Raw genomic sequence first — 56,351 nt, 5'->3', positions numbered from 1 at the left:
TGATCCTTGAGACATCGTCGATGGAACCGCCGGCAAGGCACTGGAAGATCGCATTATGCTCGCTGTCGACCGGCAGCAGCGTCGCGCCCGATTCCCGCGCCGCCGCCATCATCAGGCCACCGGCCGACACCAGCGATTCCTTGTTCGCCAGCGCCACCGTGCCGCCGGCTTTCAACGCAGCCATGGTGGGCGTGAGGCCCGCACAGCCGACGATGGCCGCCATGGTCCAGTCCGCGCCGGCTTGCGCTGCGTCGACCAGCGCCGCTTCTCCCGCAGCCGCTTCGACACCCGATCCGGCGAGCGCATCCTTGAGCGTGCCATAGAGATCGTTCTGCGCAATGACCGCCAGTTTTGCGCCGGTCGCCTTCGCCTGCGCCGCCAGCCCGTCGACATCGCGATGCGCGGTCAGCGCCACCACGCGATAGGCGTCCGGTTCGCGCTGGACGAGGTCAATCGTGGACAGGCCGACCGATCCGGTGGCGCCAAAGATGGAAACGCTTTTCATGCCGCTCAAACAGCCTGCGCCAGAAGGATGTAGCACAGCGCCGCCAGGGGTGCCGCAGCAACCACCCCGTCCAGCCGGTCCAGCACGCCGCCATGGCCGGGCAGCATCGTGCCGCTGTCCTTGACCCCGGCGCGGCGCTTCATCGCGCTTTCCAGCAGATCACCCAATTGCGCCGCGACCGCCAGCAGTCCGCTCGCCGCCGCCAGCTGGATCGGCAGGCCGGCAAAACGGTGCAAAAGAAAACCCAGCATCAGCGCCGCCAGCACGCCGCCCGCGAGGCCCGACCAAGTCTTGGACGGGCTGATCCGCGGCGCCAGCTTTGGCCCACCGATCGACCGTCCCGCAAAATAGGCGCCGATATCGGTCGCCCACACCAGCCCGAGCGCCCAGAAGGCGAGCAGCAAGCCATAAGCATAGGGCGGCTGACCCCGCAGGAACAAAAGGGCGGTGACGGGAATGCAGATATAGGGGACACCTAGAGCCAGCACGATATTGCGGCTGGTGAAGGCGATGAAGAAGAAGGCCGCTGCCCCGGCGATCAGCACGGGCCAATCAATACCGGCCGCCAACGGGCACAGCAGCGCCAGGGGAATGGATATGGAGAACATTGCGGCCTTGCGCTGCTCTGCGGTGGCGCGGGTCAGATCCCCCCACTCGCCCTGCATCAGTACGCCCGCAACCACCAGCAGAAGCCAGAAAATAATTCCGCCGGCCAGCAAAGCGCCCAGCGCCATCGCAATCAGCGCGACGCCAACAATGGTCCGGGTCCGAAGGTCGCTGACCATCAGTTACAACCCGCCAAAGCGGCGGTCCCTCATGCGAAAGGCGTCCAGCGCCTGACCAAGCGCCTGACCGTCGAAATCGGGCCAGAGCAGGTCCGTGAAATAAAGTTCGGCATAGGCTGCCTGCCAGAGCATGAAGTTACTGAGCCGCAATTCGCCAGACGTCCGGATGAGCAGGTCGAGCGGAGGCAGTCCTGATGTGTCCAGTTCGCCGTCGATGTCGGCAATGCCGATATCGCTCGCGACCAGTTCGCCGCGCGCCACCTTCTGCGCGATACGCTGCGCCGCGCGCACCATTTCGTCCTGCGCGCCATAGTTGAGCGCGATCGCGATGACCGGGCCGCTATTGCCGGCGGTGCGCGCCATCGCGCCTTCGATCAGCGTCACCAGCGAGGGATCGAGCGCACGATAATCCCCGATGACCTTCAACCGCACGCCATTTGCGTGAAATTCGTCAATATCGCTCTGGATGAAATGCTGCAACAGTCCCATCAGGTCGGCCACTTCGCTCGCCGGTCGTTTCCAGTTTTCCGACGAAAAGGCGTAGAGCGTCAGGCATTCCAGGCCCATGTCCTGCGCGGCGCGCGCGACCCGGCGCACCGCCTCCACCCCCGCGCGATGCCCGGCGATCCGTGGCAGCAGACGCTTTTTCGCCCAACGCCCATTGCCGTCCATGATGATGGCGACGTGGCGCGGTCCCGATGACGGCGCGGCCACGCCATCGACGGCGCGGGCGCCATCGGCTGACGCGATGCTGGACAGGTTGGACTGGGCGTGTGTGGCCATCAGGAAGACAATGCGTGCGTTGGCCGCGAAAGGAAAGCCCCGGCTTACTGGCCGAGAATTTCCTTTTCCTTCGCGCTAGTCATCGCATCGATATCAACGATGGTGGAATCCGTCAGTTTCTGCACTTCGGTTTCCAACCGCTTACGCTCATCCTCGCTGATTTCGCCCTTCTTTTCATCGGTCTTCAAGCTGTCCATGCCGTCGCGGCGGACGTTGCGCACGGCGACGCGAGCGCCTTCGGCATATTTGCTGGCCAGTTTGGCCAGTTCCTTGCGGCGCTCTTCAGTGAGATCCGGGATCGGCAGGCGCAGCGTCTGTCCGTCGACGATCGGGTTGAGGCCCAGGCCCGCCGAGCGGATCGCCTTGTCGCACGGGCCGACATTGCTCTTGTCCCACACCTGCACCGACAACATGCGCGGTTCGGGCGCCGACACGGTCGCGACCTGGTTGAGCGGCATATGCGCGCCATAGACTTCGACCGTCACGGGATCGAGCAGTTGCACGTTGGCGCGGCCGGTGCGCAGGCCAGTCAGGTCGCCCTTGAGCGATTCAACGGCGCCCGCCATGCGGCGTTCCAGATCGGCTTTGTCATATTGCGGCATGGGTCTTCAACGCTCCTGATTTTGCACGATCGTCGCCACGCCTTCGCCCGCCAGCACCTTGGCCAGATTGCCGGTCTCGCGGATGTTGAAGACGACGATGGGGATATTATTTTCGCGGCACAGGGCGATGGCGCTGGCGTCCATCACCTTGAGATTGTCATTGAGCACCTGGTCGAAGCCGATGCTGTCATAGCGGGTGGCGTCGGCAACCTTCTTGGGATCGGCATTGTAGATGCCGTCGACGCTGGTCCCCTTGAACAGCGCATCGCAATTCATCTCGGCCGCGCGCAACGCTGCGGTGGTGTCTGTGGTGAAGAAAGGGCTGCCGGTGCCGGCGGCGAAGATCACGATCCGGCCCTTTTCCATATGCCGCTCGGCCTTGCGCCGGATATAGGGTTCGCACACGCTGGCCATCGGAATGGCGGACTGGACGCGCGTGTCATAGCCCAGTTTTTCCAACGCATTCTGAACGGCAAGCGCGTTCATGACCGTGGCGAGCATGCCCATATAGTCGGCGCTTGCCCGGTCGAAGCCCTTGGCCGCACCAGCGAGGCCACGGAAAATATTGCCGCCGCCGACGACCACGCAGATTTCGAAACCCGCATCCTTCGCCGCCGCGATTTCGCCCGCGACGCGCGCGACCGTTTCCGGCTCAATGCCGAACTGCCCCTGCCCCATCAGCACTTCGCCGGACAATTTCAGCAGGATGCGCTTGTAGGCGGGCCGGGTCATGCGAGGCGAGAATCCTTGGTTCGGGTTTAGGGAAGCGGCCAGACATTAGAAGGGCCGGGCCGCAATGGGAAGGGCGATTGTTGCTGGCAAGCAGCTTATCCCCGCCGGACGGGCCAGGGGACGTCAATAACGCCTGCCCATCACATGTGAAAAGAGGAGCGACCCTGCGGCCGCTCCCCCCTTTACCATATCACTGCGAAACGGCGGCTCAGACGCCGGCGGCGGCAGCCACTTCGGCGGCGAAGTCGCTGACTTCCTTCTCGATGCCTTCGCCGAGCTGGAAGCGGACATAGGATTTCAGTGTGATGGTCGCGCCGGCATCCTTGGCTGCCTTGGCAACGACGTCAACCACCGGGGTCTTGTTGTCCATCACGAACAGCTGGCTGAGCAGCGCCTGTTCCTTGGCGAACTTGGCGACCGCGCCGTCGACCATCTTGGCGACGATTTCGGCGGGCTTGCCGCTTTCCGCCGCCTTTTCAGCCGCGATGGCCCGCTCGCGCTCCAGCAGGGCCGGATCGATATCGTCGGCCGACAGCGCCAGCGGGAAAGCGGCGGCGATGTGCATCGCCAGCTGCTTGCCGAGCGGCTCCATGACGTCGGCCGGCGCATCGCCTTCCAGCGCGACCAGCACGCCGATCTTGCCCAAGCCGGGCGCAGCGGCATTGTGGACGTAAGGGACGACGACGCCCTGACTCACTTCGACATGGCCGACGCGACGGACATTCTGGTTTTCGCCGATGGTGGCGATGTTCGACACCAGCTTTTCATTGACGGTGCCGCCGCCGGGGTAAGCGGCGCTGGACAGCGCTTCGGCGTCGGCAGCGCCGGTTTCGAGCGCAACCGTGGCGACGGTGCGGACGAAATCCTGGAACTGGTCATTCTTGGCGACGAAGTCGGTTTCGCTGTTCACTTCAACAGCAACGCCCTTGGTGCCGGCGACGGCGACGCCGACCAGACCTTCCGCCGCGGTGCGGCTGGACTTCTTCTGCGCGGCGGCCAGGCCCTTGGCGCGCAGCCAGTCGGTCGCGGCTTCCAAGTCGCCATTGGCTTCGGTGAGCGCCTTCTTGCAATCCATCATGCCCGCGCCCGAACGGTCGCGCAGTTCCTTGACGGCGGCAGCGGTAATCTCGGCCATGTTTCGGCTCCTAAGTTTCGATGTTTCAAACAAGCGGTATTTAGATGCACACTAGGGCGCGTTCCGGTGGAGCGCGCCCTAGCCTGTCATGTTTGCAGTTGCGCGACGCTCTTAGGCTTCGGCGGCAACCTGCTCGACTTCGGGCTCGTCCAGAGCGCCGATATCGACGCCCGACGCCTGCTGCGCACCACGGTTGCCCTTGGTGGCGGCGGCGGCGACGGCTTCGCAATAGAGGCGGATCGCGCGGCTGGCGTCATCATTCGCCGGAACCGGGAAAGCGATGCCGTCAGGCGAGACGTTCGAATCGAGGATCGCGACGACCGGGATGCCCAGCGTGTTGGCTTCCTTGATCGCCAGCTCTTCCTTGTTGGCGTCGATCACGAACATGACATCGGGGATGCCGTTCATGTCGCGGATGCCGCCCAGCGAAAGTTCCAGCTTCTCGCGCTCGCGCGTCATCTGGAGCACTTCCTTCTTGGTGAAGCCGTGGGTGTCGCCCGACAGCTTTTCCTCAAGGGTCTTCAGGCGCTTGATCGAACCCGAAATCGTCTTCCAGTTGGTGAGCATACCGCCCAGCCAGCGATGGTTGACGAAATGCTGGCCCGACTTGCGCGCGGCGTCCGCGATCGGATCCTGCGCCTGGCGCTTGGTGCCCACGAACAGCACCTTGCCGCCGGCTGCGACGGTCGCCGACACGAAGTCGAGCGCACGGCCGAAGAGCGGCACGGTCTGGCTGAGGTCAAGGATGTGGATGCCGTTGCGCTCGCCGAAGATGTACGGCTTCATGCGCGGATTCCAGCGGTGGGTCTGGTGGCCGAAATGGGCGCCAGCCTCGATCAATTGGTGCATGCTGACGACAGGGGTCGCCATAATCTTTCTCCTTCCGGTTGCTACCTCTGGGAATCGGGAACCGTCGCACGGCCTGAAAGGCCGGTCTGGCACCGGATATGGTGATTCCCATGTGGAATGGGCGCGCCTTTATACGTCAGGCGTCCGAAAGGCAAGGGTTGACAACCGCCCAACACAGGAACATAAGGAGAACAGACGGAACAAATACGGTTAAAGGCCGTTCAACCCGTCATAGTGAGACATGCCGTGCAAATGGCAAGACAGAAAGTGACGATCATGTTCACGCTTGTTGCCGCAACCTTGTTTTCCGCCGCATTCCTGCTGGCTGCCGGAACCATCGCCTGGATGTTCGCAGCCTATCATGACAAGATGGTTGCGGCCCTTCTGTTTCAGCCCATCCCTCAGACGCCGCAAGTCTATCATATTCGCGTCAGTCGTCCGCGCATGACGCATCGTCTGCGCGCGGCAGGCGCACCCTCGCCGACGCAGGCTCCCCTGTCGGCGGCGTGATCTTCACACTGACGCAGCGGCGTCCCGCTGTTTCCTGACGCGGGCATAGGATAGGACGCCAAAGGGGATGAGCGCGACATATCCCGCACACAGGATCAATAATGTCAGCCAGGGATCGGTAACGAGCAACGCCGCCAGCAGGCCGGCTACCGCGATGGCCTCCAGCCGGATGCGTTTGCGAAGGCGCAAGGCGGACCAGCTATAAGTCGCGATGCTGGATATCATCAGGAATGCCGTGAACGCCGTCCACGGTGCGACAATATACCAGGCCCGAAAAATGTCGGCGCCTGTCACCAGCCAGAGATAAAGCGGCACGAAGGCGAGCCCCGCCCCCGCCGGCGCGGGCACACCCGTCAAAAAGCCCGCCGATTTGTGCGGCTGTTCATCCGCATCGATATTCGCGTTGAAACGGGCGAGCCGCAGCGCACAGGACAGGGCGTGAGCCAGCGCGAAAATCCATCCAAATTTCGGCATGGCGTGCAGCGACCAGAGATAGAGGATCAGCGCTGGCGCAACGCCGAAGGCGATCGAGTCCGACAGGGAATCGAGTTCCGCGCCGAACCGGCTCTCTCCGCGCAGCAGCCGGGCGATCCGTCCGTCCAGCCCATCCAATACGCCGGCGAACAGGATCGACAATACGGCCCGCTCCCATTCGCCGGAGATGCCGTAGCGCACCCCCGTCAGCCCGAAGCAAAGCGCCATGGCGGTGACGGCATTGGGCGCCACCATGCGCAGCGTGATGCCGCGACGCAATCCGCGCGGAATGGCGCGACGCTGACGGCTCATGATCGGCCCGCCATCACTGCTGAATTCCCGGCACGACGCGCGCGTCCCCAATTTGTCCCAGGATGGTTTCACCAGCCACGGTTCGCTGCCCCAGGATCACGCGCGGCGCGGTGCCGGCGGGCAAATAGACGTCCACCCTGCTGCCGAAGCGAATAAGGCCGATACGCTGGCCTGCGGCCACCATGTCGCCCGGCTTGACGAAGGGCACGATGCGACGCGCCACCAGACCCGCAATCTGCGTGAATCCGATGCGCAGCCCGTCATGCCGCTCCACCAATATATGCTGCCGCTCATTATCCTCGCTCGCCTTGTCGAGATCAGCGTTCAGGAACTTGCCCGAAATATAGACCACCGACTTGATCGTCCCGCCGATCGGCGTGCGGTTGATATGCACGTCGAACACGCTCATGAAAATCGACACGCGAATGAGCGGCTGATCGCCAAGGCCGTCGACCCCTGCCATCTCGCGCGGCGGCGGAACCCGCTGGATCAGTGTGACAAGGCCATCGGCCGGCGCGATGATCGCGCCTTCATCCTGCGGCACGGCGCGCACGGGATCGCGGAAAAAGGCGAAAACCCAGATCGTCACCATCAGCATCAGCCAACCGACAACGTCCCAGCCGACCAGAAACAGCACTGCGGTGATCGCCGCGGCAATCAGGCCGAACTTCATGCCTTCGGGGTGGACCGATGGCCAACGCCATTTGACATTGCCGCCAGCGGCGATCGTGATTTCGTTATTTTCCATGGACTCGTCTTAGGCAGAGACTGATGCGCTGACAACGACCGATGCCGCCTATGGCTCCCGGCATGCGCTTGCGCGGCTTCCGCAGTTGAACATTGCCGCCGCTTTGCCTAGGGCGATGGCAAATTCCACCCGAGAGAAGAAAGCGAAGACGCGCTATGGCGAAGATCAAGGTGAAGAACCCCGTCGTCGAGATTGACGGCGATGAAATGACCCGGATCATCTGGGAATGGATCCGCGAGCGTCTGATCCTCCCCTATCTCGACATCGACCTTAAATATTATGACCTGTCGGTCGAGAAGCGCGACGAAACCAACGACCAGATCACCATCGATTCCGCCAACGCGATCAAGCAATATGGCGTGGGCGTGAAATGCGCCACCATCACGCCCGACGAAGCGCGTGTCGAGGAATTCAACCTGAAGCAGATGTGGAAGTCGCCCAACGGGACGATCCGCAACATCCTGGGCGGCGTCGTCTTCCGCGAGCCGATCGTGATTTCCAACGTCCCGCGCCTGATTCCCGGCTGGACCAAGCCGATCGTGGTCGGCCGTCATGCCTTTGGCGATCAGTATCGCGCGACCGATTTCAAGGTGCCGGGCGCCGGCAAGCTGCGCCTGGTGTTCGAAGGCGAGAATGGCGAGACGATCGACCGCGAAGTTTTCGACTTCCCCGGTTCGGGCGTCGCCATGGCCATGTACAACCTTGACGATTCGATCCGCGACTTCGCCCGCGCCTCGTTCAACTATGGCTTGAACCTCAAATGGCCGGTCTACCTGTCGACCAAGAACACCATCCTCAAGGCCTATGACGGTCGCTTCAAGGATCTGTTCCAGGAGGTGTTCGAAACCGAAGGCTTCGACCAGAAGTTCAAGGACGCCGGCATCGTCTATGAGCATCGCCTGATCGACGACATGGTCGCCTCCGCGCTCAAGTGGAGCGGCGAGTTTGTTTGGGCGTGCAAAAATTACGACGGCGACGTCCAGTCGGACCAGGTGGCGCAGGGCTTCGGCAGCCTTGGCCTCATGACCTCCGTCCTGCTCTCCCCCGATGGCAAGACGGTCGAGGCCGAAGCCGCGCACGGCACCGTGACGCGCCACTATCGCCAGCATCAGCAGGGCAAGGCGACGTCGACCAACCCGATCGCGTCCATCTTCGCCTGGACCGGCGGCCTTAAGTTCCGCGGCAAGTTCGACGACACGCCCGATGTCGTGAAGTTCGCCGAAACGCTGGAAAAGGTCTGCATCCAGACCGTGGAGAGCGGCAAGATGACCAAGGATCTGGCGCTGCTGATCGGCCCGGAACAGGCGTGGATGACCACCGAGCAGTTTTTCGAGGCGATCCGCGTCAATCTGGAAACCGAAATGGGCAAGTGGAACTGATCCCGCTCGCCGCGGTTTCAATACGCTAACGGAACGAGGCGGCGCCGGGCATCCGGTGCCGCCTTTTTCTTTGTGACTCACGTCTCAAGGCCGTTCGTCCTGAGTAGCCACTGAGCGAAGTCGAAGTGGCGTATCGAAGGGCCTTCGCGCAAACGGTCCTTCGATACGGGTCATCGACAAGCCCAGCCCCTATTCAGGGCGAACGGAGATAAAAACCATGACCACCACCGCCAAGAAGCGCCTTGAGGTCCGTGCGGCCGTTCCTTCGGATGTGCGGGGCATCCAGCGGCTGATCGCCCGCGCCTATCCGGGCATGCCCAATTATTCGCTGGCGACGATCCGGGGGCAGATCAACAATTTCCCCAATGGCTGCTTCGTCGCGCTCTATGACAGCAAGGTGGTTGGCTATTGTGCGACGATGCGCGTCAGCAAGGCGATGGCCTTTGCCCGGCATGATTGGGAGGAAATCACCGCCAACGGCTTTGGCACACGCCATAGCGCGGCCGGCGAATGGCTTTACGGCTATGAAATGGCGGTCGATCCCAAGCTGCGGGGCCTGCGCATCGGCCAGCGGCTCTATGACGAACGCAAGGAACTGGCCGAGGAACTGGACCTGCACGGCATCGTCATCGCCGGCCGCATGCCCGGCTATGCCAGGGCCAAGCGGCGCGCCGGCAGCCCGCAGGACTATCTGGACAAGGTCGTCACGGGAAAGATGCGCGACCAGGTCATCAGTTTTCAGCTGAAAAACCAGTTCGAGCCGCTGGGCGTGCTGGAAAATTACCTGCCCGAAGACAAGCAATCGGACGGCCATGCCGCGCATCTGGTGTGGCGCAACCCATATGTCGACCCCGACGAAGCGCCCGAAATGCGGGTGCCGCGCGGGGTGGAAAGCGTCCGGCTCGCCACCTGCCAGTTGCAGGCGCGTGCGGTCGAGGATTTCGACGAATTCATTCGCAACATCGAATATTTCGTGGATGTGGCGGCGGATTACCGGTCTGACTTCATCATCTTCCCGGAACTGTTCACCCTGCCCCTGCTGTCGTTCGAAACCAAGAAGCTGTCACCCATGGAGGCGATCGACAAGCTCACCAATTACACCCCGCGCCTGACGCGGGAATTGGGGCGCATGGCGCTGGAATATAATATCAACATCATCGGTGGTTCGCATCCGACGCGCGCCGAGGATGGCGACATTCAGAACATAGCCTATGTCGCGCTTCGCGACGGGTCGATCCACACGCAGGAAAAAATCCATCCTACCCCGAACGAAGCCTTCTGGTGGAACATCAAGGGCGGGGATTCCCTGGACGTCATCCAGACCGACTGCGGCCCGATCGGCGTGCTCATCTGTTACGACAGCGAATTTCCCGAACTGGCACGGCGGCTGGTGGACCAGGGTGCACGCATCATCTTCGTCCCCTTCTGCACCGATTCGCGCCTGGGCTATATGCGGGTGCGCTATTGCGCGCAGGCTCGCGCGATCGAGAACCAATGCTATGTGGTCATGTCCGGCAATGTCGGTAATCTGCCCAATGTCGACAATATGGACATCCAATATGCCCAGAGCGCCATCCTGACGCCCTGCGACCTGCCCTTCGCGCGGGATGGCATCGCGGCGGAATCGACCGAAAATGTCGAAACGCTGACCATGGCCGATGTGAACCTGGCCGACCTCAGCTGGGCGCGGGCGGAAGGCACGGTGCGCAACCTGCGCGACCGGCGGTTCGACCTTTATCACATCGACTGGGACAACAACCCCGACAATGGCCATGCGCCCAGCGGCGGCCCGGTGCCGGCCGGCGGGCATAACGCACCGGGGGGTGGGTGAGAGTGGCGCGACTGCAATCAGAAAGCGGCCTTTGATCCAGATGGCAAGTCGAAGGCGGACGGTCAAATCTGGTAATTAGTTGCCATTGGCGAAGTTCGGATAATATGCCCTGTAATCCGGGTGTTCGGCGAAAAGAGCAGCGAAGTTCTCCCCGTCCTTAAAGAACATCGTCAACTGCTTGCCAATTTCAGGATCAGTCCAATCCTCAATGGCAATCGAGGCGTCCAGAGAGCCGTGCTGATCAGTGATAGCGGTTAATACGAGGCCCCTATCGCCTCCATAGTCGCCCTCAACCACGTTTGCGTGCACACTGGACTTATAATCAGAAGTAGGCGAAAACGGCCCGAAGGCGACGCCCATTGGCGGGTCCAGATGCTTTAGAGTGGCAGTGCCGACCAGCATCTCACCCTCAAATACTTGGATTTGCATAAGGCAGGCTTTCACGCTCATTGAATATCCGCAAGCGGGCGATTGTTGCCGAACGATTTTTTTCCGAGCGACGTCAGCGTTCGCCAATAATCTCTAAAAGCTAACGGTCCGCGATCCACCCAACCCCGTCATTCCCGCGAACGCGGGAATCCATCTCTCGACTATAGCCTATGTGCCGTGCTGGGAATATGGATCCCCGCCTTCGCGGGGGATGACGATATGAAACATATGGTCCGCTTCCTACCCTTTCGTCGTTCCCGCGACCCGAAGGGAGGCATGAACCAGGCTGTCCACCCTTCCCGCCCAATCAACCCGCCACCGGCTCCAGCAGCTGATCGCGCGTTGCCAGCAATTGCTCCAGCGGCGGCTGTTCACCTGCCCGCGTGACGCTAGCCATGGCACGGTCCAGCCGCGCGCGCGACAGATCGCTCATCTCCGGCAGCTTTTCGGCGATGCCGACCATATCCTCCATCCGCCCCCAGCAATTGAGCGCCAGATCACATCCGGCCGCAACGACGCCGGCGGCGAGGTCGGGGATCGAGCCTTTGAGCGCCTTCATGTCGAGATCATCGGACATCAACAGGCCATCAAAGCCGATGCGTTCCCGGATGATCCCGCCGATCACCGCAGGCGACAGGCTGGCGGGCCGGTCGGCATCCCAGGCGGTATAGACGACATGCGCCGTCATCCCCATCGGCGCGCTTCGCAATGTGTGGAAGGGCGACAGGTCGCTTTCCAACGCCTGCGCGTCGGCGGTGACGACCGGGAGTTCCAGATGACTGTCCACCAGCGCGCGGCCGTGGCCGGGCATATGCTTGACGATGCCGACCACGCCGCCAGCCGCCAGCCCTTCCAGCACAGCGCGCCCCAGCGCGGCGACGCGCATCGGCTCCGCCCCCAGCGTGCGGTCGCCCATGATGTCGCTCGCCCCATCCTGCCGTACGTCGAGCAGCGGCAGAGCGTCGACCGTGATCCCGACTTCCGCCAATGTCAGCGCGATGGCATGGGCATTGGCGTAGGCCGCGGCAATCGCGCTGGACGGGGCGCCATCATAAAGCCGGTCGAAGATCGCTCCAGACGGAAAGCTGGGCCAGACCGGAGCCTGCATTCGCGCGACGCGCCCGCCCTCCTGGTCGATCATGATGAGCAGGTCGTCACGGCCATGGAGCGATCGCAGATCGTCGGTGAGCGCGCGAACCTGCGCCCGGTCGGCGATATTGCGTTTGAACAGGATGTAGCCCGCCGGGTCCGCCTCGGCAAAGAAGGCGCGTTCGTCGGGGGTGAGGGTTTCGCCGGACAGGCCGAAGATGACGGGTTTCATGCGCGGATATCTAACGCCACCCCTTGACCCTGTCGAAGCGCAAATGACGCACCGACCATAACCGGCGGTGCGTCCCCGGCGCCCCTGCCTGTCAGTTGACGACCAGGCAGCTTTCCCCGGCTACCTTCAACCGGCCGCAGATAGTGCTCGCCTGCGCGCCCGCGCTGGCGCGAAGGCGATAGACGGTGCCGCCGCCCACCTCGGCCGATTCGACCGTCATCGCCAGTGGCGCCAGATAGGCGAACCGCTTTGACAAGCGGCCCCAGGCGTCCTTGGCCCCCGATGCGCTGCCATAAGCGCCCAGCTGGATCGTCCCGCCCGCTGCCTTGGCCTGTTTGACCGGCGCGGCCTGTTGCGACGTTTCGTCCGTGACCGGAGCCGATACGCTCTGCCCCGCCTTAGGCGCGACGGAGGGTTTGGCATTGACCGGCGCGGGCGCGGTGCCGGTGATGGGCGCTTCGGGCACGCGGCTGGGGTCGATGCGCCCGTCGCGCGCGACGCCCTCGCTCGCGGCAAAGCTGGCGTCGCCTTCGCCGGCAAATTTGCGGGCGTCGGCTTCGTTCGCCGGAATCTTGTAATTGCCTTCGGGCGCGGCGATCAGTTCGCCAGCGCCGCCTGCGCCATTGCGATTCTGCGCCCACCAGATGCCGGCGACGACCCCGCCGATCAGCAGCAGGCCCAGCAGGATCAGGCCGAGCATGCGGAGCGGCGAAATCCGCTCCTCCTCTTCGTCGATCGCCGGTTCCAGCCAGGGCAGCCGATCGTCGTCGTCCAGATCCAGTCGGCCCCGCGCATAATCGCCCATCGTCAGAATATCCCGTCCATCACTGCATTTCGGTCAGCGCGGCCACGCCCATCAGCGCCAGCCCGTTGCGGATAATCTGCCCTATTCCCTGCGCCAGGGAAAGGCGCGTAGCGGTCAGCGCCGGATCGTCGGCGCGGATCACGCGCGCGCCCGGATCGTCATTACCCATATTCCACCAGCCATGAAATGCCGAGGCCAGATCATTGAGATAAAAAGCAATTCTATGCGGTTCGCGCGCCTGTGCCGCCCCTTCGACGACACGGGGGAATTGCGCGGCGAGCTTGACCAGGCCGAGTTCCGCCGTCCCAAGTAGGGACAGGTCAGGCGCGGGCAGATCAATTCCAGCCTCTTGAGCGCGCCGTCCGAGCGAGGAAATCCGGGCATGGGCATATTGGACGTAGAAGACCGGATTGTCCTTCGACGCCTCCACCACCTTGGCAAAATCGAAATCCATCTGCGCATCGGCCTTGCGCGTCAGCATGGTGAAACGGACGACATCCTTGCCCACTTCGCGCACCACGTCCGCCAGCGTCACGAAATTGCCGGCGCGTTTCGACATCTTCACCGGCTCGCCGTCGCGCAGGAGGCGCACCATCTGAATGAGCTTCACGTCGAACCGCGCCCGTCCTTCCGTCAGCGCGGCGACGGCGGCCTGGATACGCTTGACCGTGCCGGCATGGTCGGCGCCCCAAATGTCGATCAGCTGGTCCGCCGCCTGCGCCTTTTGAAAATGATAGGCCATGTCGGCGCCGAAATAGGTCCAGCTGCCATTGGACTTCTTGATCGGCCGATCCTGATCGTCGCCGAATTTGGTCGAGCGGAACAGCGGCAGTTCCACCGGCTCCCAATCATCGGGCAATTCGCCCTTGGGCGCTTCCAGCACGCCGTCATAAACCAGGTCATGCGCGCGCAGCCAGGCTTCCGCCTCATCGGGCTTGCCCGCCGCCTGCAACTCCGCCTCCGACTCAAAAATATCATGATGGATGCCCAGCAGGCCCAAGTCGCTGCGGATCATGTCCATCATCTTCGCCACGGCAAAAGTGCGGAACGGCACCAGCCAGTCGGATTCCGGCGCGCCGACGAACCTGTCGCCATATTCGGCGGCAAGCGCCTGCCCTACCGGCACCAGATAGTCGCCGGGGTAAAGGCCTTCGGGGATCGCGCCGACATCCTCGCCCAGAGCCTCGCGGTAGCGCAGATGCGCAGACCGGGCGAGCACATCGACCTGACCGCCCGCGTCATTGATATAATATTCGCGGATCACCTTGTGCCCGGCATATTCGAGCAGCGTCGCAAGCGCATCGCCCACCACCGCGCCCCGGCAATGCCCCATATGCATGGGTCCGGTGGGGTTGGCCGACACATATTCGACATTGACGGTGATGCCCTGCCCCAGGTCGGACCGCCCATAGTCGGCCGCGTCGGCATGGATCGTCGCCAGTTCCGCACGCCAGGTTGCGTCCGTCAGCGTCATGTTGATGAAGCCGGGGCCAGCGATGGCGGCGCTTTGCACGTCGTCCAGCGCCTGCAACTTCATGACGATCGCCTCAGCAAGCGCGCGCGGATTGGTGCCGGCCGGCTTGGCCAGAACCATCGCGGCGTTGGTGGCCAAGTCGCCATGGCTGGCATCGCGCGGCGGCTCGACCGTGACAGGTTTGCGATTAAGACCGGCGGGCAGAACGCCTTCGGCCTCCAGCGCGTCGAGCACGGCGTCGAGATGGGCGGTAAAACGAGTGTAGAGGGACATTCAACAATCCTGCGTCAAAAAATCCGTTCGCCCTGAGTAGCCATTGAGCGAAGTCGAAATGGCGTATCGAAGGATTTGGGTGACGCAGATGCTTCGATACGGGCCTTCGGCTTCGCTCAGTCCCTACTCAGCACGAACGGGAAAATCAAAGTTGAGCGCGCCTTAACGGGTCGCGTTATATCGGAGCTGATCCTGGGTCAGGTTGAAACCCACGAGCAGTTCAAAGCTGGTCCGCTGCAAGGCAGCCTTGACATCCGGCTGCGCGAACGGATCGATCGCGGCATCGGCGTCACCGGCCTTGCGCTTTTGCGTTATCTTCTGCTGAATTTCGGCCGGCAGGGTGGCCGCGCTCTTGTTCACATAAGATCCGGCCTTCGCCTGCGCGCTGGCGCGATACTGGCCCGGCGCGAATTCCAGCGTCACCTGACCGATGCGCTTGGCAACCACGGCGCTGCCGCCTTGGACGACCGCCGAGAAATAGGGCAGCACGACCTGCCGCGCGCCGTTGGCGTCCGTGCGGCGCGCGTTCACGGTGAATGTCGCCTCGGTGTAAAACTGGTCGCCATCCGCACAGGTGGAGCGCAGGTCGGTGATGTTCGCCACCACGTCGATCGCCGAAGCGTCCGTGCTGTTTGCCGGATTGAACAATGTGATGTCGCCGGTTTGCGCCGGGATCGCCGCCGTTGGGCAGGCCGAACGCACGGCGACGATGCCGCCGGTCGCATCGATTTCGCCACGCCGCGAGCAGCCTGCCAGAGCGAGCGCCAGCATGGCGGTCAGGGCGATCGAAGAAGTTTTCACAGGCAGATATTCCTTGGCGGGGCCGGAAGTGTTGCGCTTCCTTATCCATCCGCCGCCTGCCACGCAACTGCAAGCAAGCCGCTTTCGCATGCCCCCTCTTCCTTCCGCCGCGCCATTCGCCTAAGCCGACGCGCATGACGCATGCGCCAGATACCCTTCGCCCGATGACCCTGTTGATCGCCGCGCCACGCGGCTTTTGCGCGGGGGTGGACCGCGCCATCGTCATCGTCGAGCGCGCGATCGAGAAATATGGCGCGCCCGTCTATGTTCGCCACGAAATCGTCCACAACAAATATGTCGTGGACAGCCTGAAGGCCAAGGGCGCGATCTTCGTCGAAGAACTGGATCAGGTGCCTGACGGCGTGCCTGTGGTCTTTTCCGCCCATGGCGTGCCCAAGGCGGTGCCGGAAAAGGCGCAGGAGCGCGGCCTCGACTATCTGGACGCCACCTGTCCGCTGGTCAGCAAAGTGCATCGCCAGGCCGAGCGGCAGGTCGACAATGGCCGCCACATCCTGTTTATCGGCCACAAGGGGCATCCTGAGGTGATCGGCACATTCGGGCAGGTGCCGGACGGTTCGATGACCTTGATCGAAACGGTCGAGGATGCGGAACGCTTCGTGCCCGTCGATCCCGACAATCTGGCCTTCCTGACGCAGACGACCTTGTCGGTGGATGACACGGCCGCCATCGTCGCGACCTTGCAGCGGCGTTTCCCCACCATCGCCGCGCCGCGCGGAGAGGATATCTGCTATGCAACGTCGAACCGCCAGACTGCGGTAAAGGCGATCGCCGGGCGGTGCGACGCGCTCTACGTCATCGGCGCGCCCAACAGTTCCAATTCGCTGCGCCTGGTCGAAGTCGCCGAACGCGAAGGAACGCCGGCCCGCCTGATCCAGCGCGCGGACGAAGTGGATTTTGACTGGCTGGAGTCGATCGGCACATTGGGCCTGACGGCCGGGGCCTCCGCGCCGGAAATCTTGGTGCGCGAAGTGGTCGACCGCATCGCCACCCGCTACGCCGTGACCGAAGAACAGGTCGAAACGGCGCGGGAAACCATTTCCTTCAAACTTCCGCGTGGCTTGGACCATGCATGAGGCGCGACTACGCGCGCCCGCCCCTGCCCGCTATCAAGATCAAGGCTGACCGACCATGGCCGTCTATACGCATGTCCCCGCCGAAGACATCGACGTCTTTCTGGCCCGCTATGATGCCGGACGGCTGGTGTCGGCCAAGGGCATCGCCGAAGGGGTCGAGAACAGCAATTACCTGCTCGAAACAACCGGCAGCAGCGACAATGGCGAGGGCCAGCGCTTCATCCTGACGCTGTATGAAAAGCGGGTGGACGAAGCGGACCTCCCCTTTTTCATGGATCTGCTCGACCATCTGGGCGCGCGCGGGTGCCGCGTGCCGCGCTTCATAGCCGATCGGGAAGGACGTCGGCTTCAGCATCTGGCCGGACGCCCCGCCTGCCTGATAGAGTTTCTCACCGGCATCAGCGTGACGGAACCGACGGCGGCGCAGGCCCATGCCGCTGGCATGGCGCTGGGCGAATTGCACAAGGCCGCGCAGGGATTTCCGCAGCAGCGCCCCAACCGGCTGGACAAGGCGGGCTGGCACGCTCTGGCCGCACGCTGCGGCGCCGATCTCGACCAGATCGAGCCGGGGCTGGCTGACCGGGTACGCGACGAACTCGCCTGGTTGGATGCGCATTGGCCCGCAGACCTGCCGCAATCGGTGATCCATGCGGACCTGTTTCCTGACAATGTGCTGATGCTGGACGATCATGTGACCGGCCTCATCGACTTTTATTTCAGCTGCACCGACATTCGCGCCTATGACCTTGCCGTGACGCACAGCGCCTGGTGCTTCAGCAATGATGGCGCGACCTGGTTTGGGGATCGGGCAGCGGCACTGGGCGCGGGCTACAGCGAGGCCCATGGCCTGACGCAGGCTGAGCGGGCTGCCTTCCCGACCCTGTGTCGCGGCGCGGCGCTGCGTTTCCTGCTCACGCGCGCCTATGACTGGATCAATACGCCCGCCGATGCGCTGGTGACGCGCAAGGACCCCACCGCCTATCTGCGCCGGCTGGATTTCTACGCCCGTGCGGACGCAGCGGAGTTGCTGGGCGCATGAGCGATCTCCCCCGGGTCGAGATTTTCACCGATGGCGCGTGCAAGGGCAATCCGGGCCCTGGCGGTTGGGGCGCGGTGTTGCGCTTTGGCGACACGGAAAAGGAAATCTCCGGTGGCGAAGCACAGACAACCAACAACCGCATGGAAATGACGGCGGCGCTTGAAGCGCTGAACCTGCTCAAGAAACCATGCGCGGTAACGCTCTACACCGACAGCAAATATGTCATGGATGGCATCACCAAATGGGTGTTCGGCTGGCAGAAAAGGGGCTGGCGGACCGCCGACAACAAACCGGTGAAAAATGTCGAGATTTGGCAGGAGCTGGTCAAGGCGGCCGCCCGCCACCAGATGACCTGGAAATGGGTGAAAGGCCATGCCGGCCATCCTGAAAATGAGCGCGCCGATCAGCTTGCCAGTGCCGCCGCCGAGACGTTTCGCCGCTGAGTTGATGGAGGGCTTCGCCTGAACGGCTGCGCGCATGGAAGGATGACCGGATGAAGCCTCGCCAGGCACAAGGCTCCATCCGGTAACACCAGTATCAGGCGATGCCCGCGCGGCGGCGCACGGTCTGCTTCAATATGTCGAGCGGCATCGCGCCCAGCGTAAGCACTTCATGAAACTGCTTGATGTCGAAGGCGGCGCCCTGATGCTGTTTCACGTCTTCACGCAGGTCGTTCCAGACGGTGTGGCCGATCTTGTAACTGCATGCCTGCCCTGGCCAGACGGTGTAGCGATCAATTTCACCCTGGCTGCGGCCTCGCGCGATGCCGGTCGTGGCGATCAGGAAATCCGTCGCTTTTTCGCGGCTCCAACGCTTGGCGTGCATCCCTGAGTCAACCACCAGGCGGGTCGCACGGAACAACAGCGATTGCAGATAGCCGACCTGGCCCAGCGGATCGCCTTCATACATGCCCATTTCGTCCGCCAGTTGTTCTGAGTAGAGCGCCCAGCCTTCCGAATAGCCGCTATAGCCGCCACGCCGCCGGATCAGCGGAATGGCATCCGATTCCAGCGCGACCGACACCTGGAGATGATGGCCCGGCACGGCTTCATGATGGGTCAGCGTCGCAAGGCCAAATTTGGGCCGATCGAACGTGTCGCGCAGGTTGATATAATAGATGGCCGGGCGCGAGCCGTCGAGCGAGGCGTTTTGATAATAGCCGCCCGGCGCGCCCGCCTGGATCGTCACTGGCACGCGGCGCACCTCGACCGGCGCCTTGGGCAGCGTCCTGGCGGAAAAGGCCTCGGGCAGGCGCTTGCTCATGGCGATGATCTGGCGATTGAGCTGCGCCAGCAAGGCTTCACGCCCCGGATCGGTGTTGGGATAAAGCTGGTCGGGTCGCTTGTTGAGCGCCACCAGCCGCTCGCCGACGCTGCCCTGGCTCATCCCCTCGCCTTTTAGGATCGCGTCGATCCGGGCGCTGATCTGCGCGACCTGCTCCAGACCGATACGGTGAATTTCGTCACCGGTCAGCTTCGTGGTTGTCGCCGCTTCGGCCGCATTGGCATAGAATTGCTCGCCATCGGGCAGGCGCCAGCAGCCCGCGTCATGCACCGCCCTGGCACGCAAATCGCGCACCAGCGCACGCTGGCGATCGACGGCGGGAAAGATGCTTTCCGCCACGATCTTTTCAGCCTGGGCGGCGCGGTCCGGCGGCAGACCCGCGTCCTTGAGCTTCTTGACAAACGACGTGACGAGAACCGTATCAGCCGCTGGCTGATCGCGCAGCGCGGCCTGCATCTTCATCGTCGTGTCCAGAATATAGTCGGGCGCGAAAACACCGCGGGCGGCGTCCGCCTTTTGCCGCTCCAGTTCGCCGTCCATCGCTGCGGGAAAGGCCTCCAGACGCGACAGATAGGCGTCGGCGTCCGCCGCATCCTTCACCCGATGCTGCGAATCCAGGAAATCGGGAATTTCGCGATAGCTGCCGGTCAGTTGCGAGAGGATATAGGGCGCATAGCGGCCCATGGTTTCGCCATAGCCAAATTGTTCGCCGCCCAGCGACCGATCGAACTGGTAGGACAGGACATCATAATCAAGCTGGCTCGCTTCGCTGAGCTTTGACCGATCGAAGCTGGCGAGCTGCTGCGCCTGGGCCTTTACGCGCGCTATGTCCTTGGCGACGCCCGCTGCGCTCGTATCGCTCAGTTGCCCGCGCAAGGCCGCGCGAGGCCCCGTGTCCAGGCCAAGACGCGTGGCGCTTTCGGGAGATGATTCCAAGCGCTCATAGAAAAACCGGTCCAGCATTGCGCGGAACCGCGCGTCGGCACTTCCGGCCTGCGCAAGAACATGGGGTGTGGCCGCAGCGATGGCGGTGGCGCCGCTGGTGGCAAGAAATTGGCGTCGGTTCACGACTGGAACTCCATGATGGGAAGAGGCGATGCAAAGGCATCGCACGGGATGGGCCCATTGTGCCGTTGGATCAGGTATTTGGCTAGGGCGTCGTCCATGCAAACATCGACCGTCATGGGAAGGCTTGGACGGATGCCGCTATATCGGCGACCACCAATCGGCTATGTCGCCCTCCATCAATCGCATGGGAGCATCGCGTCATGGCCTACACGCTGATCACCGCAAATCGCAACTACAGCAGCTGGTCGCTGCGCCCTTGGATATTGATGACGGCGCTGGGCCTGCCGTTCGACGATCATATCGAACCTTTTGCCGCCGCCAGCAACTACGCCGCCTTCCGCAGCTTCTCGCCAACGGGCCAAGTGCCCGCGCTGATCGACGGCGATCGAACCGTGTGGGATTCGCTTGGCATCACGCTCTACCTCGCCGATCGCCACCCGGGCGTCTGGCCAGCGGACGAGGCCGCCCGCGCCTTTGCGCAATGCGCCGTTGCCGAAATGCACAGCGGTTTTGCGACGCTGCGCCAGGACTGCCCGATGAATATTGGCGTGCGCGTCGAACCCAACATGCACTCCCCCGCGCTGGGGGGGGATATCGCCCGGCTGCGCGAGCTATGGGAACAGGGGCTGGACCGTTTCGGCGGCCCATTCCTGGCGGGCAAGACCTTCACTGCGGTCGACGCCTTTTACGCGCCCGTCGTCTTTCGGGTGCGCAGCTACGGACTGGATGTCGGGAAGGCGGCGCAGGCGTGGGTCGATCATATGCTGGATCACCCGGCGATGAAGCAGTGGGAGAGCGAAGCCCTGGCCGAAAGCTGGCGGGAGGAAAGCCATGAGGCAGAGATCGCCGCCGCCGGCAGGATTATCGCGGATTATCGGGCCGGATGACGAGGACGTAACTTTCTTGCCGCTACCCTGGCAAAAACAGGATATTTCGGTCGCATTCCCCCTTTTCCCTTCGGCAGGAGGGGTCTAGGGGGGAGCATCATGGTTAAGCCCCGCACCCTCTACGAAAAGATTTGGGACGCGCACGTCGTCGAACGGCGTCCCGACGGCACCTGCCTCATCTATATCGACCGTCACCTTGTGCATGAGGTGACCAGTCCGCAGGCGTTTGAGGGGCTTCGCCTTGCCGGGCGGAAGGTGCGTCGGCCCGATCTCACACTGGCGGTGCCCGATCATAACCTGCCGACGACGCCGCGCCGTGATGCGGCGGGCAATCGCATTCCGATTAGCGATCCCCAAAGTGCGCAGCAGCTCGCCGCATTGGAACGCAATGCGCCAGAATTCGGCGTGCGGCTGATCGGCGATGCGGACCCTGAACAAGGCATCGTCCATGTCGTCGGCCCTGAACAGGGTTTCACCCTGCCCGGCACCACTTTGGTCTGCGGCGACAGTCATACCAGCTCGCATGGTGCGCTGGGCGCATTGGCTTTCGGCATCGGCACCAGCGAGGTCGAGCATGTGCTGGCCACACAGACCCTGCTGCTCAAACAGTCGAAAACGATGGCCGTCGTGGTCGACGGCGAGCTTGCCCCCGGCGTGACGCCCAAGGATGTGGCGCTGGCCATCTGCGGCGCGATCGGCACCGCGGGCGGGACCGGGCATGTCATGGAATATCGCGGGTCCGTCTTTCGCGACATGTCGATCGAGGGGCGACTGACGGTCGCGAATATGTCGATCGAAGCGGGCGCGCGGTCCGGCCTGTTCGCGCCTGATGACAAGACCTTGGCTTACCTGAAAGGACGGCCGATGGCGCCTGCGGGCGCGGACTGGGACGCGGCCGTCGCCTATTGGAAAACATTGGTCACGGACGACGGCGCGACGTTCGACAAGACCGTGGTGATTGACGCCGCCGATATCGTGCCGACCGTCACCTGGGGCACCAGCCCCGAAGACGTCGTGCCGATCACCGGCGTCGTGCCCGATCCAGGCAGCTTTGAGGATGCGAGCAAGCAGGACGCGGTGCGCAAGTCACTGGATTATATGGGCCTCACCGCCGGGCAGCGGATGCAGGACGTCGCCATCGAACATATCTTTATCGGCAGTTGCACCAACAGCCGGATCGAGGATCTGCGCGCCGCAGCCGCCTTGCTGAAGGGTCGTCATGTCGCGTCCGGCATCAAGCATGCGATGGTGGTGCCCGGGTCGGGCCTCGTCAAGGCGCAGGCCGAAGCCGAGGGGCTGGACCGCATCTTCCTTGACGCAGGGTTTGAATGGCGCGAGCCGGGCTGCTCCGCTTGCCTTGGCATGAACCCGGACAAGGTGCCGGCCGGCGAGCGCTGTGCGTCCACGAGCAACCGCAATTTCATGGGCCGCCAGGGACCGGGGGCACGCACCCATCTGGTTTCGCCCGCCATGGCCGCTGCCGCCGCCATCACAGGGCGGCTGACCGATGTTCGTGAATTGATGACGACGCAAAAGGGGATGGTCGCATGAAGAAGATTTTCTGGCTGCTGACGATGGGGGCATTGGCCAGCGCAGCAATGGCGGCAACGCTAGGCCGTGCCGAAGACACGCCGGCGCCCGAGGTGCAGAAGGCGAACTGATGGACAAACTTACGACGGTCGAAGGGCGGGCCTATCCGTTCGGGATGAAGAATGTCGACACCGACATCGTCATTCCCGCCCATTGGCTCAAGACGATTTCACGCAGCGGCCTTGGCCAGGGCGCGTTCGAAGTGCTGCGCAAGCAGCCGGGCAATGTCTTTGACGATCCCGCCTATGCCGGCAGTCCGATCCTGATCGCTGGCGATAATTTCGGCTGTGGGTCCAGCCGCGAACATGCCGCCTGGGCGCTGGCGGACCTTGGCATCAAGGTGGTGATCGCCCCCAGTTTTTCCGATATCTTCTCGGGCAATGCGTTCAAGAACGGCATATTGACGGTTGTCCTGCCGCAGGATGCCGTCGATCGGCTGATGGAGGTCGCGAAGACCGATCCCATCCATGTCGATCTGGAGGCGCAGAGCGTCACCACGCCGTTTCAGGATCGCTTCCATTTCGAAATCGACCCGTTTCGTAAACAGTGCCTGCTGGGCGGGCTGGATGAAATTGGCCTGACGCTGGGCGAGGCCGACGTCATTGACAGCTATGAAGCGCGACAGGCGCAGGAACGCCCGTGGATCGTCCCCTCCGCCGCGCCGGCCGTTGCGTAATCCCTTGCATCTTCCTATCACTGTCCGACAACAGGCCATCTAAGCGGGGCACCAGCATATGACTACGTTTGACGATCGCGAAAAAGCGTTCGAAAATATGTTCGCGCATGATCAGGAGATGGAATTCCGCATCCAGGCGCGCCGCAATCGGCTGCTGGGGGAATGGGCCGCAGCGAAGATGGGCCTGACGCCGGAGGAAACCGACGCCTATGCCAAGGCGGTCGTGCAGGCCGATTTCGAGGAAGCGGGTGACGAGGATGTCATCCGCAAGCTGGTCGGCGACATGACTCAGGCCGGGATCGACATCGACGAAGCGGGCGTGCGCGCGGCATTGGAAGAACAGGCGGTGATCGCTCGCCGCATGTTCATCGAAGCTCAATAAGGAGCGCGCCGACCATGCCCATGGCCGCCGACGACATCGCCGACATGATTCGCGCCGCCATCCCCGATGCGCAGGTTGAAATAACCGACCTGGCCGGCGATGGCGATCATTATGCCGCGCGGGTCGTATCCGAAAGTTTCCGGGGTATGAGCCGGGTTGCGCAGCAGCGTGCGGTCTATGCCGCCCTGGGCGGGCGCATGGGCGGCGTGCTCCACGCCTTGCAACTCACCACTGCGGTTCCCAACTAACGCACGTTGACCGTTTCGCGCCTCCTGTGGCTGCGACAGATAGAATTGGATGACGATGATGACCGACGCCGTGCAGCAGCGGATCGCGCAGATTGTGACTGGCCATGATGTGGTGCTTTTCATGAAAGGCACGCCGCTTTTCCCCCAATGCGGCTTTTCCAGCCGGGCGATTGCCATTCTGGAGCATCTGGGAGTCGGTTACGAAACCGTCGACGTATTGCAGGATCAGGCCATCCGTCAGGGTATCAAAGCCTATTCGGACTGGCCGACGATCCCACAGCTGTATGTGAAGGGCGAGTTTGTTGGCGGCAGCGATATCATGATGGAAATGTATGACGCGGGCGAGTTGCATCAACTCATGACCGACCAAGGCGTCGCCCCGGCCAACTGAGACGCTTCAGCGCATTGATGATTGAGAAACGGCTCGCTCAGCGGGCCGTTTTTTGTTGCGGCCTTGAGGATAAATCGCCTGTGCTGATCACAAAGGCTTAGTTCTACTCGCGTCGCCATCGCGATTTCAGTGGCGGCCGGTATCCCTTGGACGCTGCGCCCCGCAACACGCTGACCAAATAGCAGGCGCGCCACACACCAAATTCCTTCCCGCCGTACAGGTCAGGCGGAACGCGACTACCCCTGAATCGCTCAAATACGCATTTGCTCTCAACGAGAACGCACTATCGGATGGGGTTGCATTTTGGCCCGGCAACCAAGCCGCAAATGAAAATAGGCGCGACCGGAGGGCCGCGCCTATCTCTAACCTGCCTGTAGTCGCGGCTTACGCGCCGGCTGGTGTAGGATCGCCGAACGGCCCCTTGCGCTTGCGAATTTTCGGGATTGACGATCCGACCGCCGGGATGACCGAAGGCTTGATCGTGGTTCCGTCGTCGCGGGTAATCTCACCCTGCTCCAGCAGTGTCTTGATTTCCTCGCCCGTCAGCGTCTCATATTCCAGCATGGCGTTGGCCAGAAGATGCAACTGGTCTTCATGGCCCTTGAGCACCTCTTGCGCCCGTGCATAGCCCTGCTCCACCAAGCCGCGAATTTCCTTGTCGATCAGCTTCGCCGTCTCGTCCGACATATGGACGCGCTGGCTCTGCGAATAGCCAAGGAAGGTTTCGCCTTGCTGCTCCTCATATTGGAGCGGCCCCAGCTTGTCGGACATACCCCACTGCGTCACCATGTCGCGGGCCAGCTTGGTGGCATATTGGATGTCGCCCGATGCGCCCGATGACACCTTGTCATAACCGAAGATGATTTCCTCGGCGACGCGGCCGCCCATGGCGACGGCCATGTTGGCGTGCATCTTGTCGCGATGATAGCTGTAGCTGTCCCGTTCGGGCAGCCGCATGACCATGCCCAAGGCGCGACCGCGCGGGATGATCGTTGCCTTGTGAATCGGGTCGGAGGCCGGTTCGTGCATTGCGACGATGGCATGGCCAGCCTCATGATAGGCGGTCATCTTCTTCTCATCGTCGGTCATGACCATGGAGCGACGCTCGCTGCCCATCATGACCTTGTCCTTGGCCGCCTCGAACTCGTCCATGGCGACCAGCCGCTTGCCGCGCCGGGCTGCCATCAACGCGGCTTCATTGACGAGATTGGCGAGGTCCGCGCCCGAAAAGCCCGGCGTGCCACGCGCGATGGTGCGCGGATTGACGTCGGGGGCGAGCGGCACCTTCTTCATGTGGACAGCAAGAATCTTCTCGCGGCCTTCAATGTCGGGGCGCGGCACCACGACCTGCCGGTCAAAACGGCCGGGACGCAGCAGCGCGGGATCGAGTACGTCGGGACGGTTGGTCGCCGCGACGATGATGATACCTTCATTCGCCTCGAAGCCATCCATTTCGACGAGAAGCTGGTTCAGCGTCTGCTCGCGCTCGTCATTGCCATTGCCCAAGCCCGCGCCGCGATGGCGGCCAACCGCGTCGATTTCGTCGATGAAGACGATGCAGGGCGCATTCTTCTTGGCCTGCTCGAACATGTCGCGCACACGGCTCGCACCAACGCCCACAAACATTTCGACAAAGTCAGAGCCGGAGATGGTGAAGAAAGGCACACCGGCTTCGCCCGCGATCGCGCGCGCCAGCAGCGTTTTGCCGGTACCGGGCGAACCAACCAGCAGCGCGCCCTTGGGAATCTTGCCGCCTAACCGCGCAAATTTGCTGGGGTCTTTCAGGAACTCGACAATTTCCTGCAACTCCTCGCGCGCCTCGTCGATGCCGGCCACGTCATCAAACGTCACCTTGCCATGTTTTTCGGTCAGCAGCTTGGCCTTGGACTTTCCGAAACCCATGGCGCCACCAGCGCCGCCACCCTTCTGCATCTGACGCAGTACGAAAAAGGCGATGCCCAATATCAGCAGGAACGGCAGCGACTGATAGATGAGAATCATCCAGAAGCTGGGTTGCTCCTCCGCCTGACCCGAATATTTGACGTTGAAGTCATCGAGCATCTTGGGAAGGCCCGGATCGTTGACCGGAACAGTGCTGAATTTCTGGCCGCTCGACAGGGTACCGGTGATGCGATCAGGCGCGATCGCGACATCCTTGACCTGCCCTTCCTGCACTTTCGAGCGAAACTCGGAATAGGCGATCCCGGTGCCCGCCGTCGTGGCGGTGCGGCTGTCGAACAGCGATACAAACAGCAACAGGGCGACAATCACGCCTGCCCAAATCATCGCGCTCTTGATCCAGGGGTTGCCCTGCGGGTCTTTCTCGTCGTTCATCATCACTCTCTTTCACCCGCCAAGATAGGGCACGCCGGCAAAAGCGCAAGCGCAGCCGACGCCGTTCCCTGGCGGCGATTCAGCATAGATGACCGAAGGTCAGACGACCCCGGCGATCGTCAATGCAAGATAGCCGAGCGCCAGTGCGAGGCCTGCCGACATACCGCACAGCAGATATCCCATGTAAAGGAGCAGCGGTGGATGCGGCCGAGCCAAAGTCCGGTTCCGCTGCGCCGCCGAAAGGATGATGCTCGCCAAGAGTCCATAAGATAAAGCAGCAAATTCAAACATGCATAGAGAGTCCTGCTGGAAAGCCGACCCGATACCATATCGGCCGTTAACCAGATGCCACCATCACGCCAAAAGCGGCAAAACGTGACTGCGACGCGCCGACCCGTGGAACCTTTTGCCAAATTAACTGCGAGGCGGCGCTGGTCGCAGGCTCCACGTGCTGCCGCCTTTTAGCAGCCAATCGCCAAGGCTCGCCTGGCGGCCTGCCGCCGCCTCCTGCAAGGCGTGATCCAACGTGTCCCCGCGCGGCGCTTTTGCGCCGGCCAGCATCAGCATATGCACCAATAGCCGACGCAGATATTCGCGCGGAAGGTCGATACGGTCGAGCATCCATCCGATGCCGTCGGGGCGCACATGACGCTCCGCCAGTTGCGCGACGCTCCACAGAATCGCGGTTTCCGCCTCCGCCAATGCCGCGGCGCTACGCGTCACCGCCTGCGCGTCCAACCAGGGCGCGTCGGACAGCGCCAAGCGCAAGGCAGCCCGATCGAAGCGCGCGTCGCGATTTGAGGGATCCTGCACATGCGGTAATTTTTCGCGATCGACAAATGCCTGCAACTGCGCCTTGCGCTCGCCCAGCAGTGGCCGGATCACCCGGCCGGACCTGGCGCGCACGCCGGCAAGTCCACCAATGCCCGACCCCCGGTTGAGACGCATCACCACTGTTTCGAGCTGATCGTCGGCGTGATGGGCGGTCATGATCCAGTCCATGGCGCAAGACGCGCGCCAAGCCTCCATCAGGCGATAGCGCATGGCGCGCGCCCAAGCCTGGACATTACCCGTCACCGGCACATCGGGATGGAGCGTGGCATGGTCGATACCGTGCGCGCTACACCATCGCGCCACCATTGCCGCCTCGTCGGCGGATTCCGGCCGCAAGCCATGATCCACCGTCACTGCGGCCACGCGACCCGGAAAGGCGCCCGCCGCGAGCCACAGCAGCGCCATGCTGTCCGGTCCCCCGGACACGGCTACGGCAAAGCGGGTTGCCGGATCATCGCCGACCAGCGCGCGTGTCGCATCGATCAGCCGCGTCTGAAGCGCGGCGCTTTCGCCTGTCAGCTGCACTTCGCCTGGGCGCGCCCCTTGTCCATCATCGCACGCAGGCTGGAGGACAGGCTGCTGCCATAGACCTGATCCAGTTCCTGATAGACCTTGCAGGCGTCGGCGGGCTTTTTCAGCTGGATCAGCGCTTCGCCAAGATAAGCCAGGCTGTCCGCCGCACGGTCGCCACGCGGCCGTTTCTGATAATTTTCGTAAAAAGCCACAGAGGCGAGAGCCGGCTTACCATCATCCAGATAGGCGCGGCCAAGCAGATTCTGCGCCCGGCTGGCGACTGAGCTGTCGCCATATTTGTCCACCGTGGCTTTGAGTTGCGCCTGCGCCTCCGGGTAGAATTTGGCGTCCCACAGGCGAAAGCCGTAGGTGTAGGCGTCATTGGCCTCATCGCCGCTGTTGGGCCGCTCAATCGCCGCGACCGCCGTCTTGCGCGCTTCGCTCGCGCCTGCGGGGGCGGAGGGTTTGGCGGCGGCAGGCCTGGCGGGCGCCGGTTCGGCGGGTGCGAGCGCTGCGCTGGTGCCTGATGATGCCGTCGGCACGGTGGCGACCGGCGGCGCGGCAGGCGCCATCCGCGCGTCGGTTTCAGCCTTGTATTTCGTGAAGGATTCTTCGAGCTGACGCAGCTTGTAGCTGTTTTCCTCAACCTGCCCCGTGATCGAGGCCAGTTGCGATTCCAGCGCGCTCACCCGCGCAGTCAGGTCAGCGACAGGGGTCGATGCAGGCGTTCCCGGCGATGGCTGGGGTGTCGCAGGACGCGTAATCTCCGCTTCGATCGGCGTGCCCGCGGGAAACACCTTGCGCTGCACCGCGCGCATTTCCTTTTCCAGCCGATCGACACGCCCTTCGACACTGGTCTGTGCCGCAGTTGGCGAGGCAAGGGCGATCATCGCGCTTGCGATGACGGCTGTGGACGCGAATAAGGCGTGACGCATGACGTTCCCCGACTGCTGCGATACCGGCACGGGCCATATCCTTCCGACCGGCAAGCGCATGACTTCCAAGCTGCGGCCGTCACCTCCCCGCTGAGGTGACGGCCGCACCCTTAACCATAAGGCCTAATTACCTGCGGTAAAGCGGGACCTTCGCTGCTGTCAGTTTGCCGAAGCAGCAGGTGCCGCTTGCCCGCCGGCCGGCGTGCCGGATTGTTGCCCGGCTGGAGCAGTGCGCGCCAGCAGCGCCTCGGCATTGACCGGAACATCGGCGATGGTGCGATCGGCAGCGCCGAGGGGCGGAATAGGCTTTCCACCTACAGTGACATTCAATGCCTGCGGGCGACCGGTCAAGATCGTGGGATTGCGCGCGCCGGCGGGAAGGGTGAAGCTTTCGCCCTTCTTCATCGTTCCGTCCTTCAGCCGCTCGCCCGCTTCATCGACGATCCGCAACCAGACATCATCTACCGCCGTGAAGACAACAGTTTGCGGCACCTGGCGAATGGGCGCGACGGCGCTGCCCGCCGCAGGCGCAGAGGGCCGGGCTGGCGCGCTGGCGGCAATCTCTTCGCTCGACGGCGGCGTGAACAATTGGGTACGCCAGATGATGTAGCCACCGATAAGCACCAGCACGATCGCGGCCAGCGTCCAGGCCAGCGCGCGGGACGGCACGCGCGCCGGATCGGCCGGCTCGAACGCCTCATAGCGATTGGCGCCCAGGTCCGAACCATGGACAGCTTCCCGCACCTCGGCGGCAATCGCCACTTCGTCCACGTCCACAGCGCGCGCATAGGCCCGGGCAAAGCCCACGGCATAGGGAATACCCGGCAAGGCACCATAATCGTCGCGTTCGACCGCTTCGAGTTGCCGCGAGGCGATACGCGTGCGCGTCGCGACATCCTGAAGCGAAAGCCCCTGCGCTTCCCGCGCAGCGCGCAGCTTTGCGCCGGGCGTCCTGGGCTGCGTGTCTTCCACCGGCGTTGCGCCGGGTTCGATGTCTGGTTCTTCTGCCATATTGCTCCGCGACCTGTGATGGTCGGCCTTGTCTCATTGCGGGACGGGCATTGTCAACGCCGGACCAGCCGTTTCAGCTGAGTTCCACCCCCCGATCGGACGCCCATTGCGTCAGCCGTTCGCGTATGTCCGGCGCACCGCTGTCGAGCCATTCCCGCATCAGGGATTGCAGCTGCGCCGCGTCGACTGCGCGGATCATCGCCTTGACCGGGCCGACTGACGCAGGCGTGATCGACAAGCGTCGGATGCCAAGGCCGATCAGCGCCATCGCCTCCAAAGTGCGCCCACCCATTTCGCCGCAGACACCGACCGAGACCTGATGCGCCACGCAGGCGCGTACGACGCGGTCCAGGAAGCGCAGGATCGCGATGCTGAGCCAGTCATACCGCTCCGCCAGCTTAGGGTGGGCGCGGTCCGCCGCGAACAGAAATTGCGTCAGGTCGTTGGTGCCGATCGACAGAAAGTCGAGGCGTGGCAGCAGCAGGTCGAGCACTTCGGCCAAGGCCGGCACTTCCAGCATCGCGCCATATTTGACCGCGATCGGCAGCTTCTTCTTATGGCCGTGCAGCCATTCGCGCTGATGCTCGACCAAAGCACGGGCGGCTTCATACTCCCACGGCTCCGACACCATCGGGAACATGATGTTGAGTATCTTGCCTGCACTCGCCTCCAGCAGCGCGCGCGCCTGCGCCTTCATCAGCCCGTCGCGGTCGAGCGCGAGCCGCAACGCGCGCCAGCCCATGGCGGGATTGTCCTCCAACTCCTCGTCGCCATCCCGCTGCATATAGGGCAACGCCTTGTCGCCGCCGATATCGACGGTGCGGAAAATGACTGGTCGGTCTCCCGCCGCGTCCAGCACATCCTTGTAAAGCCGCTGCTGCTTTTCGCGTTGCGGCAAGGTCGCGGACACCAGGAACTGGAATTCGGTGCGGAACAGGCCGATGCCATCCGCGCCGACCAAGTCCAGCGCCTGCGCGTCTTCGCGCAGGCCTGCATTGACCATCAATTCGACGCGCTGCCCATCGGTGGTCACGGACGGCAGGTCGCGCATGGCCGCGAATTCCGCGCGACGCTTCTGCGTCACATGCAGCTTATTCTCGAACGCCTCGTCCATGTCCGGGCCGGGCCGGATCAAGACGGTGTTTTCGGCCACGTCCAGCAGGATGAGGTCGCCTTCATTGAGCTTGTGGCGGACATCCCGCACCCGGCCAAGAACAGGCACGCCCATGGCGCGCGCGACGATGGTGACATGGGCCGTCAGCGACCCTTCCTCCAGGATCACACCCTTCAACCGCCGACGATCATATTCCAGCAGCTCCGCAGGCCCCAGATTGCGCGCGATCAATATGGCGTCCTGGCGCAAGCCCAGTTGCGCGGCGGTCCCCAGCTGCCCTGACACGATCCGAAGCAGCCGGTTCGCCATATCCTCCAGGTCGTGCATCCGATCCTGCAACAGCGGGTCGTCAATCTGCCGCATGCGCATGCGGGTGCGCTGTTGCACCCTCTCGATCGCCGCCTCGGCGGTCAGGCCACTGTCGATCGCTTCATTGATCCGCCGAATCCACCCCTCGTCATAGGCGAACATCTTGTAGGTTTCGAGCACCTCCTGATGTTCGCCCTCGGTCCCGAATTCGGCCGCGCCGGTCATCCGGTCGATCTGCTCGCGCATTTTCGTGAAGGCGGAAATGACCCGCGCGCGTTCGGCCTCGGTATCTTCGGCCACCGTATGTTCGACATGGATGCGCGGCTGGTGAAAGACGGCGTGGCCGCGCGCCATGCCCATCACCAGTTGCAGGCCCTGCAAGATGGTCGTGCCCGTTTCCGCGACGCGCGCATCGGCCGGGCCGTCATCGGCCAATTCGGCGTTTGCGATCAGTTCGGACAGCACCATGGCGACCGTCTGCAACGCCTCGATCTCCACCTCTTCATAGCGGCGCGGCTCCACATGCTGCACGCACAGGACACCGATCGACCGCTCCCGCCGCACGATCGGCACACCGGCAAAGCTGTGAAAACGATCTTCCCCGGTTTCGGGACGATAGGAAAAGTCGGGATGCGCCGCCGCCTCGTCCAGGTTCAGCGTCTCGACATTGGTGGCGATGAGGCCCACCAGCCCCTCCCCCATGGCCATCCGCGTGACGTGCACCGCCTCCTGCTTGAGGCCGCGCGTAGCGAACAATTCCAATACGCCTTCGCGCACCAGATAGATGGAACAGACCTCGCTGGAGAGCGACTGGCCGATGATCTCCACCACCTTGTTGAGCTTCGCCTGGGCGCTGTTGCGCGACGCCATCACCTCCTGCAACAGGACAAGGATCTGGCGGGCGGCGGCGGCGGGCGTCGTGGGCATGGGGCAGCGCTACCAGATTGACCCGAAAAGTGCCAAGATTTGTGCGGCCAAAGTCGCGCTGAAAAATATCATCTTAAAAAGACCGCCTGCCATTCACATAGCGGAAACAATCGGTAGCTTCGTCCAATGGAGTGACGGCCTTTCCACGCACGGCCCGCAGGGAGACAGGACCATGGCGACCCAAGCAGATATGACGCATTTCGAACAAGACCTTACCGACCGCGGCTATTCACGCCGTCAACTGGCAAAGGCGGCTGCGTTGCTGGGCGCCGCGACCGCGACGCTGCGCGTGACGGGCGCTGCCGCGCAGCAGGCGGCCAAGCCGGTCGAAGGCGCGGTGCGCATCGGAGCGAACGAATGCTGGACTGGCCCGTTCCCGGTCGCGGCGGAGGCCGCGTACAAGCTGGTCAATGAAGGCAATCGCTACGAGCCCGATAATGAGCATCAGAAATTATTTGCGGCCGTGTCGGCGGTCGAAGGCATCCCGGCCGAATATGTGACTGCCTGGCCCGGATCGTCCGATCCGCTGAGCCGCGTTGCGGTCGCCTATGCCTCACCCACGCGCGGCATCGTCACCGCCGACCCGACCTATGAAGCGATCTGGCGGACGGGCGACTGGCTGGGCGCGAAAGTGACCAAGGTGCCGCTGACCAGCGACTATCGCCATGACGTCAAGGCGATGCTGGCGGCCGATCCGAATGCAGGGGTCTATTATATCTGTTCGCCCAACAACCCGACGGGCACAGTCACCCCGCTGGCCGACATCGAATGGCTGGCCAACAACAAGCCCAAGGATTCGATCCTGGTCGTCGACGAGGCCTATATCCACTGGTTCGACGGACCCAATGCCGCCAAGCTGGCCGCGTCGCGCGACGACGTGCTGGTCCTGCGCACCTTTTCCAAATTGTTCGGCATGGCGGGCATGCGCCTGGGCCTGACCTTTGCGAACCCCGCGCTGATGAAGAAGATGATGCGCTATGATGGCGGTCAGGTGACGGCGATGCTGCCGATGACGGCGGTCGCCGCTGGCACCGTGTCGGTCGCGCAGGCGGACCTGATCAAGGCGCGCCGGGCGGAAATGATCGCCGCGCGTGACAAGGCGGTCAATCACCTCAAATCCAAGGGGATCAAGGTGATCCCGGGCAGCCAGGCCAATATGTTCATGGTGGATTGGGGCAAGCCCGCCAAGGAGATGCAGGCCGCAATCCTGGCGGAAAAGGTGCAGATTGGCCGCAACTGGCCGATCTGGCCCAATGTCTCGCGCGTTTCCGTCGGTTCGATGGAGGAAATGAACGCCTTCAACGCGGCGGTGGACAAGGTTTGGAAGGCCTGAAAGCCAGCGATGCGCTCGCGCAAAATAATATCATGATTGGGCGGCGGCACATTGCGGAAATGTGCCGCCGCTTCGTCTTTCGTCTGTGTGTGCTTCTTGCAGAACGGGGACGGACGATATGACCATGATGCTGAACAAGGATGCCAGGGAAGACCTGATGGAACGCGGCTATTCGCGCCGCCAGATCGCGGAAGTCGCCGCGCTGGTGGGCGCAGGCGTCGCCGCCAGTTCGTTGCTGGGCGGCGCGGCGCAGGCGCAGCAGCAGGCTGCGCGCGGCGTCGCGGGCGCGGTGCGCATCGGTTCCAACGAATGCTGGACCGGTCCTTTCCCCTCGGGCGTCGATGCCGCGGCCAAGGCCGCTGCGCTCGGCAACTGGTATGATCCAGACAATTATCGCGGCGAACTGGTCAAGACCGTCGCGTCGGTAGAGGGCATTCCCGAAGGCCATGTGATGCTCTGGCCCGGATCGGGCGGTCCGCTGGTCAGCACGGTCGCCGCCTTCTGCTCGCCCACCAAGGGGCTGGTGACTGCCGATCCGACGTTTGAGTCGGCCTGGCGCACCGCCGATTACCTCAAGGCCCCCATCGCCAAGGCGCCACAGGCTCCGGGCGCGGGCCATGATGTGAAGGCCATGCTGGCGGCCAATCCGAATGCGGGCCTCTATTATATCTGCACGCCCAACAACCCGACCGGCACCGTGACGCCGCTGGCCGATATTGAATGGCTGCTCGCCAACAAGCCCAAGGATTCGATCCTGCTGGTCGACGAAGCCTATATCCACTTTTCCGAAGCGCCGAGCGCGGCGAAGCTGGTGGCCGGGCGCAAGGACTTGGTGGTCATGCGCACCTTCTCCAAGCTGTTCGGCATGGCGGGCGTGCGCCTGGGCCTGACCTTCGCCGATCCGGAACTGCAAAAGCGGATCAACCTGTTCAATCCGACCGCCGGCGGCCTGTCCATCACCGCCATGGCATGCGGCAACGCGGTCTATCCCGAAGCCGCGCTGATCAAGGCCCGGCGCGAGGAAATGATCGCCAACCGCGAAGAAACCATCGCATGGCTGAAGAGCAAGGGCATCGACGTCCAGTCGGGCAGCCAGGCCAATATGTTCATGATGGACTGGAAAAAGCCCGCCAAGGAAATGCAGGCGGCGATGCTTGCCACGCCCGAAAAGGTGCAGATCGGCCGCAACTGGCCCATCTGGCCGACGGTTTCGCGCATCACGGTGGGTTCGGCCGAAGACATGGCGAAATTCCGCTCCGCCGTCGAAAAGGTCTATACGGCCTGATCTGATTGCCTCGTCCCAAAGCGAAAGGGCGTCTGGATTGCCAGACGCCCTTTTTTGTTGGGAGGCAGGACATGTCCATAGGATACGCTCCCGCTCATCATGTCAGAAATGGCGACACCACGCTCATGATACGCTCGACCGTCGCTTCCTTCTCGCCCACTGGCGCGACATAGTCGATGACCGTTCGGGCCTGCGCCTCCCCCGCGCCACGCGCGATCATCCAGGCGGCAAGATAATGGGCCGCCATGCATCCGCCCGCCGTGGCGATATTAGCGGAGGCATGAAAGGGCGCTTCGATCACCCTTACGCCTGCTGCTTCGACCCGTGGGCGGCTGGTTGCGTCGGTGCAGACCGGCACAGTTTCCAGAAGACCCAGCGTCGCCAGCAACAGCGCGCCTGAACATTGCGCGCCGATCAACTGCCGCAAAGGGTCGAGCCGCAACCGCGCCATCACCGCTTCATCCGCTGCGATCTGTCGTGTCCGCACGCCGCTTCCCACGATAACGGCATCCATGTCCGGCAGTGTATCCAGCCTCATTCCTGCCGATATCATGACGCCATTCATCGACGTGACTGTGGCGTCCGGCGCGCAGATCATCGCATGCCAGCCGGGCACCCGGTTCAGCAACGACAGCGCAACGAAACTGTCCAGTTCGTTGAAACCGTCAAAGCTGAGGATCGCTATCTGCATGGCCGTGCCTCCCGTTCATCGCGGGAGGGGGTAGGCGTCATCGCGCACGTCCGCTCGGGCCGCACCGCCGACAGTGGCCCCTAACCGCCGGCGGGCACGATGCGCCGGCTATAGTCGATGCGGATGCGGACCCAACTGCCCACCATCACCTTGCCATTGACGCGCGGCGGCAGGACCAGGAACTGCCAGGCCGCCAGCCGTACGGCGCGGCCAAAGCCTGAGCCCATGGGGGACTCCCCCATCACCTGACAATTTTCGACATGATAATGGTCGATCGTCTTGCACGCGACCAATCCCCAGCCATTGGCTGGCGCGTCATTGGGCAGATAGGGCGACAGTTCCGCATGGGTCGGCCGCCGATACCATTCCGCCTCGAACAGCTGGACACCCCCCGGCCCCTCGCCCGGCCCCGCCACCGCCGCGCTCTCCCCCTGTCCCGCCGCGCCTTCGCCGGGCGCGCGCTTGGGCATCGTGCCGATGTCGGCCGACGCCATCTGCTCGCGATTGAGCGTCAGGAAAGGGAAAGGAGATGGCGGCTGCTCGGCCGGCTTTTCGACCTCGACCGGCGGGCGGACGACCGGCTCCTCCGCCTTTTGCGGCTCGGCCCTGCTTTTCTCCTTCCGCTCCGCCTTGTCCGCCTTCGCCTCTTCCTTGGCGGCTTTGGGGCCGGCCTCCGTTTCGAACGTGACCGGCAGGCGCGGGTCCATCTTGGGCGGCTGGAAGGATGGCGACAGGGTGAAAAGCGCCAGCAGAAGCAGCAGGTTGAGAACCAGCGCGAATGTCACGCCACCCGCCCGCTGCCGCACCTTGTCCCAGGGAATCGAGGAGATATTCAAGCGTGCGAGCCAAACAGACGATAAGAGACACCGGTCTTGCCCAGACGGCGCGATGGCGTCAACGCCGTCGCGCCGTCCCACCGTCACAAGCCCATGGGTACACCGCTGGGATCTCCCGGTCCGTCGCATGGGGTCGCGCTAGACAGCCAGTCGATCGCATCTCCCTTGGCCAGCATTGGCTCATCCTTTCCGACATCGGCGGCCAGGGTGAAGTCCTGGTCGATCCGCGTCATCTTGTCATCAAACCTGTTGATCTGGGCATTGAGCACCGCCGCCTGCCGGGCGCTGATCTCAGGCTCTATGCTCCGGCTCGACATGACGCTACGCACGATATTGTCCCTGATCGACAGGCCGCGCCAATAGGCAACTCCTCCCAGACTCCGGTTCATCCTGCGACCGACAATGTTCCAGTGCCCCTTTTGCAGCGGAGGCAGACGTAATATCGTAGCATAGCAGCGAAACCGCGGGAAGCCGATCGCATAGGGCGCATCCTGATCCTGCTCTGCCGGGCGCTTGAGCGCGGAGGGCGCATAAAAGCCTGCGCCGTTAAGATAATGCGACCACCCATCGGAGGCGTTGCCGTCCCAGTCCAGTCGCCCCTCGCCGATCAGGCTCAGCACCAGAGCGGCCTTGTCTTCTTCGTAGCGCCACTGAACCTTTGTGGCATCGACCCAATTTGCCTGGTTGCGCCAATAGCTTTGCAACTGTCGGTCCGCTTCATCCTTTGACAAGGACGACAGGGTTGTGCGTAGCGCATAGACACCGTCGCCGCGCAAAATATGGTCCAGCTTGACCTTGCCCGGCTTCTCGATCCCAGCGCGTGCATCGATGTCTAGCACGGCGATGAGTTGGGGTTCACGCGGCGCGCGAGGAACGACTGCCTCCAACCCCGCGCCGGGCGAACGCAGCGGCAGCACCCAACGGAAAAGCGGCGGGGGGATCAGATCGAGGCTGCGATCGCCCAGTCGCGTCCCGTCCAGCCAATAAATCTTTCCTGCGATCGTCGCGCGCACAAGCACATGGTCGAACAGCAAAGGGTTGGGCAGCCGCTGGTCCAGTCCGTCGCCGCCCGCGCTTTGCACCAGCACCGCCTCTGCCTGAACGCCCAGTTCGCGCAACAACGCCAGCAACATCGCAGTTTTGGCCTTGCAATCACCAAAGCGGCGCGCCCAGCTTTCATCGGCGTTCGCCGGCCGGAAATTCCCTCCATTCAAACCGACATAGACATAGCGCAACTGATCCTGAACCAGAATCAGCGCCGCCTTGGCACGTTCGACGGGGTCACTTGTCCGCGACGCGATCGTCGCCGCTTCGCGCCGGACTGGCGAACCGTCCTTCAAGGCGGCTGCCCTATCGAAAAAGCTTGCCATCGTCGCGGAAATATCCTGCCAGTCGGTATAGTCAGAATACTCAATCAGCCGGCGGAGATTGAATCGCGGTGGCGCGCCCTCGGTCGGCACGACGGCTTTGGGATCGCGTAATTCCTGTTGCAGCACCATTTGTCCGCCTTCGGGATGAGGCACCATCTGGCCCAGGTCGGGGGTGGCCCGCCATCGGACGGTCTTTTCTTGAGGCCAGCTTAGCCGCACACGAAACGGTCCCGGGTTGCCCTGTGGAGGCAGCGCGGAAAAGCCGAAATGATGGTCGCCCAGCGTCGGGTCGCGCCCAAGAATGGTGGCCGCAAACTCCAATTCATCCCCTATCCGAAGGCCCGGCGTCTGGAGCGTGGCGGTCAGCATCCCGTGCAGCATTGCAGCTTCCAACTGCGCTTCCTGACGTATCACCATGAAGCGCGATTTTGATAAGACGTTGATAACCTTCCCGTCGCGTATGATCCGTAGATGATGGACGGTGACCGATCCTGCATCCGGGTTCCAACTCGTTGCAATATTGCCTGCCGCAAGGGCGTCTGCGGTCAGAAGCTTGATGCGGTACGCGGTATAGACTTCGTCGCCGCGATCCGTCAGCCGTGTCTGCACGTCCGAATAGATGATCCGGGCCGCGGCACCCGCCGGCGCCGGCGTATCCGTAGGTGATGGCGGCGGCATGACCCACGCCGGCACTTTGCCATATTGCACCTTATCTGCTGCCATGACCGGCACCGCGCTCAATGCCGCGAGTGCCACCACCCCCTTGAAAATCAAGTCTTCTCATCCCCATGACGGGCAGCGACAGAATGACGCGGCCAGATCCCCTTTGCCACCTTTACGGCTAATCGTCGGCAGGTAAAGTTGCACGTGGCGAGCAAGGGTGCCCGAAGCGACCTGCGGCGAAAGCGCTGGCAGCGCGGCGGCTTCTCCGCTAGGTCGCGCGCGATGCTCAACAGGCTCTATCAATGGACGCTGGCCAAGGCCGCGCACCGCCACGCCGAACGCTGGCTGTTTGCCGTCAGCTTCATGGAATCCAGCTTTTTCCCGATCCCGCCGCATCCGCTGCTTGGGCTGATGTGCCTGGCCCGGCCCGAACGGGCGATCCGGTTCGGCCTTATCTGCACCATCGCGTCGGTACTGGGCGGGCTGTTTGGCTACGCGATCGGTTACTTTCTTTACGAAACGATCGGCACCCAGATTCTCGGCGCTCTAGGCCTGACGGAGAAATTCCCGGTCGCGGCCTGCTATTTGCGGGACTATGGGGCGGAGATCATCCTGATCAAGGGCGCGACGCCCATCCCCTTCAAACTGATCACCATCACCGCCGGTTTCATCGGCCTGCCGCTCTTCACCTTCCTCTGGGCCAGCATCCTGAGCCGCGGATTCCAGTTCATGCTGGTCGGCATCCTGTTCTGGAAATTCGGCCGCCCGATCAAGGCATTCATCGAAAAATATCTGGCGCTGCTGTCCGCCGCCTTCCTGCTGCTGATCGTCGGCGGCTTTCTGGCGGTATCGGCCCTGTCGGGTTCGCAAGGCAAAAGCGACCTATGTTCCGGCGCGACCATGGACAAGGTTCGCTGATCGCCATGATCCAAGTCCAGGCCGCCTTTGACCGTCACCCAAAGGTTGCAGCGCTGCTGGCGGGTCTTTTGTCCGCGACTGGATTTGCACCGCTCAACCTCTGGCCTGTAGCGCTGGTCTGCCTGGCGGCGCTCATCGTCCTGATCGGCAAAGCGTCCGATCGCCGCGCTGCCTTCCTCCATGGCTGGCTGTTTGGCGTGGGGCATTTCACCCTTGGCCTCAACTGGATCGCGCACGCCTTCACGTTCCAGGACTCGATGCCGCACTGGTTCGGCTATGGCGCGGTGGTTCTTCTCTCGCTTTATCTCGCGGTTTACCCCGGATTGGCGGTCCTGGCCAATTGGTGGATTGCGCGCCGGTTTGCCCTGCCCCCGCTTGCTTCACTTTTCGTCCTCGCGGCCTGCTGGATCGTCACGGAATATTTGCGCGCGACGCTGTTCACCGGCTTTGCCTGGAACCCGCTTGGCGTCATCCTGCTGCCAACCGGCGCGGCCATCGCGGCAACCGTAATCGGCACCTACGGCCTTGGCGCGCCTGTGATATTGGCCGCAGGCGCGCTGATGTTCGCCGTTCATGGGCAGGCGCGGCTGGCGGGCGTGATCGCCGCGCCGATCGCGCTCATCGCCCTTGTCGGCTGGATCGCCCCTGCTCCGCCAATCCCAGCAGGCGCGCCGCGCATTCGGGTGGTCCAGCCCAATATCGGGCAGGAGGAAAAATATTCGGTCGAGGCCGAATATCGCAACTTCGCCAAACTTCGCGCCTTGTCGGGCGAACCGCGCCCCGCGCCCCGCCTGATCTTCTGGCCCGAAGCCGCCATTCCCGCCTATCTCGACATGGAACCGGATTGGCGCGCGCGGCTCGCGGGCCTGCTGGGACCGGGCGACCTGCTGTTGACCGGCGGGGACAAGGTCTATTTCAAGACGGTTGAGGAGAATGGCGTTCCGGTGAGCAAACTGGCCGGCGCCAACAACAGCGTGTGGATCGTGACGCCGCAGGCGACGATTGCCGGCCGCTATTCCAAGGCGCATCTCGTCCCCTATGGCGAATATCTGCCGATGCGGAACATATTGGAACCCATCGGCCTGTCGCGCCTCGTGCCCGGCGACGCGGATTTCTGGCCCGGCCCCGGCCCGCAGAGCCTTACCCTGCCCGCCGCCCTGGGCCGGCCATCGCTGAAGATGGGGGTCCAGATTTGCTACGAAATCATCTTTTCGGGACAGGTGATCGACCGGGCCAACCGACCTGCCTTCCTATTTAACCCATCCAATGATGCCTGGTTCGGCAGTTGGGGGCCGGTCCAGCATCTAGCCCAGGCCCGATTGCGCGCGCTGGAAGAAGGCATGCCGATCATCCGGTCGACACCCACGGGCGTGTCGGCCATCATCGACGCGCGCGGGCAGATCGTCCGGTCTATCGCCCCAAATCGCGCGGGTTATCTCGATAGCGGCCTGCCGCCGGCGCTTTCGCCCACGCCTTTTGCCCGCTTCGGCAATGTCCTTCCGGCGCTGCTCGCCCTGGGGCTGGCAGCCGCCGCCGTTGCAACCGGACGCCGCAGCCGCTAAGGCACCCGCTGCACATAAAGATTTCTTTATACGCAGACACAGCATCAGACTGGAGCAACCATGCGTTCAAACTACCTCTTCACGTCCGAATCCGTATCGGAAGGCCATCCCGACAAGGTCGCCGACCAGATTTCGGACGCCATCGTCGACCTGTTCCTGTCCAAGGACCCCGAAGCGCGCATCGCCTGCGAAACGCTCACGACGACGCAGCTTGTGGTTCTGGCCGGCGAAATCCGGTGCAAGGGCGTCTATGAAAATGGCGCATGGGCGCCCGGCGCGCAGGAAGAAATTGAACGCACCGTGCGCGAAACGGTGAAGCGCATCGGCTATGAGCAGGACGGTTTCCACTGGAAAACCCTGCGCTTTGAAAATAATCTGCATGCCCAGAGCGCCCATATCGCGCAGGGCGTTGACGCCAGCGGCAACAAGGATGAAGGCGCAGGCGATCAGGGCATCATGTTCGGCTACGCCGCCAATGATACGCCCGACCTGATGCCCGCCACCCTGTATTACAGCCACAAGATTCTGGAAACGATGGCGGCCGACCGCCATTCGAAGGCCGCGCCCTTTCTGGAGCCCGACGCCAAGAGCCAGGTTACATTGCGGTATGAGGGCAGCAAGCCGGTCGCCTGTACCGCCGTCGTGGTGTCGACCCAGCATGCCAAGGGCTATGACCAAGGCGACAAGGAAGCCGAACTCAAGGCCTATGTGAAAGGCGTGGTGGCAAAGGTCATTCCCGCCGATCTGCTTTCGGACGAAACCGTCTACCACATCAACCCGACCGGCAGCTTCGAAATTGGCGGGCCGGATGGCGATGCGGGTCTTACCGGTCGCAAGATCATCGTCGACACCTATGGCGGCGCGTCTCCCCATGGCGGCGGCGCTTTCAGCGGCAAGGACCCGACCAAGGTCGACCGCTCGGCCGCCTATATCACGCGCTATCTCGCCAAGAATGTCGTCGCCGCAGGCCTTGCCCAGCGTTGCACCATCCAGATTGCCTATGCGATCGGCGTCGCCGAACCGCTGTCGCTCTATGTTGACACGCACGGCACCGGCACGGTTGGCGACGACCGGATCGAGGATGCGATCAAGTCGCTCAAGGAACTGGGCGGTCTGACCCCGCGCGGCATCCGCACCCATCTGGGCCTCAACAAGCCCATCTACCAGCCGACCGCTGCTTATGGTCATTTCGGCCGCAAGCCCGAAGGCGACTTCTTTCCCTGGGAGAAGACCGATCTGGTCGACAAGCTCAAGGCCGCTCTGTAACTGGGCGCTCGCCTGAAGGGCAGATAGGAACAAGGCGTGGGAGCAATCCTGCGCCTTTTCCTTATGCGAGCACCAGCGCCACCAGTTCGGCTGAAGAAATGCCCGCCGATCGCAGAAACCCCTGATAATAATCGCACCCCTCGCGCGCCAGCAGGTCCAGTTGCTCCTCGGTCTCCACGCCCTCGGCAATGACCTTGAGCCCCAGCGACTTGGCCATGTGGATGATGCCTCGCACGATGATCCTGTCCCGCGCGGTGCCGGCGATGTCCTGCGCCAGGCCGCTGTCGATCTTCAGATAATCGAGCGGCAGGGATTTCAGATAGGCCAGACTGGAATAGCCCGTGCCAAAATCATCGATCGCGACCGCAAGCCCTTCCTTGCGCAGCGCGCGCAAGAGCGAGGCCGCCGCATCGACGTCGTGGATCAGCCCGCTTTCGGTAATTTCGACGGTCAGCCGCGACCGCGGAAAGCCGCTGCGATCGACCGTTTCGAGCAGGTCGGGCATGAATTGCGGCTGAGCGATATCGGCGGCTGTGACATTGATGGACAGCCGCAGGTCGGACAAGGCGCGCGGCCAGGCCGACGCCTGCCGCAACGCCTCACCCAGGATATGGGCGGACAGCGGCAGCATATAATCGGATCGTTCGGCCGTCGCGAACAATATGCCGGCGCCCAGCGGGCCATAATGGGGGTGGTTCCAGCGCGCCAGCGCCTCCACGCCGCTGATGATCTCCGACCCTACCGGATATTGCGGCTGGAACACGATGCCGATTTCGCCCCGATCCAGCGCCAGGCGCAAGTCAGTTTCCAGCCGGTCGGGATCAACCTGCCGACTCTGTTTTTCCGCCGCCAGGATGCGAATGCCCTCGCCGCCCGCCTGCCGTGCATCGGCCAGCGCCATACCGGCCCGCCGCAGCAGATGCGTCGCATCATCCTCGCCGCGCGCTTGCGCGATACCGCATCGCGCGATCAGGCGAATGAGGTGATCGCCCGCGCTGAACGGTCGCCCGATCGCACCGATTAGCTGGCGCGCCAGAAATGTCGCCCGGTCGCCGCTACCCTGTTCGCCGGCAAGGCCAACGAGAAATTCCGTTCCGGCGATCCGCGCCACCATGGCACCGGGCGCGACATCATCGACCATGCGCTCGATCCGCCGCGCGATCCGGCCTAGCAGCGCGTCGCCCACCACCTGTCCATAGGCCGCATTCATCCGCTCGAACTTGCTGATCGACAGCAGCAGGATCGTGGTCGGCAGCCCTGTCCGACGGTCCAGCCACTCAAGCGCCGCCTGTCGTGATCGCAAGCCGGTCAGATAGTCCCGGCTGCTGCTGTCCCGCTCATGCTGGTCGGAAAGCCATTCGACATCGGCGGCAAGATGCCCCTCCTCCATACGCAGATGGTGAACCAGCCGATCGCCTGGCCGCTCGGGCAATCCGTGCGCCAGCGATGCCGGACGGCCGGTGCGCGCCATCGCCCGCAGCGCCGTCAGCACGCCCGCCCGCTCGGCGCGCGGCAAATGCCGCACCAATGCGGCCGGGGCCAGCATCGGCGCATCCAGCGCCAGATGCCGCGCCAGCGCGTCGCTCAGGCGCAACAGGCCATCGCTGCCCAATTGCCAGTAGAGGGCGTCCCCCCGGCGAATCCGCTGCGCCCGATGGCGCGCGCCCTGCTCTCCACCCAGCCGTTCGACCAGGCGCTGCGCCGACAACAGGACCGCGCGCAGCTCATCGGGGCTGAACGGGGCCAGCAGGAAATGCGTGGCGCCTGCCGCCAGCAGGCCAGGCACCTGTGCTTCCTCGCCCCGGTCGAGCAACACGACCAGCGCCCCGCCGCCCGCTTCCATCGCGGGCACTAGGGGCGCCAGCAATGCGTCGACGTCCCCGGCCCGGCGCAAATCGATGAGCGCAACCTGCGCCTCGCTTCGCAGGAAACGCTGCGGCGCATCGCGGGCGCGGCGCGCGCCGATGCTGCGCCACCCAATCGCCTGCGCTGCCTGCGACAAACCGTCACGGTCGCCCAGCGAAAGGATGAAAAGACTATGCTGTGTCGCCGATGCGGCGTTCCCGCCCACTATCTGTATCTCCCCGACGCCGCGCATCGCGCCGTCCTATCAGCAAGGCGTTACCGACCCGTTTGCGTTGCTGCAACCGGGGCGCTTGCACGGGCCATGGCCATCGCCTAGCTATACCCCATGGCCATCGCCACGTCCTCATCCGCGCCACTGGTTGACGCCTTGGGTCGCCGGATCAGCTATTTGCGGATTTCGGTGACGGATCGCTGCGATTTGCGCTGCCGCTATTGCATGTCCGAACGGATGCAATTCCTGCCAAAGGATCAGGTCCTGAGCCTGGAGGAGATTGCCCTCCTGGCCGATCTCTTCATCGCGCGCGGCATCACGAAAATCCGGCTGACGGGCGGCGAGCCACTGGTCCGGCGCGACATTGGCGAACTGGTGCGGCGGATCGGCCGCCATCTGGGCAAAGGTCTGGATGAACTGACGCTCACCACCAACGCGACCCGGCTGGATATTCACGCGCAGGACCTTTTCGACGCCGGCGTCCGCCGCGTCAATGTCAGCCTGGACAGTCGTGATCCTGCCCGCTTTGCGGACGTGACGCGCGGCGGCGACGTTGGCCGGGTGTTTGCCGGGCTGGACGCCGCGCGCGCGGCCGGCCTTGCCGTCAAGATCAACATGGTGGCGCTCAAAGGCATCAATGACGACGAAATCCTGCCGATGCTGCGCTGGTGCGACAGTCAGGGTCTCGACCTCAGCCTCATCGAAACCATGCCGCTTGGCGACACGGGGGAAGACCGGACCGATCAGTATCTTCCGCTGACGCAAGTTGTGGACGATATCGCGGCTATTCATCCCCTCACGCCCATTGCGCATCGCACCGGCGGCCCATCGCGTTATCATGCGGTGGAGGGGATGCGCGTGCGGCTGGGCCTTATCACCCCCCTCACCCGCAATTTCTGCGCCGATTGCAATCGCATCCGCATGACCTGCGAAGGCAAGATTTTCATGTGCCTGGGGCATGAGGATCATGTCGATTTCAAGGCAGCCCTTCGCGAAGGCGGTCTGGACGCGGTCCAACCGCTTGTCGACCGTGCGCTGCGCCTGAAGCCCGCCGCCCATGATTTTCGCATCGGCGCAAATACGCCCGCCGCCACGCGTCGCCATATGAGCGTGACTGGCGGATGAGCGGCGACATCCGGCGCGCCCTCGTCGCGTCTCCAACCCCGGCGGCCCGAGCGGCAGAAGAGAGGCTGCGCGCCGTTTACGACTTTGCCCCGATCGAGGCGGCGGACATGGTGGTGGCGCTGGGCGGCGATGGCTTCATGCTACAGACCCTGCATGCGATGCTGGAGGCGCGGCGGATCCTGCCGATATTCGGCATGAACCTTGGCACTGTCGGCTTCCTGATGAACGAATGGCGGCTCGACGGCCTCGACCAGCGGCTTGCCAAGGCCAAGAGTTTCAAGGTCAATCCGCTGCGCATGACGGTGGACACGGTCGATGGCGAGCAGTTCTCTATTCCCGCCATCAATGAAGTGTCGCTGCTGCGCGAAACCCGCCAGACCGCGAAACTGGAAGTGGAAGTCAATGGCCGGATCGTCCTGCCCGAACTGGTGTGCGACGGGGTGCTGGTCGCGACCCCGGCCGGTTCGACCGCCTATAATCTGTCGGCGCATGGCCCCATTTTGCCGCTGGGATCGGCGCTGGTAGCGCTGACACCGATCAGCCCTTTTCGCCCGCGACGCTGGCGTGGCGCGATTCTGCCGGAAGCGACGCGAATCCGCTTTGCCGTCCTCAATCCCGTCAAGCGCCCGGTGAGCGCCGTCGCCGACCAGCGGGAAGTGCGCGATGTGGCGCAGGTGGAAGTCCGTATCGACCGGACGACGCCGCTCACCCTGCTGTTCGATCCCGAACACACGCTTGATGACCGGATCGCCGCGGAACAGTTCATCGCCTGACGCGCCCGACCAGGATATTTCGACAATTTGACGCTTGCCATTGCCGGAAAGGCGCTGCTATAGGCGCGGCCTGCCCAGCGAAAGCCGGGTTGCTCCCCGATAGCTCAGCGGTAGAGCATTCGACTGTTAATCGAATGGCCGTAGGTTCGAATCCTACTCGGGGAGCCACTTTCCACTCCACATTTGCGATGATACGCCGCTAGCAGCCATGATGTGGCAGGACTATGGCGCTCCTCACAAGGAGTGTCAGATGCCCGATTCCCCCGCTATCCAGATTGCAGATGTCCTGGACGCCGCCCGGCTATTGGATGGCATCGCGGTGCGCACGCCGCTGATCGAAAATCAGATACTCAACGAGCGCATCGGCGGTCGGGTCCTCATCAAGTTTGAGGGCGCGCAGCATACCGGATCGTTCAAATTCCGCGGCGCCTATAATCGCCTCGCGCGCCTGTTGCCATCCGAAAGAGCCGCGGGCGTCGTGGCCTGGTCCTCGGGCAATCATGCGCAGGGCGTCGCATGCGCCGCGCGCATGCTCGGCATGCCGGCCACGATCGTCATGCCCGCCGACGCGCCCGCGATCAAGGCCGCCAATACCCGCGCACTTGGCGCTCGGATTATTCCCTATGACCGGCTGACCGAAAGCCGGGAGGAGATCGCCACCCGCCTCGCCCGCGACAGCGGCGCCACCCTCCTCCCCTCTTTTGACGACCCGCACGTCATGGCGGGCCAAGGCACGGTCGGGCTGGAAATACTCGAACAGGCAAAGCAAGCACGCGCCAATGTCGAGCAGATCCTGGTATGTTGCGGCGGTGGCGGGCTGATCTCCGGCATCGCCACGGCGGTCAAGACCTTGCGACCCGACGTCGCGATCTACAGCGTCGAACCCGACGGCTATGACGACACCGCCCGATCCCTGGCCAGCGGCGTGCGGGAGCGGGCGATGCTGGACACAACATCCATCTGCGACGCCCTTTTGGCCCCCAGTCCGGGCGTCCTCACCTTTCCCATCAACCATGCATGGCTGGCGGGTGGCCTGGCGGTCAGCGATGCGGAGGTACGGGCCGCAATGCGCTTTGCCTTCTCGACGCTCAAGTTCGTGGCGGAACCGGGCGGCGCAGTGGCACTGGCGGCATTGCTGGCAGGCAAGGCCCCGTCTTGCCCGGGCGACCGGGTCGTGGTCATTTCCGGCGCCAATGTCGATCCGGACCTGTTTGCCGCCGTCATCAGCGGAACCGATTGAACCGGGCGCAAACTTTCGCCACGCCACCCCTTGCCAAGCGAGACGCCCCGCTGCATAGGCGCGGCCTGCCCAGCGAAAGCCGGGCCGCTCCCCGATAGCTCAGCGGTAGAGCATTCGACTGTTAATCGAATGGCCGTAGGTTCGAATCCTACTCGGGGAGCCAGTTTTCACCCGTATCGATCGACAAAAAGAAACGCGCAGAACCGGGATGGCTCCGCGCGCTTCACGTCATGCCGGGAAGAACTCGGATCAGCGCGCGGCGAACTGCCGCCCCCGGCTGGATACGGCCCAGCGCTGCGGCGTGGCGCCGGGCGCGGTTTCGCGCACGAAACACTGACCACGCTGCGAACGGATCATGCGACACGCGGTCATCGCGTCGTCGCGATTGGCAAAGCCGCTCACCGCCAACCGATGATAGAGGCGTCCGCCCACTTTCGCCTGGCTGGTGAGAACGGGAAAGGCGCTGAGCGCGCTGTTGCGTCCGGCCATCGCCGTCCATTTTTCCCGTGCGATCGCGGCGCTGTCATAGGCGCCGAGTTGCACGACCCAATTGCTGGCGTTCGATACCGGCTTGATGAAAGCGGCCTTCTGCACGCGCGGGGCTGGCTGCCGGGCGACCGCTTGCTGTGCCGCAACGACGGCCTTGGATTTCGCCGGCGCGGAATTGCGATCCTCCACGATGAAGTCACGCGCGGCCACGCGCCTGATCGGGGCAGCGGCCACCATTGGCTTGGGAACAGGCTGGGTTTCAGGCGCAGCATCGGCAAAGGCGACCGGCGCAACCTCCGGTGCCGGCTGAACGACAGCTTCCGGCGCGGCGGCGGCCAGGGCGACGGGATCGGCGGCAGGCCCAGCGGGAGCGACAGGGGCGAGCGCCAACATTGCGGGCTGCCCGGCATCCGCCTGATCCATCGTCACGCCCATCAGCGCGGCTACGCGCTGCGGGGCCAGCGCGGGTGCGGCCAGCTGCGCCCATTCCGTCACGCGCTTGTTGGCGTCGGCGGGGTCCAGGTCCATGCCCACGACCAGTCGCGCATCTTTCCAGCGGCCGGCCAAGGCATAGGCATAGGCCAGGTTCTGCCGCGTGCGCGCAGTTGCCGAAGGATCGTGGATTGCCTGCGACAGGATGCGCACGCCACCATCCGCGTCACCCGCCATCGCCATGGCAAGGCCATAATCAGACGCCGGGATCGTGTCCGCATGCCCAGCCAGCAGGCTGCGCGAGGCGTCCGCGCGACCCTGCGCCACCTGCACCAGCGCGAGACTGACGATCGTGCGGGCGTCGCTGCTGCCCAAAGCCAGGGCGTCGGACAAAGCCGTTTCCGCCGACGCGAAACGCCCGGCCAGAACATAGGCGCGGCCCAGCAATTGACGATAATCGCCATTTTGCGGCGCCAGCTGCACAGCAGCCTCGGCCGCTTTCACCGCATCGCCGGCGTCGCGATCATCCAGCGCCCTGGTCGCTTTCGCGGCCAGCTTGGCCGCATCGCCCTTGGGTTGGGAGATCGACGCGCGAGGGTGGAACGCCGCCCCCGTGCAACCGACCATGGTGGTGGCGACGATCAGCGAGGATATCGCCGCCTTTCCGAACGTCGTGCGCTTCATCATCTTATCCACCCTTCGTCATCATGCGCCGCGCGTGCGGCAACTGTTCGGCCAGCCGGTCGATTTCCGGCAGAGTCATCAGGAATTCGTCGAGCGCCTGCGTCAGCATCTGCTGCGCGGACCGTCCGGTCACCGCGCTGGCGAGGCGGAGTTTGAGATGCCGGTCCGCGTCAAGCCGCAGCGTGAAGGCGGCCTTTCGTCCCTGCGCCACGGCGCGGAGCGGGTCCGCGCGCTTGGCCGTTTTCTTGCCCACCGGCCTTACCGCCTCAGGCGCGGCATTGATCCGCTCGGCCAGTTCCTCGCGTTCGGTGACGACCGGCGGCACGGGCGCATCCAGCGTCGCCCCCATCGGAGTGAGGCCGATCGCGACTGGCTGCTCCATGGGCTGGGGCGCGGGTTCGACATCGAACCCCATGTCGTTCCACCCCAGATCATCCTGCTGCAACGCATTCGCCTGACCATGGCCAAAGCCGAGCATCGGACGGCGCATCGCCGGCTGCGCCGCGCCCTTGCGGGCAAGCAGGCCGGACGTCAGCGACGCGAGGGGTTTGGGTTCGCCCATATGCCTGTGCCTCCCTTACTGGCTCACGCGACGGCCAAAACCGCCGCCGGCCGGGCGCGCGGCAACGGTGCCCACGCTGCCATGGGGCACGGAAAAGACCGTGCGCCGAAAATTCTTTTCCAGCCGGTCGGACACATAGGCCCACAGCGTTTCCACCTCTCCGGCGGAACGCCCGCGCGGGTCCACCTCCATGACCGTGCGCCCGTCGATCATCGACGCGGCGAAATCGGTGCGATGATGCAGCGTCACCGGCGCAACCGTACCATGTTGTGACAGGGCGACGGCCGCTTCCGACGTGATCCGCGCTTTGGGCGTGGCGGCATTGACGACAAAGATCAGCGGTTTGCCCGCCCGCTCGCACAGGTCAACCGTCGCGCCCACGGCGCGCAGGTCATGCGGGCTGGGTCGGGTCGGCACGACAATCAGCTCGGCGACGGAAATGACGCTCTGGATCGCCATGGTGATGGCAGGCGGCGTGTCGATGACGGCCAGCTTGAAGCCCTGCTGGCGCAAGATTTCGAGGTCCGCGGCCAGGCGTGCGACCGTGGTCTGGGCAAAGGCGGGAAATTCGGCCTCGCGCTCGTTCCACCAATCGGCAAGCGATCCCTGTGGATCAATGTCGATCAGGACGACTGGGCCAGCGCCCGCGCGCTGGGCCTGCACCGCCAGATGCCCGGACAGCGTCGTCTTGCCAGAACCGCCTTTCTGCGATGCCAATGCCAGAATCCGCACGCACTTCCCCCGAAGAAATTCCCGTTCCGGATGGAAATGCCACGATCGCATCTAAGATTTGGTTAACCGCGCGAAGACAGTCTGAATGGACGCTCGCTTGTGCTAACAGCCTCTTAACCTCGTTCGGGCTACAAGCGCCCGACAGTGAATGGGCAGGGATTATGACACGGATGCACATCATGAGGCACGGGATCGGGACCATCGCGCTGGCGGCAATGCTGGGCATCAGCGCGCCGGCGCTGGCCGATGTGAAGGCGGGCGTCGATGCCTGGCAGCAGGGCGACTATGCGCGCGCAATCAACGAATGGCGGCCGCTGGCGGACGCTGGCGATCCCGATGCGCAGTTCAACCTGGGTCAGGCCTATAAGCTTGGGCGGGGCGTGCAGGCTGACCTGAAGGTAGCGCTCGACTGGTATCGCAAGGCGGCGGCGCAGGGCCATTTGCGCGCCGAAGACAATATGGGCCTGCTGATGTTCCAGCAGGGGGACCGCACCAATGCCCTGCCCTATCTGCAACGCGCCGCGATGCGGGGCGAGCCGCGCGCGCAATATATTGTAGGCACGGCGCTGTTCAACGGCGACCTGATCGCCAAGGATTGGGTGCGCGCCTATGCGTTGATGAGCCGTGCGTCGGCGTCTGGCCTGACGCAGGCGACGACCAGCCTGACGCAGATGGACAAATATATTCCAGAGGATCAGCGCAGGCAGGGCCTGGCCATGGCGGTCAGCATCGAAAAGGGCAAAGGCGACGTGATGGCAAGCGCGCCTGCTGCGCCTACCCGCCCCGCGCCGTCAGCCGTGCGCGCGACAGAGATTCCAGCGTCGACGCCTGCCCCTGTCGCCAAGGCAAAACCCGTTCAACAGGCGGCTGCCACGCCGCAGCCCAAGGCTGAGCCGAAACCGCAGCCCCGCCCCGCCCCTGCGCCGGCCGCGGCGGGCGACTGGCGCGTCCAACTTGGCGCGTTCGGCCAAGAGGGCAGCGCGCGGGCGCTATGGGGTCGGCTGACGGCCAAGGTTGGCGGCCTGTCCGCCTATCAGCCCTATCTGGTCCGCGTCGGCAATGTGACGCGGCTCCAGGCCGGGCCGATCGCCAGCAGCGGCGACGCGGAAAAACTGTGCGGCCGGATCAAGGCTGCGGGTTCGGATTGTTTCGCGACAAAGAAGTAACCTCGCGTCCCGCCGCTTGCTCCAGCATCCAGTCCCGAAACTGCGCGACGGGTGGCCGGGACAAGGCCTCGGGTGGATAGACCAGATAATAGGCCTGCTCGCTCGACAGCGGGCGGGCGAAAGGGATGACCAACGTTCCCGCTTCCAGTTCCGGGCGGATCAGGAAGCTCGGGATCAGCGCAACCCCGGCCCCGGCCGCCGATGCCTGCGCCAGCATCAGAAAATGCTCGAAGGTCGGACCGGGCGACATGGTAGCGGCATCGACGCCGGCCGCCGCCAGCCAGCGGAGCCAGGCGTCTCTTCGGGACGTCTGACTGAGCAACGGCACTTTGAGCAGGTCCGCGGGCGTTCGTAGCGGATGATCGGCAAGCCAGGCCGGCGCGCACACGGGAACCGCCTCTTCGCGAAACAGCAGGTCCATCTTCACCCCCGGCCAGTCCGCCGCGACGCCGAAATGGACAGCTGCATCGAAATCCTCATGCGTAAAATCGAAGGGTTGCGAGCGCGCGGCAAAGTCGATCACCAGCCCCGGATGACGGGCTGTTAGCTGGGGCAGACGCGGCGCGAGCCAGCGCATGCCGAAGCTGGGCAATGTCGCGATCCGCAGCCCGGTCTGCGGCGCGCGGGCCGCTGCGCGCGCTGTGGCCTGGCGGATTCGATCGAGTGCAGGAAGCAGCGCGTCGGCATAGGCGCGCCCGGCCTCGTTCAGCCGCACGCGGCGACCGATCCGGTCGAACAGCGGCGTTTGCAGCATCGCTTCCAGCTGCGCGATCTGACGGCTGACCGCGCTTTGCGTCAGCCCGATATCCTCTCCCGCCCGCGAAAAGCCACCATGGCGCACGGCCGCCTCGAACGCCGTCAAAGCACTCATCGGCGGCAACCATTTGCGCGGCTCATTCATTACCTAAACTCATCAGCACATGACAGGACACCATTTGTCCCTGGCATCATATCCTGCGACAATCCGTCTGTCATGCTGGAGCATTTATATGTTTAATGAGAATATGAGCAGCATAGAGCGGCTGGTGATCGGCGCCCTGGGCGAAACCGACGGGCGTCACACGCTCGACATGCTGGACATTGCCCCTGCTCTGCTGGCGGAAAGCGGTAAGGACGTGTCGCGCGGCGCTTTTGCGATGGCGATGAATGTTGCACTGTTCCACGACCTGATGGCCCGCGTGCCCAGTGGGGAGGCCTATGTCCGCGACGCGCTGGCCGGCGGTCGCCGGATCGTCTTCGACCATGGCGCATTGCGGACCATACGCTTTCCTAATGGGCCTACCGGTGAACTGCCCGGCGGTGAAGATGCCTTCACCCGCATCTTCCTGCCCTTGGGCTATGAAATGGCGGCCATCTATCCGCTCGATCGGCTGAAGATGACGGGGCGCGCCTATCGCCACATCGACCATCCCGATGCGATCCCGCAATTCTTCCTCTCCGAACTTCATGTCGACCGTTTCGACCCGGAATTTGAGCAAGCCGCCCAGCGCGTGTTCGGCACGTCACGCGACCCGCTGGACAATGCGGCCAAGGCCGTCCTCGATCGTTTCGCAGCTGGTGAAGCTGTCGCCTTTGATGTCGCGCTGGCCGCGCTGCCCACCATCGTCGCCGCCTTCGACCGTCAGCATGCGCCCCCAAGCTTCGCCGATTATCGGTTGCTGCTATCGCATTCCAACGAAGCCGCCTGGATCGCGACCGAGGGTAACGCCTTCAACCACGCGACCGACCGGGTGCCCGATGTCGCAGCCCTCGCCCAGCGACTGAAGGACGAAGACCGGCCGATGAAGGAGCGACTGGAAATCTCGGCAAGCGGCCGGGTGCGCCAGACGGCCTTCCGTGCCGACAGCGTCATGCGCCCCTTCGCCGACGGAGATATGCGGCAGGTTTCGGGGTCCTTCTTCGAGTTCATCAGCCGGGACATCGACCCTGAAATGGGGCTGATCGATCTGGCCTTCGACACCGGTAATGCGACCGGCATCTTCGCCATGACAAGCGCGCGGGACAGCGCACAGGAAGGGACGACCCGTTGACCGATATGCTGCAATCCTTCGACCCTGCTTCGCGTGAACTTGTCTGGGAAGGACCAGTGGCGCGTCCTGCCGATTGCGAACGCGCCATTGCCGCAGCCCGCAGCGCCCTGCCAGCTTGGCGGGCACTGCCCGTGGAGGAGCGGATCGCGGTCGTGCGGCGCTATGCCGGCATATTGGGCGATCGGCGATCGGACCTGGCGCAGCTCATCTCGCGGGAAACCGGCAAGCTGCTCTGGGAAAGCGACGCCGAAGTCGGGTCGATGATCGCCAAGGTCGAAGTGTCGGTCAAGGCGCATGCCGAGCGGACGGGCGAGCGCGCCGCCGACATGCCCTTTGGCCGCGCGGTCCTGCGGCATCGCGGCCATGGCGTGATGGCCGTGCTTGGCCCCTATAATTTCCCCGGCCACCTGCCCAATGGGCATATCGTTCCCGCGCTGATCGCGGGCAATGCCGTGGTGTTCAAGCCATCGGAAATCACCCCTGCGACGGGCGCGGCCATGGCCGACGCCTGGGCAGCGGCGGGCCTGCCAGATGGGTTGTTGAACGTGGTGCAAGGCGGCCGCGCTACCGGCGAAGCGCTGGTGGCGGGCGATATTGACGGCCTGCTGTTTACCGGGTCGGCCGGCGCGGGCGCGGCGCTGCGGCGGGCCTTGGTCGATCGACCGCACGTCATCATGGCGCTGGAACTGGGCGGCAACAATCCGCTGATCGCCTGGGACAGCCCGGAAAAGGCCGCGTCGATCATCGTCAATTCCGCCTTCATCACCACCGGTCAGCGCTGCTCCTGCGCACGCCGCCTGATCGTGCCCGAAGGCGCGGTCGGCGACGCCATCGTGGAGGCCACGGCCGCCCTGGCCTCGCAACTGCCGATTGCGGCGTGGAATGAAGCGGGCGAGGCCTTCATGGGTCCGCTGGTGTCGGATCAGGCCGCGGCCAGCGCACATCGCGCGGTCAGCGACCTGATCGCCCGTGGCGCCCGGGTCATTGCGCCATTCGAGGGCGTGGACGATCGCAGCGCGGCCTTCGTGACGCCCGCCATGCTGGATATGACCAGCGTCGACGCGCCAGACGCGGAGATTTTCGCGCCGGTCCTCTCCATCATGCGCGTGCCCGATTTTGACACGGCGATGGCCACCGCCAACGCAACCAGTTTCGGGCTTTCCGCCGGCCTTATCTCTCAGGACGAAAGTCTATGGCAGCGCGTGGTGGAAGAAAGCCGCGCCGGCGTCGTCAATCGCAACCGCCCGACGACTGGCGCTGCGGGCAATATGCCCTTTGGCGGCCTGGGCGCATCGGGCAACCACCGCCCCAGCGCCTATTATGCCGCCGACTATTGCGCCTATCCGATCGCCAGTTTCGAGGCGGATGGCGTCAGCGCGGTTCCGGTTAACGGGTTGAACAGCTAAACGGCTTAGGGCAACGGCGTAATCCGCATATCGTTGGAGGGGCCGTTGCCACACGCTGTCGAGTCATCCTGGGTGCTGACGCTCGTCTGCGCCGATCGCGTCGGCATCGTTGCCGCTGTCAGCCAGTTCCTGGCCGAACGAGGCGGTTTCATCACCGACAGCCAGCAATATGCCGACCGCGACGCCGACCTGTTTTTCATGCGCGTCGCGTTCGAGGCGACGGACGACCGCATGCGCGACACCCAGGCATTGCGCGCGGACTTTGCCATGATCGGCACGCGCTTCGCCATGGACTGGTCTTTGGAAGAAGCCCGGCATCGCCCCCGCATGCTGATCGCCGTGTCGAAGGGATCCCATTGCCTCGCCGACCTGCTGCACCGATGGCAGGCCGGCATGCTGGCGGTGGACATCATGGGCGTCGTGTCCAACCATCCCGACATGCGGCGCATCACCGAATGGCACGGCATCCCCTATCATGAGCTGCCGCCCAATGGCGACAAGGCCGCGCAGGAGGCGGCGTTGCTGGACATTTTCGATCGCAGCCGATCGGACTATCTGATCCTGGCGCGCTATATGCAGGTTCTGTCAGAGCAACTGGTCGACCGTCTGGCGGGGCGCTGCGTCAATATCCATCACAGCTTCCTGCCCGGTTTCAAGGGCGCCCGCCCCTATCACCGGGCGCATGAGCGGGGGGTCAAGCTGATCGGCGCGACCGCGCATTTCGTTACCGCCGATCTCGACGAAGGGCCGATCATCGAACAGGCGGTCGAACGGGTCGATCATCGCGCGACGCCGGAAGACCTCATCCGCATAGGCCGCGATATCGAGGCACAGGTCCTAGCCCGGGCGGTATCTTGGATCGCCGACCGGCGCGTGCTGCTCAACGGCGGCAAGACGGTGGTTTTTCGCTAGACGCTGACAGGGGTTCGTCGTCGCCCGTAACTGACCGACTAACGCTGGAACATTTACGCAAACGGATTATTCGGACGAGCCGGTCTGAGGCCCACAGAATGTCACCTGAATCTGCTTATGCGTATCAGCTGACTACGCTGTACAAAAACCAGCCGACAATCAGCAGGCTGGAAATGATGCAGATACGGTCACCAAAAACGTCGACACGAGACATGAACGGACATCCTTTCCCCAAGAGCGATCTTCGTCGCTTGTAAGGAAAGATTACAACAAAGCAGCCGTTAACGAAACCGTAAAATTGCGAACTATGCAGGCTAGAATGGCACAAAATATGTGATGCATAAGGCCGCTATCTACCCGTAACGGCACCTTCTTCGCCTGCGGTGCCCTGGTGACTCAGATAGGCCTTGGTCGC

The 56,351-nt window shown here is 63.7% G+C and carries 54 protein-coding genes and 2 tRNA genes (2 of these 56 cut by a window edge); 26 read left to right on the top strand and 30 right to left on the bottom strand.

Features of this window, described 5'->3' with window-relative positions; translation table 11 throughout:
- The 7 genes from SAB01S_RS06670 to rpsB all read right to left on the bottom strand — a co-directional run.
- A protein-coding gene (locus SAB01S_RS06670) for a 1-deoxy-D-xylulose-5-phosphate reductoisomerase (RefSeq protein WP_062732292.1) crosses the window boundary here: on the bottom strand, positions 1-505 show its 5' portion. Its footprint begins 653 nt before the window's first position; only the first 505 of its 1,158 coding nucleotides appear in the window; it begins with the start codon at positions 503-505; its stop codon lies beyond the left edge, outside the window.
- A gap of 5 nt (positions 506-510) precedes the next feature.
- Positions 511-1,290: a phosphatidate cytidylyltransferase gene (locus SAB01S_RS06665; RefSeq protein WP_062732291.1), complete on the bottom strand. Its 780-nt coding sequence runs from the start codon at positions 1,288-1,290 to the stop codon at positions 511-513.
- A gap of 3 nt (positions 1,291-1,293) precedes the next feature.
- Positions 1,294-2,073 (bottom strand): undecaprenyl pyrophosphate synthase, encoded by a 780-nt coding sequence (gene uppS / locus SAB01S_RS06660; protein ID WP_062732290.1) that lies wholly within the window; start codon positions 2,071-2,073, stop codon positions 1,294-1,296.
- A gap of 44 nt (positions 2,074-2,117) precedes the next feature.
- On the bottom strand, positions 2,118-2,675 hold the full coding sequence (frr, locus tag SAB01S_RS06655) for a ribosome recycling factor (protein WP_062732289.1): 558 nt from the start codon (positions 2,673-2,675) through the stop codon (positions 2,118-2,120).
- Between the two features lie 6 nt (positions 2,676-2,681).
- Entirely contained in the window at positions 2,682-3,407 is a 726-nt protein-coding gene (gene pyrH, locus SAB01S_RS06650) for a UMP kinase (RefSeq protein ID WP_062732288.1), read from the bottom strand.
- Positions 3,408-3,615: 208 nt separating this feature from the next.
- Positions 3,616-4,542, bottom strand: a complete 927-nt coding sequence (tsf, locus tag SAB01S_RS06645; RefSeq protein WP_062732287.1) for a translation elongation factor Ts — start codon at positions 4,540-4,542, stop codon at positions 3,616-3,618.
- 111 nt (positions 4,543-4,653) lie between these two features.
- On the bottom strand, positions 4,654-5,412 hold the full coding sequence (gene rpsB / locus SAB01S_RS06640) for a 30S ribosomal protein S2 (protein ID WP_009822321.1): 759 nt from the start codon (positions 5,410-5,412) through the stop codon (positions 4,654-4,656).
- Positions 5,413-5,667: 255 nt separating this feature from the next.
- Here rpsB and SAB01S_RS06635 point away from each other — a divergent pair, with 255 nt between their 5' ends.
- Positions 5,668-5,901: a hypothetical protein gene (locus tag SAB01S_RS06635; protein WP_062732286.1), complete on the top strand. Its 234-nt coding sequence runs from the start codon at positions 5,668-5,670 to the stop codon at positions 5,899-5,901.
- 3 nt (positions 5,902-5,904) lie between these two features.
- On the opposite strand, the gene SAB01S_RS06630 is transcribed toward SAB01S_RS06635, so the two are convergent.
- Together SAB01S_RS06630 and SAB01S_RS06625 are read right to left on the bottom strand one after the other, a co-directional pair.
- Positions 5,905-6,630 carry a CDP-alcohol phosphatidyltransferase family protein gene (locus SAB01S_RS06630; RefSeq protein WP_062732376.1) on the bottom strand — a complete coding sequence of 242 codons (726 nt, stop codon included), beginning with the start codon at positions 6,628-6,630 and terminating at the stop codon, positions 5,905-5,907.
- Between the two features lie 70 nt (positions 6,631-6,700).
- Positions 6,701-7,435 carry a phosphatidylserine decarboxylase gene (locus SAB01S_RS06625; protein WP_062732285.1) on the bottom strand — a complete coding sequence of 245 codons (735 nt, stop codon included), beginning with the start codon at positions 7,433-7,435 and terminating at the stop codon, positions 6,701-6,703.
- Positions 7,436-7,590: 155 nt separating this feature from the next.
- Here SAB01S_RS06625 and SAB01S_RS06620 point away from each other — a divergent pair, with 155 nt between their 5' ends.
- Together SAB01S_RS06620 and SAB01S_RS06615 are read left to right on the top strand one after the other, a co-directional pair.
- A complete protein-coding gene (locus SAB01S_RS06620; protein WP_062732284.1) occupies positions 7,591-8,814 on the top strand; it encodes an NADP-dependent isocitrate dehydrogenase in 1,224 nt (407 codons plus the stop codon).
- Positions 8,815-9,031: 217 nt separating this feature from the next.
- Positions 9,032-10,645 (top strand): bifunctional GNAT family N-acetyltransferase/carbon-nitrogen hydrolase family protein, encoded by a 1,614-nt coding sequence (locus tag SAB01S_RS06615; protein WP_062732283.1) that lies wholly within the window; start codon positions 9,032-9,034, stop codon positions 10,643-10,645.
- Positions 10,646-10,720: 75 nt separating this feature from the next.
- On the opposite strand, the gene SAB01S_RS06610 is transcribed toward SAB01S_RS06615, so the two are convergent.
- The 5 genes from SAB01S_RS06610 to SAB01S_RS06590 all read right to left on the bottom strand — a co-directional run bounded on the left by SAB01S_RS06610 (position 10,721) and on the right by SAB01S_RS06590 (position 15,718).
- Positions 10,721-11,095 (bottom strand): hypothetical protein, encoded by a 375-nt coding sequence (locus tag SAB01S_RS06610; RefSeq protein ID WP_062732282.1) that lies wholly within the window; start codon positions 11,093-11,095, stop codon positions 10,721-10,723.
- A gap of 286 nt (positions 11,096-11,381) precedes the next feature.
- Positions 11,382-12,395 (bottom strand): beta-N-acetylhexosaminidase, encoded by a 1,014-nt coding sequence (nagZ, locus tag SAB01S_RS06605; protein WP_062732281.1) that lies wholly within the window; start codon positions 12,393-12,395, stop codon positions 11,382-11,384.
- Positions 12,396-12,486: 91 nt separating this feature from the next.
- The gene (locus SAB01S_RS06600; RefSeq protein ID WP_062732280.1) at positions 12,487-13,200 is read right to left on the bottom strand and encodes an SPOR domain-containing protein; all 714 of its coding nucleotides are present in this window, start codon (positions 13,198-13,200) and stop codon (positions 12,487-12,489) included.
- 19 nt (positions 13,201-13,219) lie between these two features.
- Entirely contained in the window at positions 13,220-14,947 is a 1,728-nt protein-coding gene (gene argS / locus SAB01S_RS06595) for an arginine--tRNA ligase (RefSeq protein WP_062732279.1), read from the bottom strand.
- A gap of 162 nt (positions 14,948-15,109) precedes the next feature.
- Positions 15,110-15,718, bottom strand: coding sequence for a hypothetical protein (locus SAB01S_RS06590; protein ID WP_062732375.1), 609 nt, complete (start codon positions 15,716-15,718; stop codon positions 15,110-15,112).
- Positions 15,719-15,882: 164 nt separating this feature from the next.
- On the opposite strand from SAB01S_RS06590, the gene ispH reads away from it, so the two are divergent.
- Genes ispH through rnhA form a run of 3 tightly spaced genes read left to right on the top strand, consistent with a single transcriptional unit; the run spans position 15,883 to position 18,324 of the window.
- Positions 15,883-16,842: a 4-hydroxy-3-methylbut-2-enyl diphosphate reductase gene (gene ispH, locus SAB01S_RS06585; RefSeq protein ID WP_062732278.1), complete on the top strand. Its 960-nt coding sequence runs from the start codon at positions 15,883-15,885 to the stop codon at positions 16,840-16,842.
- A 55-nt stretch (positions 16,843-16,897) separates the two neighbouring features.
- The gene (gene thrB / locus SAB01S_RS06580; protein ID WP_062732277.1) at positions 16,898-17,881 is read left to right on the top strand and encodes a homoserine kinase; all 984 of its coding nucleotides are present in this window, start codon (positions 16,898-16,900) and stop codon (positions 17,879-17,881) included.
- Positions 17,878-18,324, top strand: a complete 447-nt coding sequence (rnhA, locus tag SAB01S_RS06575) for a ribonuclease HI (RefSeq protein WP_062732276.1) — start codon at positions 17,878-17,880, stop codon at positions 18,322-18,324. The genes thrB and rnhA overlap by 4 nt, the downstream gene beginning before the upstream one ends.
- A gap of 94 nt (positions 18,325-18,418) precedes the next feature.
- On the opposite strand, the gene SAB01S_RS06570 is transcribed toward rnhA, so the two are convergent.
- A complete protein-coding gene (locus SAB01S_RS06570; protein ID WP_062732275.1) occupies positions 18,419-20,233 on the bottom strand; it encodes a DUF885 domain-containing protein in 1,815 nt (604 codons plus the stop codon).
- A gap of 200 nt (positions 20,234-20,433) precedes the next feature.
- On the opposite strand from SAB01S_RS06570, the gene SAB01S_RS06565 reads away from it, so the two are divergent.
- From SAB01S_RS06565 to grxD, 6 genes are all read left to right on the top strand, one after another.
- Entirely contained in the window at positions 20,434-21,120 is a 687-nt protein-coding gene (locus tag SAB01S_RS06565; RefSeq protein ID WP_062732274.1) for a glutathione S-transferase family protein, read from the top strand.
- Positions 21,121-21,219: 99 nt separating this feature from the next.
- Positions 21,220-22,671 carry a 3-isopropylmalate dehydratase large subunit gene (leuC, locus tag SAB01S_RS06560; protein WP_062732273.1) on the top strand — a complete coding sequence of 484 codons (1,452 nt, stop codon included), beginning with the start codon at positions 21,220-21,222 and terminating at the stop codon, positions 22,669-22,671.
- 109 nt (positions 22,672-22,780) lie between these two features.
- Positions 22,781-23,386 carry a 3-isopropylmalate dehydratase small subunit gene (leuD, locus tag SAB01S_RS06555; protein WP_062732272.1) on the top strand — a complete coding sequence of 202 codons (606 nt, stop codon included), beginning with the start codon at positions 22,781-22,783 and terminating at the stop codon, positions 23,384-23,386.
- A gap of 58 nt (positions 23,387-23,444) precedes the next feature.
- Entirely contained in the window at positions 23,445-23,768 is a 324-nt protein-coding gene (locus SAB01S_RS06550; RefSeq protein WP_021225256.1) for a DUF1476 domain-containing protein, read from the top strand.
- Between the two features lie 14 nt (positions 23,769-23,782).
- Positions 23,783-24,016, top strand: a complete 234-nt coding sequence (locus SAB01S_RS06545) for a BolA family protein (protein WP_021225255.1) — start codon at positions 23,783-23,785, stop codon at positions 24,014-24,016.
- Positions 24,017-24,074: 58 nt separating this feature from the next.
- Positions 24,075-24,407, top strand: coding sequence for a Grx4 family monothiol glutaredoxin (grxD, locus tag SAB01S_RS06540; RefSeq protein WP_062732374.1), 333 nt, complete (start codon positions 24,075-24,077; stop codon positions 24,405-24,407).
- 384 nt (positions 24,408-24,791) lie between these two features.
- Here the strand turns inward: grxD and ftsH are convergent, their stop codons facing one another.
- The 6 genes from ftsH to ptsP form a co-directional block, all read right to left on the bottom strand.
- Positions 24,792-26,741: an ATP-dependent zinc metalloprotease FtsH gene (gene ftsH / locus SAB01S_RS06535; RefSeq protein WP_021225253.1), complete on the bottom strand. Its 1,950-nt coding sequence runs from the start codon at positions 26,739-26,741 to the stop codon at positions 24,792-24,794.
- 99 nt (positions 26,742-26,840) lie between these two features.
- On the bottom strand, positions 26,841-27,032 hold the full coding sequence (locus tag SAB01S_RS06530) for a hypothetical protein (protein ID WP_062732271.1): 192 nt from the start codon (positions 27,030-27,032) through the stop codon (positions 26,841-26,843).
- A 123-nt stretch (positions 27,033-27,155) separates the two neighbouring features.
- The gene (gene tilS, locus SAB01S_RS06525; RefSeq protein ID WP_062732270.1) at positions 27,156-28,100 is read right to left on the bottom strand and encodes a tRNA lysidine(34) synthetase TilS; all 945 of its coding nucleotides are present in this window, start codon (positions 28,098-28,100) and stop codon (positions 27,156-27,158) included.
- Positions 28,091-29,023: a tol-pal system YbgF family protein gene (locus tag SAB01S_RS06520; RefSeq protein WP_062732269.1), complete on the bottom strand. Its 933-nt coding sequence runs from the start codon at positions 29,021-29,023 to the stop codon at positions 28,091-28,093. The genes tilS and SAB01S_RS06520 overlap by 10 nt, the downstream gene beginning before the upstream one ends.
- A gap of 159 nt (positions 29,024-29,182) precedes the next feature.
- A complete protein-coding gene (locus tag SAB01S_RS06515) occupies positions 29,183-30,034 on the bottom strand; it encodes a helix-turn-helix domain-containing protein (protein ID WP_062732268.1) in 852 nt (283 codons plus the stop codon).
- A gap of 73 nt (positions 30,035-30,107) precedes the next feature.
- A complete protein-coding gene (gene ptsP / locus SAB01S_RS06510; protein ID WP_062732267.1) occupies positions 30,108-32,384 on the bottom strand; it encodes a phosphoenolpyruvate--protein phosphotransferase in 2,277 nt (758 codons plus the stop codon).
- A 172-nt stretch (positions 32,385-32,556) separates the two neighbouring features.
- Here ptsP and SAB01S_RS06505 point away from each other — a divergent pair, with 172 nt between their 5' ends.
- Positions 32,557-33,717, top strand: a complete 1,161-nt coding sequence (locus tag SAB01S_RS06505) for a pyridoxal phosphate-dependent aminotransferase (RefSeq protein ID WP_062732266.1) — start codon at positions 32,557-32,559, stop codon at positions 33,715-33,717.
- 118 nt (positions 33,718-33,835) lie between these two features.
- On the top strand, positions 33,836-35,002 hold the full coding sequence (locus SAB01S_RS06500) for a pyridoxal phosphate-dependent aminotransferase (RefSeq protein ID WP_021225245.1): 1,167 nt from the start codon (positions 33,836-33,838) through the stop codon (positions 35,000-35,002).
- 97 nt (positions 35,003-35,099) lie between these two features.
- On the opposite strand, the gene SAB01S_RS06495 is transcribed toward SAB01S_RS06500, so the two are convergent.
- The 3 genes from SAB01S_RS06495 to SAB01S_RS06485 form a co-directional block, all read right to left on the bottom strand.
- On the bottom strand, positions 35,100-35,693 hold the full coding sequence (locus tag SAB01S_RS06495) for a DJ-1/PfpI family protein (protein ID WP_062732265.1): 594 nt from the start codon (positions 35,691-35,693) through the stop codon (positions 35,100-35,102).
- 80 nt (positions 35,694-35,773) lie between these two features.
- Positions 35,774-36,529, bottom strand: a complete 756-nt coding sequence (locus tag SAB01S_RS06490) for a hypothetical protein (RefSeq protein ID WP_062732264.1) — start codon at positions 36,527-36,529, stop codon at positions 35,774-35,776.
- Positions 36,530-36,612: 83 nt separating this feature from the next.
- Positions 36,613-38,673, bottom strand: coding sequence for a DUF3857 domain-containing protein (locus SAB01S_RS06485; RefSeq protein ID WP_245646419.1), 2,061 nt, complete (start codon positions 38,671-38,673; stop codon positions 36,613-36,615).
- 171 nt (positions 38,674-38,844) lie between these two features.
- Between SAB01S_RS06485 and SAB01S_RS06480 the strand changes: the two genes are divergently transcribed.
- Genes SAB01S_RS06480 through metK form a run of 3 tightly spaced genes read left to right on the top strand, consistent with a single transcriptional unit; the run spans position 38,845 to position 42,308 of the window.
- Positions 38,845-39,480 (top strand): YqaA family protein, encoded by a 636-nt coding sequence (locus tag SAB01S_RS06480; RefSeq protein WP_062732263.1) that lies wholly within the window; start codon positions 38,845-38,847, stop codon positions 39,478-39,480.
- 5 nt (positions 39,481-39,485) lie between these two features.
- Entirely contained in the window at positions 39,486-41,042 is a 1,557-nt protein-coding gene (gene lnt / locus SAB01S_RS06475) for an apolipoprotein N-acyltransferase (protein ID WP_062732372.1), read from the top strand.
- Between the two features lie 60 nt (positions 41,043-41,102).
- Entirely contained in the window at positions 41,103-42,308 is a 1,206-nt protein-coding gene (metK, locus tag SAB01S_RS06470; protein WP_062732262.1) for a methionine adenosyltransferase, read from the top strand.
- A 61-nt stretch (positions 42,309-42,369) separates the two neighbouring features.
- Here metK and SAB01S_RS06465 read toward each other — a convergent pair whose 3' ends face one another.
- Positions 42,370-44,406: a putative bifunctional diguanylate cyclase/phosphodiesterase gene (locus tag SAB01S_RS06465; RefSeq protein ID WP_062732261.1), complete on the bottom strand. Its 2,037-nt coding sequence runs from the start codon at positions 44,404-44,406 to the stop codon at positions 42,370-42,372.
- A gap of 93 nt (positions 44,407-44,499) precedes the next feature.
- On the opposite strand from SAB01S_RS06465, the gene moaA reads away from it, so the two are divergent.
- The 5 genes from moaA (at position 44,500) to SAB01S_RS06440 (ending at position 47,686) form a co-directional block, all read left to right on the top strand.
- Entirely contained in the window at positions 44,500-45,510 is a 1,011-nt protein-coding gene (gene moaA / locus SAB01S_RS06460; protein WP_062732260.1) for a GTP 3',8-cyclase MoaA, read from the top strand.
- Positions 45,507-46,283 (top strand): NAD kinase, encoded by a 777-nt coding sequence (locus tag SAB01S_RS06455; RefSeq protein WP_062732259.1) that lies wholly within the window; start codon positions 45,507-45,509, stop codon positions 46,281-46,283. The genes moaA and SAB01S_RS06455 overlap by 4 nt, the downstream gene beginning before the upstream one ends.
- A 93-nt stretch (positions 46,284-46,376) precedes the next feature.
- Positions 46,377-46,451: transfer RNA gene (locus SAB01S_RS06450), tRNA-Asn, on the top strand.
- An 82-nt stretch (positions 46,452-46,533) separates the two neighbouring features.
- Positions 46,534-47,523: a threonine ammonia-lyase gene (locus tag SAB01S_RS06445; protein WP_062732371.1), complete on the top strand. Its 990-nt coding sequence runs from the start codon at positions 46,534-46,536 to the stop codon at positions 47,521-47,523.
- Between the two features lie 88 nt (positions 47,524-47,611).
- Positions 47,612-47,686 (top strand) — tRNA-Asn (locus SAB01S_RS06440).
- 86 nt (positions 47,687-47,772) lie between these two features.
- On the opposite strand, the gene SAB01S_RS06435 is transcribed toward SAB01S_RS06440, so the two are convergent.
- Genes SAB01S_RS06435 through SAB01S_RS06425 form a run of 3 tightly spaced genes read right to left on the bottom strand, consistent with a single transcriptional unit; the run spans position 47,773 to position 50,422 of the window.
- Positions 47,773-49,128 carry an SPOR domain-containing protein gene (locus SAB01S_RS06435; RefSeq protein WP_062732370.1) on the bottom strand — a complete coding sequence of 452 codons (1,356 nt, stop codon included), beginning with the start codon at positions 49,126-49,128 and terminating at the stop codon, positions 47,773-47,775.
- A gap of 4 nt (positions 49,129-49,132) precedes the next feature.
- On the bottom strand, positions 49,133-49,690 hold the full coding sequence (locus SAB01S_RS06430) for a hypothetical protein (protein ID WP_062732258.1): 558 nt from the start codon (positions 49,688-49,690) through the stop codon (positions 49,133-49,135).
- A 15-nt stretch (positions 49,691-49,705) separates the two neighbouring features.
- Positions 49,706-50,422 (bottom strand): AAA family ATPase, encoded by a 717-nt coding sequence (locus SAB01S_RS06425; RefSeq protein ID WP_062732257.1) that lies wholly within the window; start codon positions 50,420-50,422, stop codon positions 49,706-49,708.
- Positions 50,423-50,592: 170 nt separating this feature from the next.
- On the opposite strand from SAB01S_RS06425, the gene SAB01S_RS06420 reads away from it, so the two are divergent.
- Positions 50,593-51,588: an SPOR domain-containing protein gene (locus tag SAB01S_RS06420; protein ID WP_083951195.1), complete on the top strand. Its 996-nt coding sequence runs from the start codon at positions 50,593-50,595 to the stop codon at positions 51,586-51,588.
- Here SAB01S_RS06420 and gcvA read toward each other — a convergent pair.
- A complete protein-coding gene (gene gcvA, locus SAB01S_RS06415) occupies positions 51,548-52,489 on the bottom strand; it encodes a transcriptional regulator GcvA (RefSeq protein WP_062732256.1) in 942 nt (313 codons plus the stop codon). The genes SAB01S_RS06420 and gcvA overlap by 41 nt on opposite strands.
- Positions 52,490-52,577: 88 nt before the next feature.
- On the opposite strand from gcvA, the gene SAB01S_RS06410 reads away from it, so the two are divergent.
- The 3 genes from SAB01S_RS06410 to purU all read left to right on the top strand — a co-directional run bounded on the left by SAB01S_RS06410 (position 52,578) and on the right by purU (position 55,936).
- On the top strand, positions 52,578-53,618 hold the full coding sequence (locus SAB01S_RS06410) for a 2-oxoadipate dioxygenase/decarboxylase family protein (protein WP_062732255.1): 1,041 nt from the start codon (positions 52,578-52,580) through the stop codon (positions 53,616-53,618).
- A gap of 5 nt (positions 53,619-53,623) precedes the next feature.
- On the top strand, positions 53,624-55,024 hold the full coding sequence (astD, locus tag SAB01S_RS06405; protein ID WP_062732254.1) for a succinylglutamate-semialdehyde dehydrogenase: 1,401 nt from the start codon (positions 53,624-53,626) through the stop codon (positions 55,022-55,024).
- Positions 55,025-55,096: 72 nt separating this feature from the next.
- On the top strand, positions 55,097-55,936 hold the full coding sequence (gene purU, locus SAB01S_RS06400) for a formyltetrahydrofolate deformylase (protein ID WP_062732253.1): 840 nt from the start codon (positions 55,097-55,099) through the stop codon (positions 55,934-55,936).
- 349 nt (positions 55,937-56,285) lie between these two features.
- On the opposite strand, the gene SAB01S_RS06395 is transcribed toward purU, so the two are convergent.
- On the bottom strand, positions 56,286-56,351 hold the 3' portion of the coding sequence (locus tag SAB01S_RS06395; protein ID WP_062732252.1) for a DUF2093 domain-containing protein. The gene runs 171 nt beyond the window's last position; the window shows 66 of its 237 coding nt (coding positions 172-237); the start codon falls outside the window, past its right edge; its stop codon occupies positions 56,286-56,288.

Source organism: Sphingobium abikonense NBRC 16140 (assembly GCF_001598335.1).
GTDB classification, from domain to species: Bacteria; Pseudomonadota; Alphaproteobacteria; order Sphingomonadales; family Sphingomonadaceae; genus Sphingobium; species Sphingobium abikonense.
Note: the sequence above shows the minus strand (reverse complement) of the source record. Positions and strands in the feature narration are given on the sequence as shown.

Coding starts and splice junctions, on each gene's coding strand:
- SAB01S_RS06665 (WP_062732291.1), bottom strand. CDS start 1,290: ATGGTCAGCGACCTTCGGACCCGGACCATTGTTGGCGTCGCGCTGATT.
- uppS (WP_062732290.1), bottom strand. CDS start 2,073: ATGGCCACACACGCCCAGTCCAACCTGTCCAGCATCGCGTCAGCCGAT.
- frr (WP_062732289.1), bottom strand. CDS start 2,675: ATGCCGCAATATGACAAAGCCGATCTGGAACGCCGCATGGCGGGCGCC.
- pyrH (WP_062732288.1), bottom strand. CDS start 3,407: ATGACCCGGCCCGCCTACAAGCGCATCCTGCTGAAATTGTCCGGCGAA.
- tsf (WP_062732287.1), bottom strand. CDS start 4,542: ATGGCCGAGATTACCGCTGCCGCCGTCAAGGAACTGCGCGACCGTTCG.
- rpsB (WP_009822321.1), bottom strand. CDS start 5,412: ATGGCGACCCCTGTCGTCAGCATGCACCAATTGATCGAGGCTGGCGCC.
- SAB01S_RS06635 (WP_062732286.1), top strand. CDS start 5,668: ATGTTCACGCTTGTTGCCGCAACCTTGTTTTCCGCCGCATTCCTGCTG.
- SAB01S_RS06630 (WP_062732376.1), bottom strand. CDS start 6,630: ATGGTGGCGCCCAATGCCGTCACCGCCATGGCGCTTTGCTTCGGGCTG.
- SAB01S_RS06625 (WP_062732285.1), bottom strand. CDS start 7,435: ATGGAAAATAACGAAATCACGATCGCCGCTGGCGGCAATGTCAAATGG.
- SAB01S_RS06620 (WP_062732284.1), top strand. CDS start 7,591: ATGGCGAAGATCAAGGTGAAGAACCCCGTCGTCGAGATTGACGGCGAT.
- SAB01S_RS06615 (WP_062732283.1), top strand. CDS start 9,032: ATGACCACCACCGCCAAGAAGCGCCTTGAGGTCCGTGCGGCCGTTCCT.
- SAB01S_RS06610 (WP_062732282.1), bottom strand. CDS start 11,095: ATGAGCGTGAAAGCCTGCCTTATGCAAATCCAAGTATTTGAGGGTGAG.
- nagZ (WP_062732281.1), bottom strand. CDS start 12,395: ATGAAACCCGTCATCTTCGGCCTGTCCGGCGAAACCCTCACCCCCGAC.
- SAB01S_RS06600 (WP_062732280.1), bottom strand. CDS start 13,200: ATGGGCGATTATGCGCGGGGCCGACTGGATCTGGACGACGACGATCGG.
- argS (WP_062732279.1), bottom strand. CDS start 14,947: ATGTCCCTCTACACTCGTTTTACCGCCCATCTCGACGCCGTGCTCGAC.
- SAB01S_RS06590 (WP_062732375.1), bottom strand. CDS start 15,718: ATGCTGGCGCTCGCTCTGGCAGGCTGCTCGCGGCGTGGCGAAATCGAT.
- ispH (WP_062732278.1), top strand. CDS start 15,883: ATGACGCATGCGCCAGATACCCTTCGCCCGATGACCCTGTTGATCGCC.
- thrB (WP_062732277.1), top strand. CDS start 16,898: ATGGCCGTCTATACGCATGTCCCCGCCGAAGACATCGACGTCTTTCTG.
- rnhA (WP_062732276.1), top strand. CDS start 17,878: ATGAGCGATCTCCCCCGGGTCGAGATTTTCACCGATGGCGCGTGCAAG.
- SAB01S_RS06565 (WP_062732274.1), top strand. CDS start 20,434: ATGGCCTACACGCTGATCACCGCAAATCGCAACTACAGCAGCTGGTCG.
- leuC (WP_062732273.1), top strand. CDS start 21,220: ATGGTTAAGCCCCGCACCCTCTACGAAAAGATTTGGGACGCGCACGTC.
- leuD (WP_062732272.1), top strand. CDS start 22,781: ATGGACAAACTTACGACGGTCGAAGGGCGGGCCTATCCGTTCGGGATG.
- SAB01S_RS06550 (WP_021225256.1), top strand. CDS start 23,445: ATGACTACGTTTGACGATCGCGAAAAAGCGTTCGAAAATATGTTCGCG.
- SAB01S_RS06545 (WP_021225255.1), top strand. CDS start 23,783: ATGCCCATGGCCGCCGACGACATCGCCGACATGATTCGCGCCGCCATC.
- grxD (WP_062732374.1), top strand. CDS start 24,075: ATGACCGACGCCGTGCAGCAGCGGATCGCGCAGATTGTGACTGGCCAT.
- ftsH (WP_021225253.1), bottom strand. CDS start 26,741: ATGAACGACGAGAAAGACCCGCAGGGCAACCCCTGGATCAAGAGCGCG.
- SAB01S_RS06530 (WP_062732271.1), bottom strand. CDS start 27,032: ATGTTTGAATTTGCTGCTTTATCTTATGGACTCTTGGCGAGCATCATC.
- SAB01S_RS06520 (WP_062732269.1), bottom strand. CDS start 29,023: ATGCGTCACGCCTTATTCGCGTCCACAGCCGTCATCGCAAGCGCGATG.
- SAB01S_RS06515 (WP_062732268.1), bottom strand. CDS start 30,034: ATGGCAGAAGAACCAGACATCGAACCCGGCGCAACGCCGGTGGAAGAC.
- ptsP (WP_062732267.1), bottom strand. CDS start 32,384: ATGCCCACGACGCCCGCCGCCGCCGCCCGCCAGATCCTTGTCCTGTTG.
- SAB01S_RS06505 (WP_062732266.1), top strand. CDS start 32,557: ATGGCGACCCAAGCAGATATGACGCATTTCGAACAAGACCTTACCGAC.
- SAB01S_RS06500 (WP_021225245.1), top strand. CDS start 33,836: ATGACCATGATGCTGAACAAGGATGCCAGGGAAGACCTGATGGAACGC.
- SAB01S_RS06495 (WP_062732265.1), bottom strand. CDS start 35,693: ATGCAGATAGCGATCCTCAGCTTTGACGGTTTCAACGAACTGGACAGT.
- SAB01S_RS06480 (WP_062732263.1), top strand. CDS start 38,845: ATGCTCAACAGGCTCTATCAATGGACGCTGGCCAAGGCCGCGCACCGC.
- lnt (WP_062732372.1), top strand. CDS start 39,486: ATGATCCAAGTCCAGGCCGCCTTTGACCGTCACCCAAAGGTTGCAGCG.
- metK (WP_062732262.1), top strand. CDS start 41,103: ATGCGTTCAAACTACCTCTTCACGTCCGAATCCGTATCGGAAGGCCAT.
- SAB01S_RS06465 (WP_062732261.1), bottom strand. CDS start 44,406: ATGCGCGGCGTCGGGGAGATACAGATAGTGGGCGGGAACGCCGCATCG.
- moaA (WP_062732260.1), top strand. CDS start 44,500: ATGGCCATCGCCACGTCCTCATCCGCGCCACTGGTTGACGCCTTGGGT.
- SAB01S_RS06455 (WP_062732259.1), top strand. CDS start 45,507: ATGAGCGGCGACATCCGGCGCGCCCTCGTCGCGTCTCCAACCCCGGCG.
- SAB01S_RS06445 (WP_062732371.1), top strand. CDS start 46,534: ATGCCCGATTCCCCCGCTATCCAGATTGCAGATGTCCTGGACGCCGCC.
- SAB01S_RS06435 (WP_062732370.1), bottom strand. CDS start 49,128: ATGAAGCGCACGACGTTCGGAAAGGCGGCGATATCCTCGCTGATCGTC.
- SAB01S_RS06430 (WP_062732258.1), bottom strand. CDS start 49,690: ATGGGCGAACCCAAACCCCTCGCGTCGCTGACGTCCGGCCTGCTTGCC.
- SAB01S_RS06420 (WP_083951195.1), top strand. CDS start 50,593: ATGCACATCATGAGGCACGGGATCGGGACCATCGCGCTGGCGGCAATG.
- gcvA (WP_062732256.1), bottom strand. CDS start 52,489: ATGAATGAGCCGCGCAAATGGTTGCCGCCGATGAGTGCTTTGACGGCG.
- SAB01S_RS06410 (WP_062732255.1), top strand. CDS start 52,578: ATGTTTAATGAGAATATGAGCAGCATAGAGCGGCTGGTGATCGGCGCC.
- astD (WP_062732254.1), top strand. CDS start 53,624: ATGCTGCAATCCTTCGACCCTGCTTCGCGTGAACTTGTCTGGGAAGGA.